Here is a 57,671-nt window from a genome sequence, read left to right on the forward strand (position 1 = left end):
GCTGATCCTGCCCACCGGCTGCATGTGCACGGTGATTGCGGATTCCGGCGTCTCCTCCGTCTTGCGGCGGCCTTCGCGGGCGAAGTGGATCTCCGCCACGTCCTGCATCGGGATCTTCAGCGAGGCATACTTGGCCTCGATCTCCACCTGGTTCTCATGGATCGAGCGGACCCTGCCGGAGAAACGGTCGGTGCCGTTGTTCAACAGCACGATGTCCTGCTGCTCGCTCTCCATGCTGCGGGCGGAGTCGGTCATGCCGTTCCACTCCGCGACCACGATGTCGGAGATGCGGATCTGCGTGGTGCCGCCCTGCACATGGAAGCCGAAGCCGCCGCCCGGTGCTTTGTATGAGGTGCCGGAAGGATCGGGTGCTTCACCCTCCTCCGCCGTGTACCACTGCACCGCGAACTCGTTGTTGATGTAGACGGAGATGCTGCCCTCCTTGCGGTCGCAGCGGATCTCGAAAATCGCGTCGCCGGTATCCGGCAGTCGCACCGTGGTCGCCCCCACGCGCACACGCTCGACTTCGGGATTGCCCTCTTCATCGAAGCCGGTGCGCTGCAGGTGGACGTAACCGGAATTGAAGTTCAGCACGTAGGCGGTGCCGAAAAGCCGGGCGAAGTTCGGCATCATGCCGACCGGGGGGCGATCCTCGCCCTCATCGCCATCACCTTCTTTCTTCTTCGGCACGGGCTGGGTAAAATCCGCATGGAATGCCACCGCCACCGTCGGACGGGAACGCCAGCCGAGCTTGAAGCGCAGTAGCGAGCGGTCCGGCATGCCCGCATCGTAGGTCAGCGCATCGCCACCGCCGCGCGAATACCAGGCCGCACCGGCGTGGGACCACGCGGGCTTGTTCTCCTCGTCGTCTTTCGGCTTTTTCTTGTTGTCCGCACGGGGACCGGCTCCATCGGCTGCGAAAGGATCATCCCCGCCGCGATCCACCGGCACGATGTGCCAGCCCTTCTCATCGAAGGGGCCCGCGTAGAGCAAGCGCCCGCCGAAGGGGTTCGGGGAAATCGCCGCGATCGTATCGCGGGGCAGGGTGATGGTGCCCGCCGCGGTCGATTCAAGGGTCATCTCATGCTCGTCCGCCGCCGCCACCCTGCCGGGAATGCGGTCGCCATTCACCAGCGTGATATGGCAGGGATCGGTGAGCGGGGAGACCGGGCGCGCATTGCGCAGCACCACCTGCCGCACCTTGTCCCGCTGCAGCTCGATCGGTGCCGCGATGTCCGGACGCTCCCAGAAGATCTTCCCGCTGGGATTGATGCCGCCAAAGCGGCCTTCCAACTGGTCGCCGTTCGTGAAACGCAGATGGTCCTGCGCCTTCTCCTGGGCGAGGAGCGGCGTGGTGAATAGCGCGGCGATGGCCAGGCTTCGGATCATTTCTCGTAGATGGGAAGAAAGCGGTAATTCAGGGCCAGCGAAAGCAGGGATCCCGCGGTATTGAACGATTGGCCCTTGTTCCCCGGCCATGACCCGTCGCGGGCCTGGATGGTGGAGAGGTAGCGGATGTTCTTGGTATTCCATTCGTTCCAAGTCTCCGGATCCGCATGGAAGAGCGCCTGCGACATGTAATACTCGAAGTAGTAGGGGTAGTGCCGGTCGCGGTAGGACATCTGGCCTTTCAGGAAGTCTAGGGAGGATTGGAAGCCCTTGCCCTCCTTCTCCTTCGCCAGCGCGAGACAGAGCACGCCGATGGCGGTCAGGGTGGGCTTGCCACCGCTGGCCGAGGTGTAGCCGTAGGAGCCATCGCCGCCGCGGCAGCGTGCCATGTAGGCCAGACCCTTCTTGAGTGCCTCGTCCGGCACCGGCAGGCCGGCATTGCGCGCGGCATAGAGCGCCACCAGTTGGCAGCCGGAGACGGTGGTATCCGCGTCCGTGCTATCGGGTGTGTAGCGCCATGCCTCGGAGCGGTTCCGCTTCTGGGCGCTGAGGATGAGTTCCACGCTTTTCTTGAGCGCGGGGGCGACCTTCGGGTTGTCCACCGCGCCGTATGCCTCCGCCAGCGCCAGCGTGGCGAAGCCATGGTTATACATGCTGTTGCCGATGTAACCGTTGGTCTGGTTCTGCTGGCTCAGGATATAGTCGAGTCCCTTGGCAATGACACCGGCATACATGCCGTGGTTCGGGTCCTCGCCGTGGGCCAGAAAGGCGATCACGCAGAGCCCGACCACGCCAGGCTCGCTGCCCATGCTGTCGTTCCAGCAGCCCTGCTGGTTCTGGTTTTTCGCCAGGTAAGCGAGGCCGCGGTCGAACATGGTGTCCACCTGTGCCGGCACCGGATCGTCCGGACGGCGGGGAAGGTCTTGGGCGGAAGCAACGGGTGAGAGCAGCAGGGGAATGACGAATGCCGAATTCGCGAATGCCGAATGAAGTGTTCTGAAGAATGAGAATGTCTTGCCCCGCGCAATCGCCTGCCCCTTTCCCGAAACACGACCTTCGTCATTCGGAAATTCTGAATTCGTCATTATTCTTCTCCCTCTCATTTCGCCAGTTTCTCCGCCTCGCGGTTGTATGCGTCCAAAGCTTGTTGGAATTCCTTCGGCAGGGCTTGGCCTGCGGTGCCGGATGCCTTCGGCACGCGGCGTTCCTCGGTCTTGCCACCTGCGGCAGCTCCGCCATTGGCACCGTTCGCCGTGTCGGAGAGACCGGTCGAGCCCTCGCCGTCGCCTTGTTGGCTCGGCTTGCCGCCGGGTTGTCCTCCCGGTTGCTCGCCATCCGGGGACATGCCGAGCATGCGCTGCATCATGTCCATCATCGCGCCGCCGCTTTCACCCTGCTGCTGGCCGTTCTCGGATTGCTGTTGCTTCTGCCGTTCCTTGGCCGCGGCGAAGATCTTTTCGATGACGTCCGTTTCCGCCGCGATCGTCACGCCGCCGGTGTCGTGCTCCAGCAGCATGCCGGAGGCTTCGTCCATTGCGTCGTTCACACCTTCTAACAGTTCGATCACCGTCGGCTGCGTTTGCTCGATGATGAGCTGCTGCACGTCCGCGGCCAGTTCGTCCTGCTTCTCCGCCAGCTCACGGGCACCTTCCTGGTGCTGCGCGATCTTCGTCGCCAGATCGGCCTTTTCTTCCTCAGCCGTGGCCAGCACGGCGGACAGGATCAAGAGAGCGGCGGCTTTCATGGTTTGGTCTCTGAGGGCTTTCCTTCGTAAGAGCGGCGCAGGGTTTCCAGCGCGCGGGTGCGGGCCCGGATGTCCTGCTCCTGCTGGATCATTTTCATGACCCGCAGCATGAACTCGAAATCTTCATCCTCGTTGGCTCCGGCGCTGCCCGCACCGCCACCGCCTTGGCCGTTCTTCTGCTCGCCTTCGAGCAGCTTGGCCCACTCCTTGAGCTTTTCCGCCCACGCTCCGGAGGACTGGCGGGCCACGCCGCCGTGATTCAGTTCGAGTTCGCCGCGCAGATCCTCCAGCGCAAGATCGATCCGCGACTCGGTCATCGCGTCCAGGATCTTGCGATAGGCTTCCTTGTTCGTGCGGGTGAAGAAGTGGTTCAGATCCTCTTGGATCCAGCGCACGTCGGAAGTCGTGTTCGCCTGCTGGCGGATCACGTCGGAAAGCAGGCCCTCGTCCTTGGGGTCGAGTTCGTCGCGGGACAGTCCGCCGGTGCGACCGATGTTCTCCCAAACGCTGATGCCGATGCCCTCCTGCTCGGTAGCCGCCTTCTTCAGGCGGTTCACGAAGGTGCTGGCCTCGAAGCGCTGGTTCGCGTCGTTCGCCTTGTTCACCGCATCCTGCATCTTCTCGAGCGCCTGCTTCTGCTGCTCGACGGCATCTTCCATGTTTTCCTGTGCCTTCTCGTCGGTGTTCCGCTGGTCCTGTGCCTCGCCCAGCTTCTTCTCCACCTCCGGCATGTCCTTCTGCGAGAGCTCCTGCATCGACTGCATCGACTCCGCCATCTTCTTCATGGTCTCCTTGTCGATCGAGCCGTTGCGCGCGCTGCCCTTGAAGAGTTCTTCCATCTTCTCGGCCAGCTCCTTCATCTTCTCGGCCTGCTGGCCCTCGGCATCCTGCTGGGCCTCCATGCGCTTCAGGTTTTCATCCTTCTTGCGCTCCTCGGGGCTCATCTTTTCCAGCCGCTGGTTTTCCTCGTAGAGATTGCGCTCGCGACGGGCCAAATCCTCCAGCTCGCCGATCACCCGGTCGAACTGCGTCTTGAGCATCTGCGCGTGCTCGTCGTGCGTGAGCACGAAGAGCGTCACCGGCTCCGAGTAGGCGCGCTGCCTGCCCGGCAGGTAATCCTCCGCCCATGCCCGCAGGGTCAGCTTCTGCGGCGTGATCTTGAAGGCCGCGGGGGAGAAGGAGGCATTCGCCGCCAGCCGGGTCATCTCCGGACCGCCGCTGCCCAGTTCGATCTCGCCGGTAGCCGGCGTCTGGTCGGTGGCCCGGGTGAATTCCCCGCGCCATTCGATCCCGATCCTGCGGATGCCGAAGTCATCCTCCGACAGCGTCTCGAAATCCACCGTCTCCTCAGGCAGCATCACATGCTGGCGCGGCAGGCCCTGGATGTAGATGCCCGGCGGCTGATCCGGCAGGGAATCGACCCGGATCTCGAAACCCTTCTCACCATCCAGCCCGATCGAGTCGCGCCAGTGCATCGGCATCGCGAAGCCTTCTTCCGCCAGCGTGATTTCCGGCGTGCGGGCCTTGGGGCCCTCCACCCCCATCGCGCCCTCGTCGCCGTGCTCGGAAGCATCCAGCCTCAGCGGGCCGTAAGTCGCGCTGGAAAGCTCGCGGGTGGCTTCGACCGTAACCCGCACCTTGCTGCCTTGCACGGCGGAAAGGACACCCGAGCCCAGATCCAACTCCTTGTCCGGGCGTTGCAGGTAGTCCGGGTGCTTCACGCTGCCCCAGACCTTCGTGATTGCGGGGCGCAGGGTCGGTGTCACGCGGATGAAGTGCTTCGCGTCTCCGATCTCCACCTTCAGTAAGCCCGGGTCCTGCTGCGCGGGGAACTCGAAGCGGTAGTGATCCTCCTGCAGCGTGGCGCTCACCGCGTCCTGCCGGCCGTAGCGGGCCTCACCGGATTCCGGGCGCCATTCGCTGTCCTTGGCCAGTTTGAGGTTCAGGGAAAAGGCCTCGCCCTGTGGCACCGGCAGATCGGTCGGCACGTTCTCCAGACTGGTGAAAGTGTAGCGCGGGGAAGGGGAGAGCGGCATCAGCCAGCGCTTCAGCGAGCTCATGCCCGCCTTCGGCGCGAAAATAAGGGCACCCGTGGCCGTCAGGAAAAGGGCGATCACCGCAAGGGTCCACGAACGCTGGCGGGATACCGGCAGCGCCTCGTCGAGCTTTCGCTTCTGAGCCTCCTCCGCCACCCGCTGCATGGCCGCAGCCCGCAGGCGCGGTGAGAGCGTGTCCGCATTCTCGACCTGTTGCTGCAGTTCCACGACCCCCAGCAAACGGTCGCCCAGCCCGGGGTAGCGGCGCGCGATCAGCCGCGCCAACTCGCTCTCCCGGCGGTGCTTCCACACCCAGCGGTGCATCCACAGCGGAGCGAAGACCGCCATCAGGGAGGTGCCGCCGAGCAGGATGATCAAGCGGACCAGCGCCGGCGTCTGCCAGACCCGGTCGAGGGCGAAAACCAGCAGGAAAGAAAACAGCAGCCCGAAGAAGCCCGCCAGAATCGCTTCCGCGATCTTCGCGCGCCAAAGCTGCCGGCGGAACGCGTCCAACTGCTGGCGCAGCGACTCAGGGATCGGGATTTCCACCGGCGTTTGCGGGTCTTCTGCCATGGGGATTACGCAATAAACGTCGGATGTTTCATCTGCTTTACCAACCTCGCAGGGGAAAGGTCGGAATTCCAGCGGATTTCTCGCGACCCGAAACCTGTCTTTGGCCCGATTTTCCCGTAGGAGACGCCATTTCACGGGGGTGCCGGGAACGGGTCTCAGTCCCCCACATACGGGTTTCCAGCACGTTCCGCGCCGATCGTCGTGGCCGGACCGTGGCCGGGGTAGACTTGAGTCGGGTTTGGCAGGGCGAAAAGCTTGCCCCGGATCCCGTCCACCAGTTGGCCCATGTTCCCTCCCGGCAAGTCGGCACGACCGATCGAGCCGGCGAAGAGGGTGTCACCAGAGTAGAGCTCGCCGCTTTCGGTCGCAAAGAAGGTCACGCTATCCGGCGCATGTCCGGGGACATGGGCCAAGCCGAGCATCAGGCCGCCGATCTCCAAGCGCTCCGTGCCCTCCAGCAGTTCGTCCACCTGGTAGGGCTCGACATGGATGGGCATGCCCCATGAGCGGACCCGTTCCTCCAGGGTGAGTTCGATGGAGTAGGGGGAAAATGCATAAACCTTCGCCCCCATCGCGGCCACCTCGGCGGCATCTTCCACGTGATCGTAGTGCTGGTGTGTGAGCAGCAGCGCCACGGGCTTCACCCCGCGGGCCTCCAGCCATTGGGCTACCCCTTGGGGCGCATCCACCAGCACGTGACCGCCATCCGGGGTCTGGATCAGATAACCATTTGTCTGGACGAAACCACCGGTGAAGCAATTAGGCATGCCCGGATGAAGCTAGGCTCATGCCGGGCTGTCAAATCAGCGTCACCACCGCGCCTACATCCCGACCACCACCCGCACGAACTTCTTCCCGCTCCCTGCCGTGACAGTAGCCGTTCTCATCCCGTTCGCATCCGGAGTCGTGAGAGTCACTCCCTCGGTGCTCCAAGAGGAAAGATTTTCGCTGGCCTGCACCGAGTAGCTGATGCCCTCCGCGTCGCCGTGGAAGCTCAGGCTCAGCGTCCCGCCGCTCACCACCGGCTGCGGCATGCTGCCGGCCAGGTTCGCATTCGGATCGAGCCCGAAGGCATAGGCCATCAGCAGGCTCACGCCATCGCCATTCGGGTCGGAATCCAGCGAGGTGCCGGTGCTGAATCCATTCGCCGTGAGCCAGGTGGTGATCACCGTCTGGCCGCCGATCTCCTCTGCCGGATAGCCGAGCCAGGTGGGTGTGGTGAAGCCGCTGCTGGAGGTCTGGAAATAAACGGTGAAGCCCTCCGCCGTGCTGGCGAAGACATTCGTGCCCATCGCCGGGGCATTGCCGTTGAAGACGGCCGATTCCAGTTCGCGGCAGTGGTGGAAGGCATCGCTGCCGAGGCTGCTCAAGCTGGCGGGGAAACTCACTTCGCTCAGACCATCACAGCCTGCGAAGGCCCACTCGCCGATCGCGGTTGTTCCCTCCGGGATGCTCAGGATGGTGATACTGCCCGCATAGTAGAAGGCATCCGCGGGGATGCTGGAAACACCTGCCGGAATGCTCATGCCGGTGAGTCCGTCACAGTGTGCGAAGGCACCGCTCGCCCAGCTGCTCACTCCGGCTGGGATGGCATAGCTCCCCGTCTTCGCCTCCGGGCACAGTAGCAGGGAAGTCTGGGCCTTGTTGAAGAGCACCCCGCCCGCGCTGCTGAAGCTCGGGTTCGCTGCCGCCACGGTGATGGCCGCCAGATTGCTGCAACCGCGCAGCACCTGCTCGCCCAGCGTGGTCAGTGCCGCGTTAATTCCGAAGCCCGTGATCCCCTTGCAACCGTGGAAGGCATCGTGACCCACCGAGCTCACCGCGTCCGGCAGGGTGAAGCTTGTCAGGGCGGTGCAGTTGTAGAAGGCGGAATCGCCGATCTTCGTCACGCCGGCGGGCAGTGAGACGGAGCTCAGCGCCCGGCATTCATGACACATCTGCGCCGGGATGAGGGAGACGCCGCTCGGAATCGTCAGCGCGCCGAGGCTCCGGCAGTTCAAGAAAGCCGACTCGCCGATGCCGCTCAGCGCGCTCGGCAAGCTCAGCGATGCTAGGCTGCGGCACTCCGCGAAGGCGGAATCCCCGATGCTCGTGACCGTTGCCGGGATCGTGACCGAGTTCAGGCTCGTGCAGCCTTGGAAGACCCCGTTCGGAATCACCGTCGATCCGGCCGGGAGCGAGATCGAAAGGAGCCCGGTGCAACCTTGGAAGGCGGTCGCACCGATCTTCACCACGTTCGCCCCGCTGGCGAAGCTGATGCTGGTGATGCCCGTGCGGTCCTTGAAGGCGGAGCGCCCGATCTGGGTGACATTGAAGCCGCCCAGCGTGGCCGGCACCGTGACCGCCCCGCTCGGCTCCACGAAGAAGCCGGTGATGATCGTTTTGCTCTCCACCACCGTGTAGGTGAAGGATTGCGCGAGAGCGGCCCCGCAGAGCAGCGGGACGAGGGCGAGGAATCGGAGCGATTTCATGTGCGCGTCTCTTGAGGGTTCTTACTGGACGGTCGTCACCATGTTGGTGGGCGTGAAGGTCTTGAGCGTGGTGCCGCCGCTCACGGTGGCTCCGGTGTAGAGACCGTGGAATTCCGTGCCGCCGCTGACCGTCACACCGCTCAGGATGCTGTAGCTGGTGCCCGCGGCCAGGGTGGGCAGGCTGAAGAGCATCGTGATGCCCGTGCTACTGCCGTTGGAGTAGGTGCGCGGGAGCTTGTAGACGAAGGTGCTGCCGCTCGCGGGCTTCACCTGCAGGATCACGTTCGCCGTGCCCGGCCCGCGATACACCACCGAGCGCTGCGTACTGGTGGATGCCGTGGGCGTGCTGGTGGCACCGCCCGTGCCGATCATGATGCCGCCGGTGATGGTGAAGTTGTTCTGGTCGCAGTCGAATCCTTCCTCCGGTGCGTTGTAGCCGGAGCTCACGATCACGCCGCCGCTGATCAGGATAGTGCCGTTCGAGTCGATGCCGTCGTTGTTCGAGCTGTAGCAATACACCGAGCCGCCGCTGATGGTGATCTTGGTGCTGGCATTGATCCCGTCGTCATAGGAGTTGATCTCCACGGTGCCGCCCGCGATCGTCAGGTTGGCCTTGCTCTCCAGTCCTTCGCCGCCGTTCTGCGCGGTGCTGCCGGTATAGCTGCCGCCGTTCATGGTCAGGTTGCCGCCCGCCTTGACGGCTTTCGGATTCACATAGTCGGCGCTTTGGCCGCTACCGGAGAGGAGCACCCGCGCACCGCTGGTGCTAGCGCTGATCACCGGCGTGGAGGCCACTCCAAGCACGCCGATGGTGGCCACGCCGTCGCAGGCAATCGCATCCGCTGCAGCGCCCGTGCTGCTGGTGATGATCGTGCCGCCGGTAATGGTGAGGTTGCCGTCTCCCTTCAGGCAATCCGCTGCCGCCATGTCCAGTGTGCCGGAGGCATTCGTAAAAGAAGAAGTGTTCGACCCGCTGGTCGCGATATTGAAGCTGCCGCCGCTGATGGTGATGTTACCATCCACGGAGATGCCCTTGCCAGCTTGCCCGCTGTGGGTGATGCCGATGGTCCCGGCACTCACGTTCAGGTTGCCGTCGCACTTCATGGCCGTGCAGTAGGAGGGATTGTAGCGCGTGGTGCCGGTGATTTGCTCCAAGACCGCCGCGCCGGACATCGCGAAGCTGAACACACCGCCTTGGATCGTCATGTCCGTGCCGCTCTTCATCGCCTTCGATTGCGCACCGCGCGCCGTGAAACCCAGCGTGCCTCCGGAGATGGTGAGCGCCTGCTTGGTCCCGATGCCATCGCCCGAAGCGCCGTCCACGGTGATTGCCACCGTCCCGCCGCTGATCGACAGCGCGAGATCCGATGCCAGGCAATCGCCGCTCGCACCGCTGCTGCTGGCGGTTACGCTGCCATTGGTAATCGTCAGGGTCCCGTCCGCCTTGATCCCGTCCGCGGATGCAGCATCGGTCGCTCCCAGCGAGTTCGTGTAGCTGGTGGAAACGCCGCCGCTGGTCGCCACATCCACGCTGCCGCCGCTGATGCTGACATTCCCGCCTGCGGAGATCCCTTTGCCCGCCGTGCCGGTGTGGGTGATGGTGATGCTCCCGCCGGTGATCGCCACGTTCGCATCGCTCTTGATCGCGGTGCAGTAGGAGGGATCCACATAGCTGCCTGACGTGCCGGTGACCGTCTCCAGATAGACCGCGCCGCTCAGGTTGAAGGCCAGGCTGCCGCCGTTGATGGCCAGGTCCGCCTTGTTGGAGAGACCTTTGCCCTGCACGCCGTCCACGGTCATGTTGATTGCGCCGCCGTTCACCGTCATGGTGCCGTCGCACTTGATTCCCTTGGTGTCCGCCACCGTGCTGCGCACCTTGATGCTGCCGCCGTTGATCAGCACGTAGCCCGCATCCGCGTCGATGCCGTCGCCCGTGGCTGCCAGGTCCAGATTGCCGTGGTCCATGCGGAAGTAGGCATTCACATGCACCGCATCCTTCACCGCGCTGCTTACCTTCACATCTCCGCCCAGCGCCCGCAGATAGGAGTTGCTGTTAATGGCATGGGACTTCATCCCGGCCACCGTCAGGCTGCCGTGTCCGCTCAGGATCATCGGTCCCGTGGCATGCAGGGCGCCCGAACCGCTCCGCGTGTAGCTCGCGCTATCCGTCAGGCTGTTGCTGCTGCCCTCCGCCAGATCGACGAAGCCGCGCTCGGTCGAGAGGATGGAGATCGCCGGGCCGTCGGTGCTCGTCAGGCTCACGCCGTTCAGCGTCACCTTCGCCGGGTAGCTGCTGCTGATCTGCACGTAGCCGCTCGCGGAGCTGCCGGAGAGGATGTAGTTCACCCCCTCCACCGCGGAGTCGATGACGATCCCGGAGGAGCCCGCAGCGGAGGTGATCGTCACGCCCGCGCCGTTCGTCACCGTGGCGCTGCTGCCGCTGAAGGCGATCGTCACGGTCTTGGTGAAGTCGCTGTCCTCCACGTAGTCGCGGTCAGCCGCAAGTGTGCTGGCGATCGGAAGAATACTGAGGCATGCCGCCGCCGCGAAGAGGTTCCGTGCGATCATAGATTCTGCCACGGACCTTAGCGGACTGTCGATTAAGCGGACGTTAAGCCCGGCGTCTCCGCACAATTTCGTCGCGGCCCGGTTCTTCCCGGATTCTTCATCGTGCCGACCTTGACATAAGATAGACGGGCAACCCCTTATCGCGCGCGATGTTTTGCCCTATCCTCCGCGGCAGTTCCCGTCTTGCCCTCGCGGTCTCCGCCTATCTGCTCTCCGCCGCCGGCCTGACCGCGCAGGCACCTCAGGGCCGGATCCTGAACACCTTCGATCTCCAGACTTTCACCGCCGCGCCGTTCCTGGAGTCGGGTGACATGGTCGTGAGCGCGGAGTGGCACTACAACGACGACTGGGACGCGCGCCGCTACGAGTGGCTGAAGGTGAAGTTCTGGAACAAGGATGGTAGCAACTACAGTGAGCGGATCCTGCCCGAAGGCCTGATCGCCAACCGCTACAACATGCAGTCCTTCGTCAACGGGGACGATCTCTTCCTGGCGAACGGCGGCACCTTCGATGTCGTGAATCGCGATCCTTCGGTCCCGATCCGCGGCACCAGTGGCATCTGGACTCACGATCTCAGCGACGTGACCGACCGCTACCTGATCGTCCGCACCGAGCACGCGCAGGATTGGGACGGCATCAAGTTCCACGATCGCCAGACCTTCAACCAGATCGGGCGCGTCGAAACCTCGCTCCGCGTCCAGCAGCTTAAGGGTCGGGAGAATGACATCGTCTTCAGCTCCCGCGATTCCCGGGGGAAGTTCCGGCTGCATCGCATGGCGTATCCGGACTTCAGCCGCCGCGATGTCGTGAAGATGAAGATCGCCGCGCTCCCGGGGGCTTGGGACTGGGTCTCTTACTTCGGGAAGGAGTTCGCGGTGGTCACCCTGGACGGGACCGAAGTCATCATCCGCTACACCGATCCGCTCCGGAACGGAAAGCCCGGCCTCTATCTCGTGCCGAGGATGAGCCCTTGGGGCAGTTGGGCCGAGGCGGGGGATACCTTGTTGAACTGGGCCAGCTATCGGGACGTCAGTCTCCACCGCATCGAGTTCGGTGCCGCAGGCCCGCAGAGGGTGCCGGTGGGTCTTCCTCCCGGGTTGCGGAACTATTCGATCGTCTCCACGGGACCGGACAGCATCTACCTGAGAAGTCCCACGCAGTACACGGAGTCGCCTTACTTTGCGTGGTCGAACTGGGTCCACCGTCTCGATATCTCGGCGGGCCGGCAGCTGACTCTGAATAGCCCGGTCGCGGACGAGCGGGATGGCAAGATCCGCTTCACCGCCCGTCTCGACATGCCCTCCGCGTCTCCCGTCACCATCGGCTATGAGACCGCCGGGCACAGCGCGGTCTCGGGCACGGATTTCACCGCCAGCTCCGGCACGGTCGTGATCCCCGCGGGCCAGCATGAGGCCTACATCGATGTGCCGCTGATCGAGGATCTCACGATCGAGGCGCCTGAGACGCTCGAGCTGAAAATCACCTCGCTGGCAGGTGCCACCTGTGAGCCATCGTCCAGCTATGGACGAATCCGCGGCTCCGGAGCCCGCTTGTTGGAAGTCGTGAAGGAGGACATTGGCGGCGCTGTCGTTTCAACCCTCGATGATTCCATATCCCCGGTCGGGGGTGCCCGCAGGTTTAGTATCGGTGCGGTGACGGTGGACGCCCGGATGCATGGCTTCGATTGCTTCTGGCCGGTTGCCGATGCCGGGGATGGCTTCCGCTATGCCCGCGCACTGCCGCATGGCAGCGATTCCTACCACATGAAGATCTGCCAATTCCACGCGACCACGGGGGAGCTGCTGGAGGTCTTCGACTTCGCTCCCTTTGGTGTCGGTGGCGGCAAGCTCACCTTGGGCTATGGAGAGGGATATGTCCGTTATGGGTTCTTCGACGGCCTCCCGGTGCTGGCTCTCGATGGCCTGCCAGTGGCTGAAGGCCCCGCCGCGAAGGAGATTGTCACCCGGGCCGAGCGCACGCTGCAGCCGCTCGATATCACGGCGGAGTGGAGCGACCCCGCATCGACGATCGGCGATGCCAGCTTCGAGCATCTGCCGTCCGGTGACATCGTATTCCGCCTCTCCGGTGGTCAGGAGCAGCCTCAGATCTATGACTTCACCACCCATCTCGTCACGACGGTGAACGCAGCGGGGGCTTCGGGTCAGAGCCCGCGCCTCACCCCGCTTACCATCACCGAGGATCTTTCCGAACCACTCACCTTCGTTCCCGCGCAGACCACGAATCCTTCCGCACTGGCGGTGAGCGGCAACCGTCTTTGGACCGGATCGGAATCCGGGAACTCCTTGGAATCATTCGTCTTTGAGGGCGGAGTCCTGACATCGGGCTCCAAGCTCGTGCTCCCTGCCGGCACCTTCCTCCGTCCACCGATCGACACGCTCGGATACAACAAAGACCACGCGATCGCCTTTGATGGCGAGCGGGTCTTTGCCGCCTCGGTCAAGGGTGGGGGAGAGGGCTTCACCGTGGTGAGCGGGACGAATACGACAAAGCCAAAAGCCAAGCTCGTGCCCACCCGTTCCCGGTTGATCGCCCAGGCCACGGGCGGCGGCTTCCTCGCCTCCAGCTACCGCGTCTCCACCACGGAGGGCTTCGTGCGCTTTGTGGAACTGCGGAACGCCAAAACCAACAAGGTTGTGGCAACCATCCGCCCCGTCTTTGATTCCGGTCTTTTCGGTTTCTCGCTGGCCATCACCGACCATGTTCTCTGGGTGGGATCTCCGGTCTATGAAGGTGGCGGTAAAGTGTTCGGCTACGAACTCGGGCGCTTCACGCAGGTGGCCACCTTGGAGAGTCCCTCGCCGGTCGGGCGTGGCTTTTTCGGTTACTCGCTCGCCGCGCACGGGCCCTATCTCGTGGTGGGTGAGGCCTCCTCCGTCGCGCCCGGCGCAGCATGGGTCTACTCGGTGGATGGCCGGAATCAACTCGCCCGCTTGGGCTCCGGTCTTGAAGAGGGCTGGGATGGCTTCGGCACCCGTGTCGCCACCCGCGGTGGCCGGATCCTTGTGGGTTCAGGGCATCTGGAAGGCATCTCCGATTTCGAGCGGGAGGATACCATCGGCCACCGCCCGGTGATGCTCTGGAATTCCGCCGATTCTCCTGCGATCCGCCTGCAATCATCATTCCACGCCAGCAGCATGCACGACACCGGCGTGGGCATCGCCCTCTTGGATGACGCAGCCGTGATCTTTTCTCGCTCTCGCAGTGATGGGTCTGCGGGCTTCGAATATGTCGCCTTGCCCGCGGTTGCGACGGAGTAGTCATCCTGCCTTCTCTCTGTCGGGGCTCCGGAGATCGTCATCGTTCAGCGGGAGCGTGTGTCAGCATCCCGCTCCCCGCTTCGGGCATCCCCGGCCACAGCCTCGGGATCTCAAAGGGTTCCGTTCCGGGCCTTCGTAAATTTCCTTACAAAAGCCCATTCAAGGTTTTTGTTGCCCCTTTCGGAAAGCGGGGTCTATCGTCGCGGCCCGCCATCGCGTCCTTCCTTGTGCAAGGTGCCGGAAGGATGCGATGGCGGAAGCATCGCTTTTCCACTCATGAATCCGGACCGCGCGACCCTGAATTTCCTAAACAGCTTCCCCGAGGACGCCCGAAAGCGCGGGGAAAAACTCCAGAAAGACGGGGCCGTCACGCAGATCTTCGGCAATCACCTTTTCATCCAAGGCCGCGTCGAGGACGAGTCCGGCACCTTCCGCACCAGCCTGCGTCTCCAGGGGAACCGCTGGTTCGGCTCCTGCACTGCGGAGGACGAGCTGATCTCCGGCGCCTGCCAGTATGCGACCATGATGGAGCGCATGCACCGCGGCGAGGACCTGCCGGAATCGCCGAACGAATTCGATGACACCCCGATCCTCGACATCATCGAGGACAAGCTGGGCCGCGAGTTGGACGACAAAGAGGCCGACTTCGTTTCCAAGATCGAGAAGCGCTACCGCCGCTACGTGATCGAAGGCGAGCTGCACGACCACGACATGGTCCGCATCACGCCGCGCTGGGAAATCACCACCTACGAGCCGCTGGAACTCTGGCCGATGCCGCCGGGGGACATCCTCGAGTTCTGGAACTACCTGGCCTACGCCTTCTACAAGAAGAAGCTCCCTTACCCGGAGTTCATGAACGTGATCACCGATCTGGCCCACGTTCAGAAGAAGATGGCGGATTGGGAGCAGGAGCGCGAGGTCGCTTCCTGGTATGACCGCATCGAGCAGGTCAACGAGCGCCCGCCGCAGGATCCGCCGATCGAGGTGGCCTTCCGCTTGGTCGCCACGATCAACGAAGCCCGCATCGAGGTGAAGGAGGGCGTGAACGGCCTCTGGACCCAGATTCGCGAGAAGAACGAGATCGAGCGCCTGGTGCAGATGCACCATCAGGCCGCACTCCGCATGGATGCCTCCAGCCAAGTGCTGTGGGAGCATTTTCTCTCCTACTTCCGCGATCAGAACGAGATCACCTTCGACTTCGATCAGGAGGAAGCCTGCCGCTTCATGAACCGCGTCTTCCGCCAGCCGGCCCTGAAGGGCTACCTGGTGAACCTCGACGAGCGCGAGTTCAAGGTGGTGACGGACGCCCTGAAGTGGGTCTGCGAAGATGATCCGTATGATCCGAACAGCTTCGCCCTGCAACTCGTCACCGCCGGCGGCGAGAACGTGTCGCACTCGGTGCGCATGTTGCCGGGTCGAAAGGAGCTCTATCAATCCGACGAAACTGTGTTCCCCGGCCCGCCGCGCTGGCTGGAGGAGACGGAAGTGATGCCGCGCTACCTCATTCCGAAGCGCGTGATCGACTCGCTCGAAGGCGTGGAGTTCCTCCGCAAGATTGGGGCCACCCTGCCGGAGTCGCTCAAGAAGCGCGTGGTCGATCTGGAGCTGAAGCCGAAGTTCGAGCTCAAGCTTGTCGCCGGCCTCACCGCCGCGGAAACCGAGCACCTCGTCATCGACGTCACCGCCATCGAGTCGAAGGAACGCCGCACCGAGCGCCTGACCAAGGAAGGCTGGGAGCTGGTCGAGCAGGCCCCGCTCAAGGGCAAGCAGCTCCTCCGTTTCGCCCGCGAGGAACTTTACCCCGTGCCGCGCCTTCTCGAAGAGATGGGCCTCACCTACGACGAGAAGCTGCTGGCCTTCAAATCGCGCATCACCAAGCAATTCCCCGAGAAATTCGCGGAGTGGATCAAGGCGATGCCCGAGTCCGTCACGCTCGATATCGACCTGCGCCTGAAGTCGATCCTCAACGACCCGGTCACTGCCGCGGTTCGCTTCGAGGTGATCAACCAGGAAATCGACTGGTTCGACCTGCGCATCGTCATCGATGTGGAAGGCGTCAATCTCTCGAAGGCGCAGATCCGCCAGCTCGTCGCGGCCCGTGGCGGCTACGTCCGCATGGAAGACGGCTCGTGGATGCGGCTTGAGATCAAGCTCGATGCCGACCAGCGCGAGGCCGTCACCCGCCTCGGTCTCGATCCCTTCGACCTTTCCGGCGAAACGCACCGCATGCACGCCCTGCAGCTTGCCGATCCGAAGGCCGCCGATGTCTTCGACCCGAAGGCATGGAAGCGGATCAAGGACCGCGCCGGCGATATCCAGATCGAGGTGCTCCCACCCGTTCCGACCAAGCTCAACGCTACCCTGCGACCCTATCAGGTCGATGGCTTCCGCTTCCTCGCCTACCTCGCCACCAACGGCTTCGGCGGCATCCTCGCCGACGACATGGGTCTTGGTAAGACGATCCAATCCCTCACCTACGTGCTCTGGCTGATGGAGGAAGCCGAGGCGAAGAAGGAAGACCACCGCCCGGTGCTCGTCGTCTGTCCGAAGTCCGTCTTGGACGTGTGGGCCAGCGAGGCCGTGAAGTTCGCCCCCGGCATCCGCGTGAAGGTGCTTCGCAACCGCGAGGACTTGGACGTGAAGGACACCCAGGAGAACATCGACATGCTGGTGCTGAACTACGCCCAGCTCCGCGTCTGCGGCGATCTCCTGAACGAGATCAAGTGGCTCACCACCATCCTCGACGAAGGCCAGCAGATCAAGAACCCGGACTCGAAGGCCGCCAAGTGCGCCCGTGAGCTGGACTCCGCGAACCGCCTGGTCCTTACCGGTACGCCGATCGAAAACCGCCTGCTGGACATGTGGTCGCTCATGGCCTTCGCCATGCCCGGTGTGCTCGGTAGCCGCGCCTACTTCAAGAAGCGCTTCGACAAGCGGAAGGACCCGCTCTCGCAGAATCGCCTCGCCGCCCGCCTGCGTCCCTTCCTGCTCCGCCGCACCAAGCTGCAGGTGGCCCAGGACCTGCCGCCGCGGACGGAAGAGGAGGTCTACTCCAAGATGGAGAACATCCAGCAGGAGCTCTACAAGGCCGAGCTGAAGCGCATCCAGAAGGCCCTCCTCGGACTCGATTCCGACGAGGCGGTGAAGAAGAACTCCTTCGCGATCTTGCAAGGCCTCATGCGCCTCCGCCAGATCTGCTGTCACCCCGGCCTCATCGATCCGAAGTACCTGAAGGAAGAGTCCGCGAAGATGGAGTCCCTCTTCTACCTCTTGGACCAGCTCCACGAGGAAGGCCACAAGGTGCTCGTCTTCTCGCAGTTCGTCTCGATGCTCGACCTGATCAAGGCACGCCTCGAACTCGAAGCCCGTCCCTTCCACTACCTCACCGGTCAGACGAAGGATCGTAAGGGCGAGATCGAGCGCTTCCAGACCACCAAGGATCCGTCCGTCTTCATGCTCTCGCTGAAGGCCGGTGGTGCCGGTCTGAACCTGACCTCCGCGTCCTACGTCATCCTCTACGATCCGTGGTGGAACCCGGCCGTGGAGAACCAGGCCATCGACCGTACCCACCGTATCGGTCAGAAGAACAAGGTCATCGCGTATCGTCTCCTCACCCGCGACACCGTGGAAGAGAAGATCCGTATCCTCCAGCACCAGAAGACCCAGCTCGTCACCAACGTGCTCGGCGACGAAGGCTTCGCCTCGAACCTCGGCCTGGAAGACCTGCAGTTCATCCTCAACCACGGCGGCGAGGACGAGGAACCGAGCTAAGGTTCCTCGAGCGAAACGCTTCTACCAAGGCGGCTGCCCCATCCGGGCAGCCGCTCTTTTTTGGCATTGTGGGTATCGCTGGGATCAGGTGCGCGAGGTTTGTTGGTGATTGGCGACTTCCGCTCTGAATTGGCCGTCTTGCTTTCTGCCGGTGTTTGGACATCATCCTGATATCCCCGTGAATCTGACAATCATATCCGCCAATGCCACCAAGGTGATGTCGATCGCCACTGCCGCTTACTGGGCCTTTGCAGCGTGGATCATGATAGGTGATCGGATCTCGGGAAATTGGATGACGAAAGAAGGCCTGTGGATCGTGCTCGTCCTGCTCACAGGCTTTTGTGGCACCGGCTTCTGGGTCATGATGGCGCCCTTGTTGATCAAGGTATTCAGAACCACCGACAGACCTTATGGCGCGAGAGAGCTCGGGAAAGCATTCTGGTGTCTCAGCACGCTTCCGGTCGTCTTGCTCTGTCTTGGACTTGTTTTGCTTCTGCTATATTACAGGATCATCGAGGCCTAGGTGCTGCCTTCAAGTGATAGGGCTTCTCTTTTGGACAAATGGCCGCGTTTGCCCGGTCCGCAGGCTTGGATCTCATCAAGGCTTGCAGCGGGTTCAACCCCGCTGCTGCACCCTCTTCCGATAAACCCAAGGTCCAGTATCTACTCCGCCGCCCCATGACCAAACTCACGGAAGTCATCGACCTCATCTCCGAATCGACGGGCCGCAATCCTTCTACTCTGAGCCCGGACACGCGCCTGAGTGAAGACCTCGGCATCGATGGAGACGACGCGGAAGAGCTGACGGAGGAGTTCGCCTCCCGCTTTGGTATCGATCTAACAGGCTACGAGCATCTCCGGCATTTCGGTCCGGAAGCGGGATGGAGTCCTTTCACCATCCATCCCTCCGCGCCCTTGATTCCCATCACCATTGCCCGCTTGGCGGAGGCCGCCGCTGCGGGGCGCTGGATCAGCGGAACTTCTTGAATGCGGATTCCCCGCCGCAACCGAATTGAAGCGACCGGGTTGATCCCCTTATCATGAAATCGATTGCGGCGTGGATCTTCGCGATGATCGCAGCGGCCGGGCTGGCTTCTGCAGCGGCCTACGATCCGATCAAAGTTCCCGACGCGAAGATCGATTCCCAAACCTTTGAGGTGAAGGACGCCAAACGGGATCGCAGCCTGCCGGTACGCGTCTATCTGCCCGCCAGCAAGAAGCCGGCTCCGGTTATCCTGTTCTCGCACGGTCTCGGCGGCTCGCGGGACAATAGCCCCTATCTCGGCAATCACTGGGCGGGTAGGGGATATGCGGTCGTCTTCGTGCAGCACCTCGGCAGCGATGAAAGCGTGTGGAAGGACGCCGCCGGGCCGGAGCGCATGGCGGCGATGAGGAAGGCGGCCTCGCTGGAAAATTACCGTGCGCGGGTGGGGGACATCCCTGCGGTGATCGATGCGCTCGCTGGATGGAACGCCGAGGAGAAGCATGCTCTCCACGGCCGCTTGGACCTCGAGCATATCGGCATGTCCGGTCATTCCTTTGGTGCCCAGACCACCCAGGCGATGGCGGGTCAGAGCGCCGCTGCCGGGCGGGTCTCCTTCGCGGAGCAGAGAATTGATGCCGCCGTCATGTTCAGCCCCAGCCCGCCGAGGGTGGGAGATGCCGCGACCTCCTTCGCCTCGGTGAAGATCCCTTGCTTGCTGATGACCGGCACCTTGGATGACAGCCCGATTGGCAATACCTCTCCCGAGAGCCGTCTCGATGTCTTCCCGCACTTGAAGCAGGCCGCGGCTTGGCAGGTCGTGTTCGACAAGGCCACCCACATGGATTTCGGGCAGCGGCCCGGCAAGGTTGGCAGCCCACGCTACCACCGCGCCATCCTCGCCCTGAGCACCGCCTTTTGGGACGCTGAGTTGAAAGGCGACAAGGAGGCGAAAACCTGGCTGAACGGGCCCGGCGCGAAGTCGGTCCTGATCGCCGAGGACAAGTGGGAGATGAACCCGCAGGCGAAGGCCGGGGCCATCAAGTGAAGTTCACCCGTTCGTAGAGCTCGGCCAATCTCAGTTCTGCTTCGACTTCCGGCAGAGGGACTACCGCATCTAAGCCGTCGTGCTGCTCGACCGCAAAACCCCCGTCCACTCGACGACGATGCAAGACCACACGCGCTTCTTCCGATTCAACGAAGATCAGCACCTTGAGCGAGGGGATTCCGAGATAGGCAGCCCGCTTCTCTCCCAGATCCGTGCGACGGGTGGATCCGCTGATCACCTCGATGACCACGACCGGATGGTCTTGGAACCGATCGCTATCCGGATTCGGATGGCAGACCACCATGGCGTCCGGGTAGTAGAAACGCACGTGGTCGGATTGCTCGATCCGGATCTTGGTGTCGCTGTTAAAGGGCTGGCAGGGCCGACCACGCAAAACAATGCCCAAGCTGATGAGGGCGTTGGAGGCGATGGCATTGTGACGATTTGTCGCCCCCGCCATGGCATGGATCTCTCCGCCGAGATACTCATGCCTTACGTCGGAAAGCTCCTCGCCGTCCAGATAGTCGGAGACGCTTACGAGCGAAGGCTGTTTCAGGGCGGTCACAGCAGGGGATCTACCCGAAAACCGTTGATCCCGCAAGCCCCCGCCGCCCTCTAACGCCGGTAGAAATCCCGGGGAAGTCGCGTATGATGCGCCATCGTGAAGAAGTTCATTGCCCTGATTCTCGCCCTGATCTCGGGAGCTTACGTCTTTACCCCGCTTGGTTGGGTTCCGGACCCTCTGCCTCTTATCGACGAAGCCACCGCCCTCATCATCTTCGTGAAGGCCATGGGAGTGTTGGGAATCGACCTCAGCCGTCTAGTACCCTTTTTGGGTCGCAAGGAAAAGACTCCCCCAAAGCCGCAAGGGCAGGTAGTTGATGTTTGATTTTTCGGGAATTCTGCCGAAAAAGCGGCGCTCCAGCCGCGTAAACACCCGCGTCCATGACCGATACCGATTCTCCTCGCCGCTCCATTATCGGCCCGATCTTCCTGACCTTGGTAGGTCTGGCGATGATCGTAGCCCTCGCCATGCTGCCCGCTTGGGCGGGCAGCCCTCCGGAGGAGGGCTTGCCGGATCTGGCGAAGTTCTTCGGGCGCTTCCACCCGGTGATGCTGCATTTGCCGATCGGCATGCTGCTGCTGGTGCTGGCCCTTGAGTTCGGCCGCCTCTTCTCCAAGAAGCCCTCCAGCTCCACCCAAGTGCCGATGTTCCTTGCGGCGGTCTCCGCGGTCATCGCGACCCTGCTCGGCTTCGTCCTGTATTACAGCATGTCGTCGGATTACGACAAGGAGCTGGGCGAGCGTCACCTGAATGGCGGCATCATTTTCGCCTGCGGCACCGTGGCCGCCTTCGTGGTGAAGGTCTGGGTGGATGTCGCGGGTGGGAAGGGGACTTGGCTCTACCTCACCATGCTGCTCGGCAGCTCCGCGGTCATGGGCTTCGCCAGCCACGATGGCGCCTCGCTCACCCACGGGAAAGACTACCTGACCCAATATGCTCCGAATGAAGTGCGTCAGGTGATCGGCCTCCCGCTCAAGGAGGAGAAGAAACCGAAGATCAAGGGCGGCGCTCCAGCTGGCGATACGCTTGCCGGCGGCGAAACTCCTGCTGCCGATGGCACCGTGCCCGTGGCCGCTGCGAAGGCTCCCGGCGAACAGGTGGTCTACACCGACATCATCGCACCGATTCTCGAACAGAAGTGCTACTCCTGCCACAATGCCGACAAGCAGAAGGGCAAGTACCGCATGGATGAATACGAACTGCTCGTGAAGGGCGGCAAGGAAGGGGATGGCATTATCCACGGCAAGTCCGCCGACAGCAACGTGATCGTCCGCATCGATTTGCCCGAGGACGACGACGAGCACATGCCGCCGGAGGGCAAGAAGGATCTGGAGCCGCATGAAGTGCTGCTCGTGAAGTGGTGGATCGATGGCGGTGCCTCGAAGGATGCCAAGCTTGCCGATCTCCAGGCCTCCGATGAGATCAAGATGGCTCTCGGCAAAGTGGTGCCACCGGAACAGCTCGCCCAGCAGAAGGCCGCTGCCGAAGAAGCGCAGAAGGCATCCGCCGACAAGCGCGAGTCCGTGAAGGTGGAGGTGGAGCGCCTGCGCAAGGAGTTCCCTGCCGCGCTCAATTTCGAGTCCCAAGCTTCCAGCGGCGTGACTTTCACCGCCGTGAGCATGCGCAAGGAGTTCGGTGACGACGATTTGGCCAAGCTCGAGCCGGTGATGCCGGCCATGGTTTCGCTCGATCTCTCCGCTTCGGGCGTGACCGACAAGGGTGCGGCCTTGCTCAAGGGCGCCACCGACCTGAAGACCCTCCGACTCCCGGAAACCGCTCTGACCGATGCCGGTCTCGATGTCCTCGCCGGTCTCCCGAATCTCGAATCGCTGAACCTTTACGGCACCCAGGTGACCAATGACGGTGTGGCGAAGCTCGCAGGCCTGCCGAAGCTCAAGAAACTTTACCTCTGGCAGACCAAGGTCGACCAAGCCGGCATCGACGCCCTCAAGGCGAAGCTCCCGGAATGCGAGGTGGTGATGGGTCTGTAATCCCGACCTGCTTCTGATAGCTTGGTCCAGTATCTTAGCCACCGCTATCTGGAGAGGTGGCGGTGGTGTAGGTCGTTAGGACGGGATGTTGCAGCGCCGATTGGAATCGTGAGTGATAGTCCCGGAGCGTCGGATTGACCTCCGGAGACATGGGGTTTAGAAGGGGAGTCAAGCGCATGTTCCCTCTCCGAGTTTTCAAGGCAACGATCTTCCTAGCTGCTTCCGGAATTGCTCTTGGTGCGACGCCTTATCTCGTCAAGGACCTCAACCCGGCGACCGGGAGTGCGGGTTCAGAGCCGCTTGAAATCCTGGCGCTTGAGGATGTCGCCTATTTCACCGCTAAGGACAGTGTTAACGGATATCAGCTCCGTAGAACCGACGGAACACCTGAAGGCACTTCCATTGTCTACAACACCGGCTTGGTAAGCACAGCGCCCGATTCCCCGTCGAATCTGACGCGGGTCGGCTCAACCATCTTCTTTGCAGGTGGACGTAGCAGCGCGAAGGAGCTTTGGAAAAGCGACGGATCCTCGGGCGGTACGGTGCTGGTCAAGGATATCGCGCCGGGGACGGGATCATCGTTTCCCGCGCGTTTCACCCCGAAAGGCAACTTGCTGTATTTCACGGCCAACGACACGGTTAATGGCACGGAGCTTTGGCGTAGCGACGGGACTGCCGCTGGCACATGGATGGTGAAAGACATCCGCCAAGGATCAGGTTCGTCAGAGCCTCGTAGTCTCACCGTCGCGGGTGACCTCCTCTATTTCTTGGCAGACGATGGGATAAACGGAATCGAGATTTGGCGAAGCGATGGCACGTCGGGCGGCACCTCGCTTCTCAAAACAATTGTCCCCCCGCAGGTTTCGCCGGGGCTGAAGTGCCTCACGGCTTTCGGTTCACAACTCCTGTTCTGTGCGGATGACGGCATCTCGGGGATGGAGCTGTGGATCAGCGATGGGACATCCGAAGGCACGAGATTGGTAAAAGATCTTTCTCCGGGGGTAGGATCAGGTCTTGCGAACGTGGAAGATGGTGAACTCGTCGTGAACGGAGGTGCCGTTTATTTCGGTGGCAGTAATGGCAGCCACGGAATCGAACTATGGAGAAGCGACGGCACCGCCGAAGGCACCACGATGGTAAAGGATCTGGTGCCGGGCGCTTCGGGGAGCGGCGCGAAGCTGATTGCCAATCTGGGATCCTATTTGGTTCTCGCCGCCTCGACAGCAGGGCGCGGTTACGAACTGTGGGCGAGCGACGGGACTACCGTGGGAACGGTGATGCTGCCAGAGATCCGCCCCGGCACCGAGGGAGTGGAGATCCAAGATCGGAAGGTGGCCGGAAGCATTCTCTTTTTCTCGACCAACGACGGAACCAGCGGTCAGGAACTATGGAAGACGGATGGCACCGTCTCAGGTACTTTGCGCGTTGCCGATATCCGCCAAGGAAGCGGATCGAGCGACCCGGCGAAGATGGCCGCTTTCAAGGACGGAATCCTGTTCACTGCGAACGATGGCACAAGAGGCCGCGAACTTTGGCGATCCGATGGAACTGCGGGGGGCACTTCGATCGTGAAGGACTTGGAGCCGGCCGCGGGGTCGGGTATCGGGAACTTTGCCGACGGCGATTGGATCGCGGTCGGAGACATCGTTTATTTCGCCGGGTTCACGCCCGAGCATGGTAACGAGCTGTGGCAGACGGATGGCACCCAGGAAGGAACCAGAATGGTTGCGGACAGCAATCCCGGCACCGGCAGCACCGGACCCTCCTACCTCACACAGTCAGGGGATCTAATCTTCTTCGAGGGATATCGGGAAGCTCACGGATTTGAGCTGTGGAGAACCGATGGCACACCCGAGGGGACCTTCATGGTGAAGGACATTTTTCCGGGCGCTTCCAGCTCCAGTCCGATGTATCTGATCGATCATCACGGGCTATTGTTTTTCCTGGCGAACGACGGCGTGAACTCCGCACAGCTCTGGCGCTCGGACGGGACGTCGGAAGGGACTTCAATGGTGATGGCAATCGAGCCTGGTGGACAGAATCCCATCTCGCTTCCCTTCGCATCGGCAGGTGATTTCGTGTTCTTCGGTGCCAGAACGGCGGCCAATGGGGAGGAACTCTGGCGCTCGGACGGGAGCCTGAAGAGAACCGGGCTCATCAAGGATATCTCCAATAATTTCAGCGGTCAGGATCTGATGTTCTCTGCCTATCCCGCCTCGATAACATCGGCAGGGGATTTCGTTTATTTCAAAGCCACCAACGCTCCGACAGGAAGAGAGCTGTGGCGTAGCGATGGGACCGAGTCCGGGACCTTCCAGCTCCGGGACATTGTCCCGGGAACCGGCAATGGTTTGGGCTCGGGCAGCTTGGTGAGAACTCATGGCACCAATCTGATTTTCTCATCGGGTAGCACGATCTGGAAGACGGATGGCACGAGCGTTGGAACCCAGCCGGTGAAAAATATCACGCCTGCGACGCCAGAGTTCGGCTCGTCGTTCGCGGTGCAAGGTGGTCGCGTCTTCTTTCCGACTTCCGAGACAGGTTTGATGTCTGAACTCTGGGTCTGCGATGGCACTTCGGCCGGAACCTTCAAAGTCCTTCCGCAGGCCTCGGGTGGTCCCCGGAATCCATACAAGCTGGTGTCGACTCCGGAGCGCGTCTACTTTGCTGCCTTTTTGCCCGATACATTGGAATGCAGGTTGTGGCGGAGTGATGGCACCGCACAGGGGACAATCGCCCTGCCGCGGTTCGATGGAGTGGAAGGAGCGACCATAGAAAGGATCATCGCGACCTCCAAGAAGGTGTTTGTTATCGCTTCGACGATCGAGCATGGCAAGGAGCTCTGGGCGCTCGACCTGAAGCCGGTGATCATGGTTGAACAGCCAGGAGGAAGCATGCTTCCCGCCTCGGGAGGTGAAGTGACATGGGATTCCACCGAAACCGGTGGTGCTGGGAAAACCTTCCGTATCCGGAACGAGGGAGAGTCCGGCTTGCATGGAGTTCAGATCGTGCTCGACCCACCGGATACCGGCGTCTTCCAACTCTCCACCCAACAAACGCAAACGACCTTGGCTCCTGGCGAAAGCACGACCTTCATGATCACCCGGGTGAGTGCCAGTGAAGCGGCTTCCGTTAGCCTCAGGGTCTCTTCGACGACAGCGGATGTCGCTCCGACGGAGGTCGGCTTGGTCGCGGCCTTGCCTCTCCCGGACATCGAGGTCGATCCCGCCACTGTCACCTTTGACCCGGAGACCGGTTTCTATCGTTTGGTGGCTGTTTTGACCAATCCGTGGGTAGGTTCGGTCGGGCCCTTTGAAGTTGTCGTCAGGAATCTACCTTCCGGGGTCACGCTTCAGGGTGCCGAGGATGGTCGGATCCTTCTTTATCCCTCTCAGGTTGCCTCGGGAACTAGCACCCAGTTGGTCCTCTGGATCGAGGCTCCGGGCGGACTCGGGACCTTTGCTCCGGAGTTCGTGGTGCAAGCGGTGCCTCCGGAACTGCCGTTCGTGATCGAAGGGGTCCAAAGAACGGCAGAAGGGTTCACCTTGCGATTCCCTGCGAGAGCGGGGCGGCGCTATGTCGTGGAGTACAGTGACAATGGCACTTCGTGGACTCCTTGTCCGGATCCGATCGACGCGAGATCGAACCGGGTGGAATGGACTGACCTTGGGCCGCCCCAAACACACGTTGAGCCGGGTCAGGTGAATAGAAGATTCTATCGGGTGGTGAAGCTTGGCGCGCAGTAAGGAACACCGCAGGTCCGAATTTCCCAGGCCTGCCCTCAGCTCCCTAACAGAGTGGCGAGATCCTCCTCGCCGATCACCTTCACGCCCAGCTTCTCGGCTTTGTCCCGCTTGGAGCCACCGCCCTCGCCGGAGAGCAGGTAGTCCGTATTCGCGGAGATCGACCCGGAGACCTTCGCGCCTTTCGATTCGAGGAAGCGCTTCATCTCATCACGCCCCATCGAGAGAGTGCCTGTAATCACGAAGGTCTTCCCCGCCAGCGGCATTTCCGAGAGGTCTGCTTCCGCGGGCTTGGGCAAATAGTTCTCCGACTTCGGATCGATGCCCAGTTCGGCCATGCGTTCCAGCACGTGCTTGCCACCTTCGGATTCAAAGAAGGCCATCACCGCTTCCGCCACCACTTGCGCGACATCGGCGGAGATCGCGTAGGGTTGTAGCTTCGGGTTCTTCTTCTTCGCATCCGGGCGAGTGTCGATGCGCAGTTCCGGCAGGATCTCGGAGCTGGCGAGAGCGGTCAGCGTTTCGTGGAGACGCGCGAGTTCTTTCGCCGCGGACTCGCCCACCTGGCGGATTCCCATCGCGAAGAGCCAGCGATCCAGCGGCTTTTCGCGGGCGACCTGCAGCGCTTCGATCACCTTCGCGGCATTCTTCTCCCCGAAGCGCCGCACGGCCTCGTCGGTCCCTAGATTGAGCGTTGCGAGGCTTTCGGCCGTCAGGGTGAAGAGATCGAGCGGGGTGTGGCAGAGCCCGCGGTTCACCAAGGCTTCCGCGACGATGCCGCCGACCGCCTCGATATCCAGCGCCTTCCGCGAGGCGAACTGCCGGATCTTGGAAACCGCCTGTGCCGGGCATTCGAAGTTCGTGCAGCGCCACGCGACGAAGCCCTCTTCCTTCGACACCGGGCCACCGCAGGACGGGCACTTGCCGCCGATGTGATCCAGCAGCGAAAAAGGCTTCGAGTTCGCGGGCCGCTTCTCCATTACCACCCGCACCACGGCAGGGATGATCTCGCCCGCCTTCTCGATGACTACGGTATCGCCGATCCGGACGTCCTTGCGCTGGATCTCCTCCTCGTTGTGCAGCGTCGCCCGGGAAACGGTCGTGCCGGAGACGAAGACCGGTTCCAGCTCCGCCACCGGAGTCAGCACGCCGGTCCGGCCCACTTGAATGGTGATGTCCTTCAGCAGCGTTTCCTTCTGCTCCGGCAGGAACTTGTAGGCGGCGGCCCAGCGCGGCGCGCGGGAGGTGTAGCCCAGCTTCTCGCGCTCGCCACGGTCTAGCACCTTCACCACCGCCCCATCGGTGCCGTAGCCCAGATCATGCCGCTCCTTGTCGATTTGGGCGACAGCCTCCAATAGTTCCTCCAGCGTGACCACCGTCAGCACCGGCTTGTTCCGCGGTATACCCATCGCCTCTAACAGCGCATGGAAGTCCGCTTCGGATGCCAGCGACGGCCCCTCGTAGGCTCCCAGGCCGTGTGCAAGGAAGGCGAGCGGCCGTTTCGCCACCAGCTTCGGGTCGAGCTGCTTGAGCGCCCCGGCGGATGCATTGCGCGGGTTCACGAAGGTCGGTAGCCCTGCCTCGTCGCGCTCCGCATTCATCGCCGCGAAGGCCTCGTTCGGCATGTAGATCTCCCCGCGCACTTCCAGCAGGGCAGGGGCCCCGGCTTTCAGGTTCAAAGGCACCGAGCGGATCGTCCGCACGTTGTTCGTGATGTCATCGCCGGTCGTGCCGTCGCCACGGGTCGCGGCATAGCTCAGGGTGCCATCGCGATAGACCAGCGAGACCGCCACGCCATCGATCTTCGGCTCCACGGTCACCGCGATCTCCTCGCGCCCGAGGTTCTTCTGAAGACGACGGTAAAAGTCGATCAGCTCCGCCTCCGCCACGAAGTCCGCCGGAGGCTCGTCAGGAGCCTTCAACTCGAACACATCGTCGATGCTGAGCATCCGGACCAAGTGCTTGACCTGCTTGAAACTATCGAGCGGCTCGCCTCCCACCCGCTTGGTGGGAGAATTCGGATCATCGAACTCCGGGTGCTTCTTCTCCAGATCCTCCAGCTCGCGGTAGAGCTTGTCGTACTCCGCATCGGAGACCTCCGGCGTGGCATCCGTATAGTAGAGCCGGTTGTGGCGCTCCAGTTCGGAGCGGAGATGGAGAATGCGTTCTTCGATGCCGGCCATGCAGGTGTTGAAAAGATCGTCCATCGGCGCTGGGCAATGCAAAAGAAGAAGCTAGCGCACCGCCGGTGCATCCAGCAGTTCGTCCAGCGGGGTGGGCCCCAGCGCCCACTCATCGGAGAGCACGCGCAGGATCTCGAACTGCCGCGCCTCACCATCCGCATGGTGGCGGATATCCAGCATCATCCGCAGCAGGCGGCTGCGCGTCGTTTTCGTGTTCCGCGCCTCGGCCTTGGAGGCGATCAGCGATCTCAGTGCCTTGTGCTGGGGACTATCCACCGCCACATAGCCGAACATGAGCTGATCACTGTCCGGCGAGGCCATCCCGTAGCAGGCCCACTGTGAGTCGTCCTTGAAACGACCATTATAGTAGGAATCGGCGGAGACGTAGAAGCGCACCCGTGCATCGAGATCCTTCCCGGAAAGAATCTCATCGAGAGGCTTGCTCAGGTAGCGGTCGAAGCCATCGAAATCCACCCGCCACTGCCCCGCCTCATCGGGCGAAAGGATGGCAAGCCGGTTCCGCCCGCCCTTGAAAGTCACCAGCACCGATTGCTGCCGCAGCGCTTGGCTGGAGACGTTATCGAGCGTCTTCAGGCTTTGCAGCTTGCCGTCCTTGGCTTCCAGTCCTGCCAGCTTCTCCAGAATCACCGGCATCGGCTGGTCACTTTTCCGGATCAGGCTTGTCACCACCTCCTCGCTACGGGCATTCAGAAACTTGTCCACGATCGCCTGCAACTCGATCGCCGAAGGAATCGCTACGGTGTCTCTGGTGGGAGCATCCTTGGCCACTACGGCAGGCAGTTGGAGATTCTCGATCTTCTTCGCCGCCTCCTCGTTCTTCCGGGAGCTGATGAAAACCCACGCCGCAAGAACGACGACGATCAGCCCGCAGAGCAGCAGGAAGACACCCAGCCCGCTCACCATGCTCAGCTTCCGGTCGATGCTGTCCACCGCCGTGACCTTGCTGGCGCGGCCACCGCTACCCGTGCGGAATTTCGACACGCGGCCGATGCCGGGCGCATCGCCCATCTCCCGCGAGGGTTTGGATTGCCGGGAACGGAAAGGGTCTTGGGAACTCATGAGGGAGATCGCGTCTCAGCGCGCATAAATCGTGATCCGGTAAGGATCGTAGCGGTCATCCGGGCGGAAGAGCCAGCCGGGATTCCGGTTGGTCACCTCATAGCCCGTCAGCATGAACTCGGGCAGGAACTGGTTGCTGTTCGGATCATAGGCATCCTTGCCGGTGAAGTAACCGTTCAGCTTGTACTCGTAGTTGTTATCGAAGCCGTAGCGCTGGCCGTCCGGGCCGTTCTCGTGGAAGCGGTCCGGGTTGCGCTTCTTGTCCTCGCGGAAGATCACCAGCTTTGCCTTGTCCCAGGATTGCTTCGGGCGGCGCACGTAGCCCCAGAAGCGGGTCTTTTGCACGTAGTAGCGGCGGCCGTAGAAGAAATCCCCGGACGGCTCGGAGGCGATTGCGGCCTTCCGCTCTTCCACGGTCGGGCCCCCCATGTTGCCGCTTCCCATGCTCCCCGCACACTGGCAGAGGACCATGGCTCCGATGATAACGAGTCCCCGCGAGATCAGGCGCATAGGCGGCAAGGCTAAGGACGCCCCCGCCGGGTCCGCAAGTGCCAATGACCTTGCCGGAAATCCGCTTGCAAATTACTATGCCCATGAGTACCTCCGGCGCCCCGCGCGACCGCAGGAACCGGATCTTTCTAGCAAAACATGAAGTTGGCCAACCTACTGAGCTCCGACAGGATCATCCTCGAGATGGCCGCGGGAGAGCACTGGCCTGCCATCGTCGAGCTGATCGATCACCTCGTCGCCTGTTCTTCGCTGGATGCCAGCCTGCGCGATGAAGTCCTCGCCGCCCTGAAGATCCGGGAGGAGCAGGTCAGCACCGGCGTGGGCCACGGCGTGGCCATTCCCCATGCCTTTTCCGACAAGCTGGACAAGGTCGTCGCCGTCTTCGGCCGTTCCAAGGAGGGCATCGACTTCGAGGCCCTCGACCAGCGTCCCGTGCATTTTGTCATCCTCTTCCTCGTGCCGAAGAAGGACTACCACCTGCACCTCCAGACCCTCGCGGCGATCGCGAAGATGTTCACGAATGTCGAGATCCGACGACGACTTGCCTCCGCAGGCCAGCATCAGGAGATCCTCGACATCTTCGCCGGCAAGCCTTCCAAAGCTGCCGCGAACGGTGCCTCCTGAAGCCGGATCCGCACATTCCCTCCCGCGAAGGGTGCGTTCCGTCTCTCTTTCCCGCTTGGCCTTGCCAGCGACTTCGCGGTGAATCCCGTATCGATTTTCCCATGACCCTCATCCAGGACCTAGAAGCCCGTTTGGCGAATGCCTTCCAGAGCGTGCTCGGCGAGACCGTTTCCGCCCCCGTCGTTGCGGCCGCCGACCTGCGCTTCGGCGATTACCAGAGCAATGCCGCAATGGCGCTGGCCAAGCAGCGGAAGACCAATCCGCGTGCACTGGCCGAGCAGGTGATCGCCGCCTTGGATCTGGCCGACCTCGGCACTGCTGATATCGCCGGCCCCGGCTTCATCAATTTCAAGCTCGCCCCCTCCTCTTTCGCCGCCCGGGCCAAGGAGCAGCTCGCGGACCCCCGCCTCGGTGTGCCGGAAGCCGCGGAGAAGAAGACCATCGTGCTCGACTTCTCCGCGCCGAACGTGGCCAAGCCGATGCACATCGGCCACATCCGCTCGACCATCATCGGCGACGCGCTTTCCCGCATTGCCCGCTTCCTTGGTCACCATGTCATCACGGATAACCATATCGGCGACTGGGGCACCCAGTTCGGCATGGTCACCTGGGCATGGAAGCAGGGCCTGAACGAGCAAGCCCTCTTGGAGAATCCTCTCCAGGAACTCCTGCGCCTCTATCGCCACGCCAGCGATTCCTCGAAGGCGGATGAGTCGATCCGCGAAGCCTGCCGCCAGGAGCTGGTGAAACTCCAGCAGGGGGATGAAGAAAACTTCGCCATCTGGCAGCGCTGCATCGAGCTCTCTCGCGCGGGTCTAGATAAGATCTACGATCGCCTCGATGTCAGCTTCGACCACTGGCTGGGTGAGAGCGCCTACAACGACGCGCTCGCGCCTCTCGTCGAGCGTCTCCAGGCGGATGGCATCGCCCGCGAAAGCGAGGGCGCCCTCTGCATTTTCTCAAATGGCGAGCCCGCCGATCAGGCGAAGGACCCCTTCCTCATCCGCAAGGATGGCGAGTGGACGGACTTCCCGATGATCATCCGCAAGAGCGATGGCGCCTTCAACTACGCCACCACGGACATCGCTACCGTCGAGTTCCGCCGCAAGGAATGGAAGGCGGATGCCGCTTGGTATGTGGTCGATCACCGCCAGTCCCAGCACTTCCACCAGCTCTTCTCCGTCGCCGCACGCCTCGGTTATGGCGAGATGGACCTGCGCCACATCTCCTTTGGCACCATCCTCGGCACCGATGGCAAGCCGCTCAAGACGCGGGCAGGGGATCTGCCGCAGCTCGATGACGTCTTGGATGAAGCCGTTGTCGCCGCTGCCAGCGCCGTCGCGGAGCGCAGCCGGGTTGAGACGGAGGAGGACCGCAAGGCTCTCGCCGAGCTTATCGGTATCAGCGCTGTGAAGTTCACCGAGCTCTCGCATCACCGCCTCTCGGACTATGTTTTCGATCTGAACAAGATGCTCGCCCTGCAGGGGGATACCGCACCGTATCTTCAATACAGCGTCGTCCGCTGCCGTTCGATCTTCCGTAAGCTGGAGCAAGCGGTGGACCTCTCCACCGTCACCCCGCTCTTGGTCGAGGATGCCGAGATCCACTTGGCCCGCTTCCTCGCCCGCTATGGCGAGGTGGTGCCCACGCTTCTCGACGATCATCGCCCGAACCTGCTGGCAAACTACCTGCTGGAGCTGGCGCGTGCCTATCACTCCTTCAACGAAGCCTGCCCGGTCCTCAAGGCCGAGGAGCCGCTGCGGAATAGCCGCTTGCTCCTCTGCGAGCTCACCAGCCGCGTGCTCGTCCACGGCCTCGGCCTGCTCGGCATCCGCTGCCCGGACCAGATGTAAGACAACATGGGGAAGGGGACTCGCATCCCTTGCTTGCGCATCCACATAAGTCATCAATTATCCCGCCGCCCCGATTGGATCTCAGGATCTGGAATCCGGAACTTCTCTCCCACCCCATGGAATCGCCCCGCCGCAGCCTGCCATTCTACGTTATCGGCCACCGGAACCCGGACACGGATGCGATCTGTTCCGCCATCGGGAATGCCGCGTTGCTGCGTGCCACGGGTGAGCCTGCCGCTATCGCCGCGCGTTGCGGGGATGTCCCGGCGCGCACCGCCTGGGTGCTGGAGCAGGCCGGGATCGAGACGCCCCCGCTGGTCATGGATGTCCGCGCCACCGCGGGCATGATCTGCCGCCGGGATGTCGTACAGGTCGCGCCCACCGATACCTTCCTCGTGGCCTACCGCCGCATGCTCGCCAGCGGCGTGCGCTGCGTGCCGGTGGTGGATGCGGATGGCCACGTCCACGGCATCCTCCGCTATCTCGATTTGCTGGAGCTGCTCGTCCCCGGCGATGCCAGCGGCATTCACGCCCGGACCGTCAGCGTCTCGCTTTCCAAGATAGCCGTGACCCTCCAGGCGGAGAGCGTCGGCGCAGAGATGCCCTTGGGCGATGACGAGGAGGAACTGATCCTGCTTGTCGGCGCCTCCTCTCAATCCACCGTCGAGCGCCGCTTGAAGCTCGCGGCGAAGGAGGGGAACGTGAACCGCTTCTTCGTCATCTGCGGGGACCGTCCCGTGGTGCAGCATTACGCGATCGAGAACGGCGCCCGCGCCCTGCTCGTCACCGGAGGTAATGGCGTCGAGCCCGCCCTGCGCGATCTCGCCAAGAAGCGCGGCGTGGTCGTGCTGCTCTGTTCCCAGGACACCGCCAGCTCCTCGACCCTCATCCGTTGCTCCCGCACGGTCCGTCACGTGATGGACAAGGACTTCATCAATATCGCGGGGAACGAGCCGGTCTCGCGCCTGCGGAAGAGCCTCGCCCCGCTGGAGCAGGATCTCTTCCCGGTGGAGGACGCCATCACCAAGGAGATGGTCGGCGTGCTCTCGAAGTCCGACCTGATCGATCCGCCGCGCACGCGTCTCGCCTTGGTGGATCACAACGAATTCGCCCAAGCCGTCACCGGCGTGGAGGAGTCGGAGATTGTCGAGGTGATCGACCACCACCGCCTCGCCGGCGACTTGGTCTCCCGCGAGCCGATCCGCTTCCTGAATGAGCCGGTGGGCTCCACCTCCACCCTCGTCGCGCGTAAATTCCGCCACCGCTACCTGGAGCCGGACCGCGGCACCGCCCTCTGCCTCTGCGCGGGCATTATCGCGGACACGCTTTGCCTGACTTCGCCGACCACCGCGGAGCTCGATCATGAAATGCTCGGTTGGCTCAGCGAACTCGCCGGGATCGATCCCGCCAGCTTCAAGAAGGACTTCTTCGCCGTCGGCTCCCTGCTCGCCACCGGCACCCCGGACGCGATCCTGAATGCCGACCGCAAGGAGTTCGTCGATGAAGGCGTGAAGGTCACGATTGCCCAAGTCGAGGAGCTCGGCCTGCAAGGCTTCGCGCCGCGTCGCGAGGAGCTGGAGACGGCGCTCAAGGCGCTGGTGAAGGAGAACGGCTACGAACTGGCCGTGTTGGTCGTCACGGATATCGCAGAACACCACAGCCTGGTGCTGGCGGCGGGCGAGCCGAGCTTCGTTGCGAACATTCCTTACGCCAAGATCGACGCCAGCCTCTACGACGCGCCAGGTGTGGTGAGCCGGAAGAAGCAGATCTTCCCCGCCGTCTGCCAAGCGCTCCGCCGCGCGAACTGAGGCCTTCCCGCTTGTGGAAGCCATGTCTTCCTGATAAGGGAAACGTGATGATTCTCCGCTGGCTCCTCCCAGGCCTTGCTCTGATCACCCCGGCTCAAGCCGAACGCTACGAGTTCTGGCTGAACCGCTTCGGCTGCATCCGCCTGGATACCGCTGCGGCCGCTCCGAAGATCGAGTTCGAGCAGGGGAACAAACAGGGTGAGGAGATCGTCTGGCAGGCGGATCTCACCGCCGTGGACAAATCGACCTTCAAGACCAAGGCCGGCACCACCTTCAAGCTCGTGAAGCTGGAGAAGCCTGTCGTCAACGACGAGAACCGCCACATCAACAGCGGCGACTGGCAGATCGAGATCACGGGGAAGGGGAAGGAATACCAACTCGTCCGCGACAAGCTTCCCTTCGTCGCCTTCGGCGACAGCAACAAGCCGATCTTCTTCGGCGAAGAGGTGAAGAAGTGATTCCTGCCTTTCTTTCTGGAGCCCCCAAAGGGGCGTCAGGGAGATAGCCCAGGGTAAGGAGCGGAAGCGACGTAACCCTGGGTGGCCCGTGGAATTGACCGGTGCTCTGAAGGAGCACAATGAGGCAGCCCTTCACCAAACAATGCCCGCCTTTCCGCCTCTTCGTGCCGCCGGAGCGGGTCACCTCTCCTTTACAAACGCATCCTTCACCCAAGTCCACCGCGAGACCTCTTTCCCTGCTGCATCGCGCACGATCACCGTCCGTCCGTGCCTCGGGAGTTCGAATCTGCGCTCATCGGAATCCCCCACCGGGAAGATCTTCCGGTCCGCCACCACCATCTTGCCCTTCACTTCTTTGAAAAGCGTCAGGTGCGTGAAGTCCGGCTCTTCCAGATTCCCCCACGCCACCACCAGCAAAGGCTCCTGATCCGGATACCGGAACAGCGCTCCCTGCAGGGACACCTGAGCGCCATCGCCCTCCAGTCGGAAGTAGCCGTTCTTCGTATCGATCAGGCCGTTGCCGTCCTGCATGATCTCCACCAACTGTGGCAGGGTGCCCTCGGTGAATCCTTGGGGCGGGATCTTCAGGAAGTAGTCTTTGATGCTCGGTGCGGCACCGGCAAGCGGGCTGCCGAGGAAGAGCGTGGCCAGAAGAAGATATGCTTTCATGAGAGGGTAAATGAATATCCCATATCAAAGCTCCGCCTCCGGACACTTCAATGGCATTCTTCCTTCCTTCTTTCACTGCGGGGCGGTGAGCGCTGCCCCGTTATCGGATGGCCCCAGCTTCTCCAGGAAGGGCACCACCTTCACCGCCCAATGCGCGGGGTCCGGATAGGCGGAGGAGGCCGAGCCGAAACTGCTCCGCAGCATGTCCGTGTCGATGATCCCCGGATTCAGCGCTACAGCGGCCAGTCCCCGCGGCAGCTCTTGGGCCAGCGCACTGGTCAGCCCCTCGATTCCCCACTTCGTGCAGCAGTAGGGGGCCACCTCGGGAGAAGTCGACCGTCCCCAGCCGGACGAGAAATTTACCACCACCCCGGATCCGCGAGCAATCATCGCGGGCAGGAAGCCCCGGCAGATCAGGTGCACGCCCTTTAGGTTCACGTCCATCACTCGCGAGAAATCCTCCGGCGTCACCTCCCAGAGCGGTGCGTTCCGGTTGATCAGAGCTGCATTGTTCAGCAGCAGATCCGGCGCTCCCGGCCCGGCCAGGATATCGGCGGCGAAAGCGGCCACCTCATCCGGCGAAGTCACGTCGCAGCGGGTGATCCGGTGCTTCTCTCCCAGCTCTTTCTGCAGGGCCGCGGCGGCGGAGGCATTCGTGCCACAACCCGAGACGGTCCAGCCCCGCGCCGCGAATCCGCGCGCCATCGCGAGGCCCAAGCCACGGGTGCAACCGGTGATCAAAACGTGCTTCATGCAGGAAAATCTAAGTCTGGCGATTTGAAAATGAAGGCCGGATTTCCACTCCCGTGCAAGTTGCAGGGCCGGGGATTCTCGCTAAGCTGGGGGACATGACTTTCGATTCGCTCCTCCTTCTTGCCCAACAACCGCAAGGCGGCGGGATTTCCGTTGGCTACTTTCTCATCATCGGCGCTTCCATGCTGTTGAGCTTCATGGTCGGCGGCATGCTGAAGCGCCGTTTCCGCCAGTATTCCCAGATCCCGATCTCCATGACCGGTGAGGAAGTGGCCAAGGCGATGTTGAGGCAGAACAATATCCACGATGTGCAGGTCATCAGCACCCCCGGCCAGCTCACCGACCACTATGACCCGGTCCGCAAGACGGTGAACCTCAGCGAGGTGGTCTACCACGTGAATTCCGTGGCCGCCGCCGCGGTGGCAGCTCACGAAGTGGGCCACGCCGTACAGCACCAGCAGGCCTACGCCTGGCTGGGCTTCCGCTCGAAAATGGTTCCCGCCGTGCAGCTCGCCAGCACCATTCAGCAATACCTGATGATGGGGGCCGTGTTCGGTTTGGCCACCATGGGTTCGCCGGTGATGCTCTGGGTCTGGGCCGCTGTGTTTGGCGTGACCGCCCTCTTCGCCGTGGTGACCCTGCCGGTTGAGTTCGATGCCAGCAAGCGCGCCCTCGTGTGGCTGGAGCGTAGTGGCATCGCGAACCAGATGGAGCACAGCCGCGCGAAGAACGCCCTTTTCTGGGCCGCGATGACCTACGTGGTCGGAGCCATCGGCGCGATCGCCCAAGCCCTCTACTTCATAATGCTGATCCTCGGCCAGCGGAACAGCGACGAGCGCTAAGCCTGCGGACGACCTTGCCGGATCGATCGGGGATGCATAGCGTTATCGCTAGCTCCCCGTTCTCATGCGAAAGTCCTTTCTTCTCCCGGCGATCTGCGCTCTGCCCTTGGTCTCGGTGGCAGCAGACGAGGGCCCGCCGGAGAAGTGGCAGAGGGTCGAGTTCAAGCGGGAGATCCTGCTCCGGATTTCCCCGCCATGCACGCTGTCGTCGGAGGGCAGCAAGCTGACCGTGTATCCGCAGGAGACGACTTTCGCCGAGTTCACGAAAGATGTGAGCTGGGAGCACGGTGTCCCGGACTATCTGGTCGGCACGGATCCGACATCCAAGAGCTTCGATTTCGACCTGATGGACACCGTCACCTTCAGGAAGGAAGTCGTGATCAGGGTGGTCCGCACCACCATCCGGGTCACGGACGGGGGCGTGATTCTGGTGGCTAAAGGCAGCCGCATGCCCCGGGTGATGAAAGAAAAGGAGGCCGCCTCGCCTTGAGGGCGTAGGGCGGCGGCGTTTTTCCGTCCGTTGGATTGCAAAAAGGGCGGCTTCCCGCTCTCATCCCGCCCGCGCATGGCAGGGGGCTTTTCTTTCGACTCACTCAACAAGGCCCAGCGGGATGCCGTGGCCTCCCTCGATGGCCCGGTCCTCATTCTTGCAGGTGCAGGTACGGGTAAAACCCGCACGGTGACATGCCGGATCTCGAACATGCTCGAGCGGGGAATCGCGCCGGAGAACATCCTCGCGGTGACCTTCACCAACAAGGCGGCGGTGGAAATGCGCGAGCGTATCGGCGGCATGGTCTCGAAGAAGAAGGCGGAGGCGATGACCGTCTGCACCTTCCACTCGCTCTGCGTGCGCCTGCTCCGCGGCGGCATCCACAAGCTCGGCTACAAGAAGAACTTCTCGATCTGCTCCGGCAGCGATCAGGTAGGCATCATGAAGCAGCTCATCGTCCGCATGGGCGGCAGCGATGAGAAGGTGAAGGCGGAAGCCGTCCTCTCCGAGATCTCCAAGGTGAAGAACAAGGGCGGCGACGTTCAGGACATGGACGACGACTTCTTCGCCTCCCTCGCCGTGGCTTATCAGAACGAGATGCGCGCCCAGAACGCCGTCGACTTCGATGATCTCCTGCTCCTTGCCGAACAACTTCTGCGCGAGCACAGCGACGTGCGCGACTACTTCCGCAGCGTTTACAAGCGGGTCACGGTCGACGAGTTCCAAGACACGAACGGTCTGCAGATGAAGCTCCTTCAGCAGCTTGTCGGCCCGCCCTACCATGTCTGCGTGGTGGGTGATGACGACCAGTCCATCTACGGCTGGCGCGGTGCGGAGAGCGCGAATATCCTCGAGTTCGAGCGCTTCTTCCCGAATCCCAAGATCATCCTGCTGGAGGAGAACTACCGCTCCACCCACGCCATCCTGCACACGGCGAACAGCCTGATCCGCAGGAACGCCGGGCGCCGCGAGAAGTCGCTCAAGTCCACCATCATGGGCGGCGAGCCGGTGCAGCTCGTCGGCATGCCCGGCGATGAGGAGGAAGCCACCTACATCTCCGAGGAGATCCTCGTGGACAAGGCCCGCGGCAACCGCCCTTGGGAAGATTTCGCAATCCTCTTCCGCACCAACAAGCAGAGCCGGAAGTTGGAGGAGGCTCTGCGCGAACGGAAGATCCCTTATCGCATGGTCGGGGCCCAGAGCTTCTACGACCGCCGCGAGGTGAAGGACGCGCTGGCCTACACGGCCCTGTTAGATGATCCGGAGGGCGACGTGCCCTTGCTGCGCGTTCTCAACTCGCCGCCTCGCGGAATCGGTCAGGCGACCGCGATGCTCGCCACCGACTTCAGCCGCGAGATCGGTGCCAGTGTCTGGCGCGCCCTCTGTGACGAGAACTTCCTCGCCCAGCTTTCCACCAAGGTCCGCAACTCGATCGAGACTTTCACCACCCAGGTCCTCACCGCGAAGATGAAGGTGGATGCCAAGGTCATGCCGGCCAACGAGGTGCTGAAGGAGTTTCTCGACGAGATCGAGTATCTCCCGTGGCTCGAACGTGGCTGCAAGACGGACCAGGAAAAGTTGCAGCGTGGCGAGGGGCTCTCCGAGGTCGTCAACGAACTCGCCAAGGCGGTCGAACGCGGCAAGAGTCTGCGCAAGTTCCTCGACGATAGCGCGCTGGCTTCCGACCGTGAGGACGACGATCTGGAGAAGAAGTCCGGTGCCACCCTCATCACGCTCCACGCCTCGAAGGGGCTGGAGTTCCCGAATGTCTTCCTCGTGGGCTTGGAAGAGGGCGTGCTTCCCCACCAGCGCAGCGTGACGGAGGGCACCAAGGACGAGGAGCGCCGCCTGCTCTACGTCGGCATCACCCGCGCGCAGTTGAAGCTCACCATGACCTACTGCACCCAGCGCATGAAGTGGGGGCAGCCGGTTTCCTGTCAGCCCAGCAGCTTCCTGGAGGAGCTGGATGACACCCATCTCATCCATACCACCTATGACGATGTGATGGGGGCGGAGGCGGATGACGAGGAGTTGGACAATTTCTTCGGCGGCCTGAAGGATTTCCTCAAGAGCTAGGCACGGGATGCCCCGGAACGTGCTTCCGTTTCCGGCAGGAGAAGTTAGGGTAGTTTCCCATTCTCTCCCCATGTCCACCTCGCTCCCGGCAAACCCCTCCGGCTTCCCGGATCTCGAATCCGAAGTCGCCTCCCTGCGCGAAGAAGTCGCGGCTCTCAAGCTGGAGAATGCCGACCTATACGTGCAACTCGCCAAAGAGGGCGGTTGGGCTGCGGGTCATTACTACTCGCCGATTCCCGACTACGCCGAGGTGCAACGCCAGATCGAGCACAAGCGCGGCCAGATCCCGCACATGCCGGATCTGGATCTCAACCACGCCGGCCAGGAATCGTTGCTGGAAGAGTTCGCGAGCTATCAGTCGGAACTTCCCTTTCCGGAAGAGAAGAGCGAGGGCCTCCGCTATTTCCACAACAACGAGTGGTTCACCTATGCGGACGCCATCTTCCTGCACTGCTTGCTGAGGAAGCACCAGCCGCGTCGTATCATCGAGGTCGGTTCCGGCTTCTCCTCGGCGGTCATGCTCGACACGATCGACCGCTTCTTTCCCGCGCGTCCCGAGGTGACCTTGATCGAGCCTTATCCGGATCGTCTCAGGAGCCTGCTCTTTGAGCGTGATCTTTGAGCGTGATCTTTGAGCGTGATCTTTGAGCGTGATCTTTGAGCGTGATCTTGAGCAGGTGACGATCTTCGAGAACAAGGTGCAGGAGGTCCCCTTGGAGGTGTTTTCCAAGCTGCAATCGGTTGATCTCTTGTTCATCGACTCCAGCCACGTCATCAAGTGCGGCGGTGATCTCCAGTTCCTGATGTTCGAGGTGCTGCCCCTTTTGCCTTCCGGGGTCTTCGTGCACTTCCACGACATCTTCTATCCCTTCGAGTATCCGGAGACTTGGCTGCTTCAAGCGCGGAATTGGAATGAGCTCTACCTGCTTCGCGCCTTCCTCGCTCACAACCGCGATTGGGAGATCCATTTCTTCAATAGCTACGTGGCGGCGGCCTGCCCCGATCTCATCGCCTCGCGCCTCCCGCTCTGTAGCCGCAGCGCCGGAGGCAGCATCTACCTGCGTCGTCTCTAGGTCCCCCGCCGCGGTCCGCGAAATTTCTTCGAGTCGCCGCTGGCGGCGGGCATGGGATGAGCTAGCTTGTGGGCGTCGTTCTCCCCCGGACCGCTCCACAGATCCCGATGAGAATTGCTGCCTTTTGCTTGGGAGGCCTACTGTTGACCACAGCCGCACATTCCCAAGATGCACCCGCCCACCCGGACGCCCCGATCCACTTGGTCCGCGCCTTTCCGAATCTCGTCCTCGACGACAACGTCGCGGCCGCTGCGGTGATGCCGGACCTCAACCGTACCGTCGTCGCTCTCCAGCGCGGCCAGGTCCGCCTACTCCCGGAGAACTCGGAAGCTAGCGAGGCACCGCTCTTCCTCGATCTGCGCGAGAAGGTGAAGGAGGAGACCGAGTTTGAAGAAGGCGTCCACGGCCTCGCCTTCCATCCGAAGTTCGCCACGAACCGGAAGGTCTACGTCTGCTATTCCCAGCGCGGCCCGCGCCGCACCGTTCTGGCCGAATACGAGGTGCCCGAAGGCAGTGAACTCCGCGCCGATCCCCGCACGAAGCGCGTGATCCTGGAGTATCCTCATCCTCTCGGGAACCACTGGGGTGGGGGAATCCTCTTCGGGCCGGATGGCTTCCTCTACGTGGCGATCGGGGACGGCGGCTTGCGAGATGATCCCTATCGTCTCGGCCAGAATCTATGGTCCCTTCATGGCAAGATCCTGCGCATCGATGTCGATGGCCGCAGTGCGGGCCTCGCTTACCGCATCCCGAAGGACAACCCCTTCCACGAGCGCCAGGAGACCCGCGACGAGATCTTCGCCTATGGCATGCGCAATCCATGGGGCATGTCTTTCGACAAGGAGACCGGCACCCTCTGGTCGGGCGACGTGGGCCAAGACCTCTGGGAAGAAATCAATCTGGTGAAGGCCGGTGGCAATTACGGCTGGAGCGAACGCGACGGCCCGGAGCGCCTGAAGTCCCGCGAGGCGGCGCCGGAAGAAGGCGGTCCCTACATCGATCCCATCCACACCTACCGCCACGATCAAGGCATCAGCGTCACCGGCGGCTTCGTCTATCGCGGCGATCGCCTGCCGTCCTTGCAGGGCCGCTATCTCTTCGGGGACTGGGGCATGGGCAAGCTCTGGGCCTTGTCATGGGACTCTAGTACTTCCTCGTCCACCGGCCTCCGCCAGATCGTCGAGCCGGAAGCTGAGTTCCGTATCAATCCCACCGTGATCGCGATGGATGCGAAGAGAGAGCCGCTGATCTTTAACCACTACCCGTCCACCATCTACACCTTGGAAGAAGGCTTGCCGGAAGTGTCGATCATCGGTGGCCCGGATGCAGAGCTCTCGCCTTCCGATTCCTCCACCGCGCCGGAAGACTGATTGGTGGTTTCTTGCGATAGCATGGCGGTGAATTGTCGTGCTGTAGGGGTAGGGGATGACTCGGCTGAGGGGTGATGTCCGAAAACACCCCGTGGCTACGTGTTCACGTAATTAGATAATCAAGTTTGGGTGATAATCCAACGACCGTTCGAAGTGACTCAGGCCTCTTCGAACGGGCTTCCCGCCCTTCTCAAGCGGCAGCCTTCTCACCCCCGTCTGTCCCCCGCATCATGTCATTGAAAGCTCTCTTCGGAGCAGTGCTCGCCACCTGCGCCCTGCTCGTTCCCGCCAGCGCCGGCACCGGCGCGAAAGTCTATTGCTGGGCTCCCCACCTCAGCTCCCCGATCCTCCTAGACTCACACGGCCAAGGCATCGGCAGCTACGCCGGTCGTCCCTACGGCTACAAGATCCTCGGCGTGGCTGGTTCGCTTGCCCTCGGTGATCAATGCGACGGCGCCTTCCCCGACTCCGCCGATCCCCTGAAGCGCTTCCGCCAAGGCTGGTGGAGCGGCGGCCTCGGCAGCCGCGTCGACATCAGCTCCCACGTGAAGCTCCAGGTGAACTGGGCGCAGTTCTACCCGAAGCGCCTCGAAGTGAAAGGTGACCGCCCCGGCGCGACCACCGGCCCCGTCCGCCTTTACGGCGATGTGTGGAACTGCACCACCATGTTCGGCTATCCGGAAGTCACCCTCGTCTTCCACCTCGCCGGGGCCGGGGACTACCAGATCCCGAATCGCAACCCGAACGGCTTCTTCTACGTCGTGGCGGAGTACAACCTCACCGCCCCGCAAGTCACCGGCACCCTGAACGTTTCTTCGCAGCCTGTCCTGCGGAACAACATCACGCCCGTCGGTTACAAGATCAACCGCAGCGGCGGCACCACCACCACACCGCCTTTCACCGGCTACGATCCCAGCGGGGAAGTGGTCTTCCTCACCGGACAATAATTCATCGCTACCCCGTTTATGAAAGCCTTCTCAATCCTTGCACTTCTAGCCACCGCGTCCGCCTTCGGCCAAAGCGGCCACGGCATCGAGTTCCTGCCGAAGGACATCAAGCCGCCCGTCGGTGCTCCCACCAGCGATCTCGAATTGAAGAAGCGCCAGGCGAACGAGAAGTTCAGCGGCTTCGCCGAAGAGAAAGCGATTCCCAAGCGCTGGGACCTCGAGTCGAACTCCGAGTACATCGCCTTCGGTGAATTCGTCACGCTGCTGCCAAAGGGCGCGATCATCCACGTCCCCGAGAAGCACAAGGCGAACGTCGTGAAGGAAATGAAGGGCGCCCTGTTGCTTTGGCCGGAGTTCGTCGCCCGCTACCCCGGCTTGGTCAGCCGCATGGATGTCAGCCTGGAAGAAGCTTCCGGACAAAAGCCCATCGCCGCCGAACGCCTGAAGGCCGCGCGCAACACCGGTCTCATCATCGTCGGCGTGCTCAATCAGAACCCCATCACCGTCAGCCGCGATTCCATCCCGCCGGAGGAAGTTCCCGCCCGCTAAGTTTCACCTTTGCTGTCCCTCTCATGTTCGCCCGCCTCTCGCTCTTCCTCCTGTCCGCATCCCTCCTGCAGGGCGCGGACTTCATTCGCCAGATCCACAGCGTAGCCGGTCAGGCGATCATCTACGACATCCCCACCGCGGGCGATCAGGGCCATGTGAACTCCCGCCCGCTCACCACGGACTCCGCCATCTTCCAGCTCTACACCTCCACCACGACGAACAACGTCACCACGCTGAAGAAGCTCGATGAGAAGACCGTAGGCACCTTCCTCCCGCAGGTCACCGTGCAGGCGCTGTCGGAGGACCCCTACTTCCCGCCGCGCACACGTGCCGATAAACCCTACGGCATGCGCATCACCATCGCTGGCATGCAGGCTGCGAATTCCGGCTCCCCCGAGTATGCCCGAAAGGTTAGCGTCACCCGCAGCTACAAGCTCTACGATCCCGCCACCTTCATCCCCACCGGAGCCGGCGGCGAGTATGCCGACAGCTTCGTGTTCCGCGAGAACGGCACCTTCACCGACAACGCCATCCTCCAGCGCCTTCCCGGCACATCGCCCAGCAAGGTCAGCGGGGAAGAATCGTTCACCGTCTACCTCCAGCCTACCGGCTCGTCCCCGCAGTCGGAATTGGCGAAGGCCAGCGTGCAGATCTGGCCCGTCGCGGACGCCGCGATCTCGAATCTCGTCCAAGACTACATCTACAAGTTCGTGCCCCCGGATGGCAGCGTGGTGCTAAACGATCTTTATCCGAAGAGCGTGACCTACGCGCAGGTCTACAAGGGCCCTCAGGTCACCGGTAGCGTTGGTATCCCGCTCCCGGATACCGTGGTGGCCTACGACACCTACGCCCCGCAAAAGGCCCAGCTCGCCCTCAGCGGCCTAGAGGAAGTGCTTCAGGATGACGGCCAGTACACGATCGAGATCCTCACCATCACGCCCTTCAACAACGGGGCTCCGGAGATTCTCGCCCACGTGAGCTTTTTCCTGAAGCGGGACCTCAGCATCCGCAGCAGCGTGACCACCATGGAACAGTAAGTGAGGCCCCGGCCATCGCGGCGGAAACCCGGGCTTGTCCTGCCTCGGGAGCGGGTGTTATTTGCTCAAACATGTTCGCCAAGGCGAACAAATCGCACCCCGACACCATGAATCCGTTCCGAACCTCTTTCCTCGCCCTGATCGCCATGGCCGGCAGCCTTTCCGCTGAAGAGAAGACCTCCGGCAATCCGCTTTTCGAAGGCTGGTATGCCGATCCGGAAGCCATCGTCTTCGGCGATGAATACTGGATCTTCCCGACCTTCTCCGCGCCTTACGAGCAGCAGACCCACTTCGACGCCTTCTCTTCGACCGACTTGGTGAAGTGGAAGAAGCATTCGCGCATTTTCGATAACGAGGACATCAAGTGGGCCAAGCGCGCGATGTGGGCTCCCTCGATCATCGAGAAGGACAAGAAATACTACTTCTTCTTCGGTGCGAACGATATCCAGAACAACGAGCAGGAAGGCGGCATCGGTGTCGCGGTAGCGAACAAGCCGGGTGGCCCCTACAAGGATCATATCGGCAAGCCGCTCGTGGACAAGTTCCACCATGGCGCCCAACCGATCGACCAGTTCGTCTTCAAGGATGACGATGGCAGCCACTACCTGATCTACGGCGGCTGGCGTCACTGCAACATCGGCAAGCTCACCGAGGACTTCAAAGGCTTCGTGCCCTTTGAAGATGGCGAGACCTTCAAGTCGATCACGCCGGAGGGTTATGTGGAAGGACCCTTCGTCTTCAAGAAGAACGGGAAATACTACTTCATGTGGTCGGAAGGTGGCTGGACAGGTCCGGACTATCGCGTCGCTTACGCCATCTCCAATACGCTCATGGGCCCGCACAAGCGCATCGGCGTGATCCTCAAGCAGGATGAAACCATCGCCCGCGGCGCCGGCCACCACTCGATCATCCACAACAAGAAGGACGACACCTGGTACATCGTCTACCACCGCCGCCCGATCGGTGAGACGGATGGCAACTACCGCGTGACCTGCATCGAGAAGATGGAGTTCGATGCCGACGGTTTGATCAAACCGGTGAAGATGACCAAGGAAGGCGTCCCGCCCAGCAAGCTGAAGTAAGCAAAGCCGCGCCGCTTGATTTTGCAGGGCAGGGACTTCGGTCCCTGCCTTTTATTTTGCCCGGCGTCGCCGCAGCAGCATCGCCGCCCCCATCACCCCGAGCATCGTGGTGGAAGGCTCGGGCACCGTGAAGAGCGTGTTCACACCGGTGATCTTGAAGCGGTCGATGTCCCTCGGCCCCCGGGGCCTGTCCTGGAAGGCCCCGATCAAGATCGCGTTGAAGGTGCCGGACTCCGGGTTGATTTCGATCTCGCGGTCCTCGTTGCTGCGGTTGGAGAGATCGTCCACCCGCTGGTCGAATCCGAGAGAGGCGAGATCCTCGTAGGAGAGCCCGCTGAGATCCACCGCGCCATCCAGATTCGCGGTGTAGTAGGTCACGTCCCGGTCCCAGGTGCCGTAGGGATCCAGGGTCAGGGTCACATCGGACACGGGTCCCTCGAAGATCAGCAGCACCCAATCGTTCCCGCGACCGTTGTCGATCTGGTGCTCCGGCACGCGCATCCCTTCACCGGGATTCGTCACGCCTACTCCGGTGGGGTAGATCACACCCAGCGCGGCCTCGAAGGATTGGTTCCTCCTCCCGCCGGTGTGGCTCCATGAGGTGGCGCTGAAACCTTGGCCCCCGTTCGCGAAGACCAGGTTGTTGCCGAACTCGCGATCTTGGGACGGTCCGGTCGTTTCCCAAGTCATCGACTGGGAGAAGACCGGTAACGCGAACGCGACGACGGCAAAAGCCGACAGTGCGGGCAGGTTCATTCGGGGGAGGGGTGAGGGAGGGTGAAGATCCGGATCGCGGGGAACGACTGCGGGTAGCAATCGAGCCTTATACTTAAAATCTTCTTACAGTCAATGAGTCGTGGGTAACGTGATCACGTGTGGATGCTTCCTTCCAAGCGTTCCACTCGATCAACCGCTGAGAGCGCTATCGAAAATCCCTCGCCTAACATCGGGATTCTCGATGTTCGGTTTCTGCAAGTCCTTGAACCGCGGATCGTAACCTCCCGGGATCGATCAAGACACAACCTTGCTGAGGGTCTCCGCTTCCCGATGCACCTTGTTGCTCTCATCGCGCGCGGTAGTTTCGCCCTATGTCTGGAAACGCCGTGCTGGATTCCGCTCCCGCCCTCATGACCTGCGTGGAGCGCTGGACGGAGCGCTTGCCGATTCTGTCGAATGGCTACTTCACGGCCCTGCGGCAGGACACCATGAACCGCGAGGTCTTCGTCCGCACTCAGAAGCAATTCTACTTCGCGGTGCGTTACTTCTCCCGTCCCATGGCGGCACTGATCGCGCGCATGCCGGACTCCGCGTCACGCCAGGGGCTGATCCATAATCTCTCGGAGGAGCATGGCTTCGACGATGAGTCGGAGGATCAAGCTCCCGGTTTCGATCCCGCGGTCGCCCACGATCTTACCTTTCTGGGCTTCCTCCGCAGCCTCGGCGTGACCTCTCAGGAAATGGCCAGGGAGCGGGAAGCGCCGGGTGTGCGCGCCTTCAATGTCGCGCTCATGGGCACTTGCCAGATGGAGCGTGTGGAGACCGCCTTCGGTTGCCTCGGTGTGATCGAATATGCGTTCGCTGACATCTGTGAGCTGATCGGCCGCAAGGTCGTGGAGCGCGGGTGGGTGGCTCAGGATGAACTGGTGCACTACAAGCTGCATGCCCAAATCGACAAACGCCACGCTGCGGACTTCTTCAAAGTCGTGGATGGTGCATGGAACCGCGACCCCGCCGCCCGCGCTGCCATCGGAGATGGCATCCAGCTCGGCCTGCATGTTTTCAACCGCTTGTACGAGGACTTGGACCCGGAGAACTGGTCATGAACATTCTTGCCCATTTGATCGTGTCTCTCGGATCCCTCAGCCTGGGAGCCTGTGTGGCAGGAAGTCGGAGCGAAGTCCCTCCGGCACCTTCAAACGTGAAAATCGAGTGGAGTGACCCTCGTCCCATGATCGCCTTGGGTCCGGGATCGAAGCCGTTGGAATTGCAGGTTCACGGTGATGCGGAGTTCCTCGCACGACACCCCGTCTTGCGCAGAGACCTGTCATGGGAACTCCAAGCGGATAATGAAGAGGACCCTGTGCGTATGGGCATTGAGATCCATGGCAGGCCCCGCACCTCGGATGATCCGTCTTTGCTGAAGCTGGAAGTGGTCAGGGGAGAGGGGAACCAACGGTTCCTTAGGAGCAATCAAGGCGATCACGGAGTGGAGGTGGGAAAGGCGCCCGGTATCGGATCACCGCATGCGTGGCATATCCACCGGAGCAGACCCTGACCCTCGATACCGCTGCCCGGAGCAATCCGAAGCTGATAGCCATTAGGTGAATCCCATGGAGACCGCTTCGACACCCAGCCTCAGTGCCGAACTGCTTCGCGGTTTACACCACCGCGGTGAGTTGCATCATTGGTTGCGTCTCTTCGTGTTCTCGGTCCTCTACATTGTCGCGGCGGCCTTCGCGATCTTCGCCGCGGGCTATCTGAATGCGTGGTGGCACTACTTCCTGCTCGCACCGCTCTACCTCCTCGCCGCAGCCTCGCTTCACGGCATCAGCCTCTTCACCCACGAGGCGGTACACGGCACGCTCTCGAAGAACCGTCTCTGGAACGATATTCTCGGGGCCGCCTGCGCGATTCCGGTCCTACAGAATTGCTCCGCTTACCGCGTTCTTCATCTGCGCCATCACGATCACCTCGGGGAGGAGGGAGATCCCGACCACTACGCGAACTACACGCGCTGGACCTGGATGGTCTTCACCATGAACTGGCTCCGCCTGCTGGTCGGCTACCCGGTTTACATCGCCGCCATTCCCGTCCTCGGCTTCAAGCATGGCGATGCCAAGGCCCGCCTCGGCATCCTCGCGGAATTGGCGGCTACCGCGCTGCTCGTGGGGGCGATCCTTGCTTCTCCGATTCCAGGGACTTGGCTCCTGCACGGCTGGCTCATCCCCATGCTCTTCATCAATACCATGGTGAATATCCGCGGCATGAGCCAGCACACCCTGCTGGAGCACGCGGATGACGAGATCCGCGGCACCCGCAGCATTCTCACCGCGCCGCTGGTGCGGTTCTTCATGTGCAACGAGAACTACCATCTCGAGCACCACCTCTATCCGGGCGTGCCATGGCATCAGTTGCCGAAGCTCCACGCCGAGCTCCAGCAGGAGCTTCGCGAGCGCGGTGCTCCCTACATTCCCTCGTATTCCGCATTCGTCCGCGAGTTCGTCCTTGGCAGCCTCAAGCGGAGTCCGCTTGGCTGGCGGCACCGATGAGTTCGATGCCGGAATTGTCATCGCCCTGCGCATGGGCGGAAGAAGCCGCCGCATGGCCCTTGGCTTTCGCTCAAGTGCGGGAGGACCCTCGCCTCGATATGGAGCTCGCCCGCAAGCTGCCGGAGGGAGCCACCGTGGTGATGATCGCGTCCGGCGGCGATACCGCGGCCTGCCTCGGGCGTCTGCCCCTCACGCTTCACCTCGTGGACATGAATCCGGCGCAGATCGCGCTTTCCCGGGTGAAGTGGCATCTTGCTTCCGGTTCCTCCGAGGATGCCGCTGCTTTGCTCGGTCATGCCGGGATGAATCCCTTCGATCGCATGCGTGGCTTGGCGCTGATTCAGGAGCAGCTCGAACTGGATGAGAATGTCTTCGGCCCGGCAGATCGCGTGGCGGAACTCGGTCCGGATCACTGCGGCCGCTATGAGATCACCTTTGCCGAGCTGCGTTCCCATCTCGCGCCATCACGCGAGGCGCTGGATGAATTGCTCGCCTCGCCACTGCCGATCGAGGGCTTCGACCAATCGCCGCTCGCCGCCGCGCTCGATGATGCCTTCGCTGCGGTCATGTCGCTGCCGAACCTCGTGCGTCTCTTCGGCGCGGAGGCCACGCAGAATCCCCGCCGTTCCTTCAGCGATCATTTCGCCGCACGTACCCGCGAGATCGTCGGGCGACGAGCCCCGCGCACGAACCCCTTCCTGCGCCAGATCCTTGCGGGCGATTTCCATCCATCCCATCGCTACGATTGGCTGCAGTCCTGCCATTTGCTCACCGCGACTCCGGAGTGGCATTACGGCAAGATGAGGGACCTGCTGGAGTCCATGCGTCCTGGCAGCGTAGATCTGGTCCATCTCTCGAACATCCTCGATTGGCTCAGCCCGGCGGAGGCTGAGTCCACCTTGCATGCCGCCCGTCGGGCGATGCGGCACGGTGGCAAGGTGATCATCCGTCAGCTCAATTCCACGCTGGAGGTTCCCTCACTGGAGTCGGGCTTGCAGTGGGATCCCGCACTCGGCTCCGCGATGGAGCGCCGCGATCGCAGCTACTTCTATCCGCAGATTCATGTCGGCACCCGCCCATGACTCTCCACCACCTCACGGCGGACCTCTCCCCGGATCTCGCTCCGGCATTAGCTCGCTTTGAGCGGGAGTTCACGTATCCGCTCGGTCCGGACACCCGCTTCCGGATCTCGCACGGTCAGAGCTACCTCCCGTTCTTCCGCGCGATGGGGCAGGCGGACATCTCGGTGATCGAGCAGGGACAGGAGATCCTCGGCTGCCTTGCCCGGGTAGCACGCCGCCTGTGTCTCTCCGCCGGGGAGGCCTTCGATGCCCACTACCTTTGCGATCTCAAGCTCCGGGCCTCAGCCCGCGGTTCGACCGTGCTTCCTCGGCTGATTCGCGAGACGAAGCGGGTGATCGAGGCGAGCGCATCCACCCGCTGCTACAGCGTGGTTATGGGCGGCACAGGCAAGCTTCCGACCGATTATACCGGACGTCTCGGTGTACCGCGCTTCGAACTGCTCGGAGAGATCGCAATCCTCCGCGTGGAAGGGTCGGGGACCGGAGATGCTTGCCACCCGGTGTCAGCCTCATCCTTCGAGTCGATGTCTGCAAAGCTTCCACGCGAGGGCTACTCGGCTTGGGGGGCAGACCGCGCTCTTCGCTCAATGATTGAGCCGATCCACTTGGTCACATCGCAGGGCGATGCCTGCGGGATCATCGAGGACACCCGGAAGGGCAAGCAGCTCTTTCGGGAGGGTGGTGCCGAATTGCTTTCCGCCCACCTCTCCGGCTTCTCCTTCGCCTCAGCTTCGGCTGGCGCCCGTCTGCTTCAGGACGCGAGCTTCCTTGCCCGCCAAGCCGGCTTCCCGGCCCTCTTCGCCGCTGTCCCCGCCAGCAGGGCGGGGGATCTTCTCGCCTGCCTTGGAGCCCTACGAGTCACTGTAGCCCCGGCAAGCATCTACGGCCACGCACTGGAGCCTGGCCACGACTGGTGGATTGATACGGCCGAGATCTGAGCCCGGATCCGCGAAAAGACATGCGTATATCTTGGCACGCCCGATGCTATTTATAGCTCACAAGTCGACCCAGTCGACAGGCGGTCCGGCCGGATGATTTGCGGGTTCATGGGTTTCCCCGCGGTGCATCGGTCGGGCCGCTTTGTGCCTATCAGCAGCGGCGTCGGCGCAGCGCCATGCCGGCAGCCGCAGCACCCGTGAGCAGAGCCGTGGAAGGCTCGGGCACCGGCACGAAATTACCGAAGCCGTTGGTGCTGCCGTTGGTCAGGCCCAGGTTTCCATCGATCGCGGCGAAGATTCCGTGGCTCTCCGGCGCGAGGCCGAACTGCGTGGTCGCGAACCAATCGAAACGCACCGAGGAAACGTTGTTATAATAGAGAATCATCCCGCCGTCGGCGGTGGTTTCGAGATGATTCGAGCCTCTCGAGTCGAAGCGTAGGTTGCCATTCTCATCAACCACGCTGATTTCGCTATTGTTGTGTAGCTGGTAGCCGACCAAGCCGTCGCTGCCGAAGGCCCGAATCGACTCGGATTGGTAGGGCTCGCCGTCGTGATCGTAGATCAGGAAACGCACGCCGGGCAGCGTGACCGGAACGCTGAAGTTTGAACCGGCTTCGTAGAAAGACATGGACCAGGCGATGCCACCGGTCTCTTGCGAGTAGTTGCCGTCGTGGCGGTAGTAGACCCCCAGATCGTCGCTTCCGGCGCTGGTGTTGTAGTCCGGGATCCAGCCCACCCACTCGTAGGTGCTGGTCGGGCGCAGGTTCGAGGTCTCGCCATCGGTCAGGCCGATCTGGGAGACGCGCACGTCGATGCCGATCCCATTGTAGGTGCCTGCATTGGCGAAATCCAAGGAGGGCTCGGAGGTGTAGTAGGGCCCGAGCGTCGAATTGTTCGGATACATCTGTGTCGCCGGCTGAACATTGTTGCTGAAGTTCAGGTCGACGTAGGTCTGGCCCGCGGCGGCTGAAATCAGCGCGGCGAGAGCCAGTGAGGTGTGAGAGGCGACACTTGGCATGAGGACGGGGGGTGAAACAGCGGGGGTGCGTCTAGCAGTCTGGAGGCCGGAATGCCATGATAAAGAACTCCGTGATCGCGGGGGATGCCGATTCCGGAATTCTGCGGAGCAGGGTTCAGGTGAGCTTGGAAGCGAGCGCGGCGGCCAGTGAAGCGACGTTCTCCTCCTCGAAAAGGGTTAGGTGTCCGCCGGGAACCGGCACGATTTCCAAGCCTTCTCCGGCTAGCTCGGTCCAGCCGTAATCGGCTGGCCACTCGACCTTGTCGCTGGCGGTCATCGCCTTGAAAAGAGTGATCCGGCCTTGGAAACGGCGGGGCCGGAAGGCCTGCATTGCCCGCCAATTCTCCTCGCGGACCTGCACCCGTCGCAGGTCGCTGTGCGCTTCCGCCGGGCCGTTGCCCAGCGCTGCGGCCACCTCCGCCTTCACTCGACGGTTGGTCGCTATCCCTTCGGCGATGCGCTCGCGCAGGCGCTCCAGCCGGGAGGGCAGGGGGAGATCGTGCTGCTGCTGCCAGAAGGCGTTGAACCGGCCGGTGAGCGAGTAGCGCTTGGCGGGCGCGGTCGGGTTGTGGGTGTCGAAGAGGCCGAGGAACTCCACCGTGTAGCCACGCTCCTGGAGGATGCAGGCCATCTCGTGGGCGACCACGCCACCGAAGGAGTAGCCCGCAAGGCGGAAGGGCCCGCCGGGATGCAAGGAGAGCAGATTCTCGACATAGGCGGCGGCGGTCTCCTCGACCGAAGCCGGGGTGATCGGCCCGCTGCTGCTGAGGTCGAGCGACTCGATCGCATGCAGCGGGAAGCGCCGTGGCATCAGTTCCGCCAGGCTGCGGTAGAAAAGCACGCCACCATCGCCGCCATGCAGGCAGAAGAGCGGGGTGCCATCTCCCGAGTCCGCGAGGGTGACCAGATGTCCTTTGCCTGCGCCGCTTGGGAGCCCGGTCTCGGCCTGCGGGCAGAGCAGTGCGGCGAGCTTTGCAATCGTGGGATGGCCTAGCAGGGCGGCCAGCGGCAGGGTGCGACCGAACTCGCGGTTGATCCGGGAGAACATTCGCAGCGCCAGCAGCGAATGCCCGCCGAGCGAGAAGAAGTCGTCATCCCGGCCGATCTCCGGGACCTGTAGTAGTTCGCTCCACAGCGCGGCGAGCCTTTGCTCGGTTTCTCCTTCAGGCGCGGCGTAAGGCTTCGCCTCGTTTGGCTTCTTCGCGGGGTCGGGCAGGGCTGCCACGTCGATCTTGCCATTGGCGGTAACCGGGAAGCTCTCGATGATGGCCACTCCATCCGGTCGCAGGTAGGCCGGTAGGCTGGCCTCCAGCCATGCGGAGAGGGACGGGGCATCCAGCAGGCTGCCTTGCTCGGGCAGCACCCAGGCGAGAATGCGTTTGGTCTCCGGGCTATCGCCCCGGACCGCTACCTTCGATTGCCTGACCTCAGGGTGAGATGCGAGCACCGACTCGATCTCGCCGAGTTCGATGCGGAAGCCCCGCACCTTCACCTGATGGTCGCGGCGTCCGACGAACTCGATCGTGCCATCGGGCAGCCAGCGGCAAAGGTCGCCGGTCTTGTAAAGCGTAGGGCTGGAGACGAAGCGCTCCGCGGTGAGAGCGGGGTCCTTGTGGTAGCGCAGCGCGAGGCCGTCACCACCGGTGAGAAGTTCGCCGGGAATGCCGATCGGCACGGCTCGTCCCTGCTCGTCGAGGATCTGCACCGTGGTGTTGGCGATCGGTCGCCCGATCGGGATCGAGGCCCGCTCGCAATCCTCCGCGGTGATCCGGTGGCAGGTGGTGAAGGTGGTGTTCTCGGTCGGGCCGTAGCCGTTGATCAGCGCGGTCTCCGGCAGCGCTTCGAGTGCGCGGCGCACGTGGGGGACCGACAGGACATCGCCCCCTGCCAGCAGGTAGCGTAGGCCCTTCAGCGATTCGAGATGCTCCTCGACCATCACTTGGAAGAGGCCCGCGGTCAGCCAGAGCGTGGTGACGCCCTTGTCCCGCACGGCGCTGGCGATCTCGTCGAGGCCGGTGCCTCCGGCAGGAATCACCAGCTTGCCGCCGTTCAGCAACGGACCCCAGATCTCGAGCGTGGAGGCATCGAAGGACAGCGGCGCTGCTTGCAGGAAGACATCGTCGGGCGTGATCGCGATGAAGTCGCAGCCGCGTACGAGGCGGACCACGCCGCGGTGCGGCACCACCACGCCCTTTGGCTTGCCGGTGGAGCCGGAGGTGAAGAGGAGGTATGCCGGATCCTCGGCCCGGATGGTGAGATCGGGAATCCCGTTGAAGGGCGATGCATGACCCGCGGCAGGAATCTCCAGCACCTTGCCCTGCCATGCACCGAAGGCTTCGCGGCAACCGTCCGCCGCAAGCCCGATGACCGCGTCGCTCTCTTCTAACAGAAGTGCGAAACGTTCGGCTGGATAAGAAGGGTCCAGCGGGACATAGGCTCCACCTGCGAGCAGGATGCCCAGTAGGCCGGTGATCATCTCGGGCGAGGGCTTGGCACACAGCGCGACCGCTTCACCGCCCTTGAGCCCGGCGGCGTTCAGTTGAGTGGCGATCGCCGAGGCTTCAGCCAGCAACTGATCGTAAGTGAAGCTTTGCTTGCCGTATTCGAGCGCCGTTCGCGAGGGATGAGCGCGCGCGGTCTTCAGGAAGAGCTCGGCGATGTTCGACTCACGCGGATACTCGCTCCGCTTGCCGCTCCATTCGCCCAACTGCTTCGTCTCCGCTGCTGTGAGGATCTCGAGCTTTGAGAGCGGCATCGCCGGATTGGCGGCGATGTTCTCCAGCAGCTGCCGGTAATGGCCGAGCATGCGCTCCGCGGTGCTGCGGTCGAAGAGATCGCTGCTGTAGTCGCAGGTCACCCGCCAGCCTTCCGCTCGCTCGACCATGAAGAAGTGCAGGTCGAAGATCGCGCCCGGTGAGCGCGAGGGAATCGGGATCAGCTCGACCCCGCCGAAGCGCCCGGCCTTCGCGAAGGAGCGCTGGTGGGTGAAGTTGACCTGGAAGAGCGGGTTGCGGCTCGGATCCCGTGCCGGCTTCAAGTCGCGCACCAGACACTCGAAAGGCAGGTCTTGGTTCTCGACGGCCGCCAGCGCGTTGTCGCGGACCTGACGCACCAGGCCCTCGAAGGAAGGGTCGCCCGAGAGGTCGCTGCGCAGGATCAGCGAGTTGATGAAGACGCCGATCAGTGGTTCAAGTTCGGCCCGCGTGCGTCCTGTGATCGGGGAGCCGACCGCGATATCCGTGCCGCCGCTGTAGCGATGCAGCAGCACCTTGTACGCCGCGAGCAGTAGATGGTAGAGGGTCGCACCCTCGCGCGCGGCGATGGCTTGCAGCCGCTGCGTCAGCTCCTTCGGCAGCAGCGCGGAGATCAGCTCGCCGCTCCAGGTCTTTGCCGCAGGGCGGGGCCGGTCGGTGGGCAGATCCAGCTCCGCCATCCCCTGCAACTGCTTCCGCCAGAAGCCGAGTTGCTTGGCGATCTCGGGCCCGGCGAGGAAGTCCTTCTGCCACACGCTGAAGTCGCCGTATTGGATCGGCGGCGGATCCAGCGGGCAGTCACGGCCCTCGAAGTAGGCCTGATAGATCTTCGCCAGTTCCTCCGTCAGCACCGTCATCGACGAGCCGTCGAAGAGCGCGTGATGAACCGTCACATGCAGGATGTGCGAGCTCGCTGAAAGTCGCACGAGCTCCGCCCGGAATACCGGACCCTTCGCCAGACAGAACGGCCGCTGAGCCTCGATGCTCCCCAAGCGGTCAGCCTCCGCCTGCCGCTCTTGCTCGGGAAGCTGCGAGACATCCAGCAGTGGCAGGCTGAAGTCCCGCGCCGGCTCCACGATCTGCAGCAGCTCGCCATCGTCCTCCTCGAAGTGCGTCCGCAGCGATTCGTGGCGCTCGATGATTGTCGCCAGCGTTCGCTCCAGCAGCGCCACATCCAGCGGCCCTTCCAAGCGGAAACGCATCGGGATGTTGAACGCGGTGACTCCCGGCTGCAGCAACTCCAGATACCAGAAGACCTGCTGCGCGATCGACGCCGGAAAGGCCAGCAAGTCCCCCGCGTCATCGGCGGGTGCCGCCGTGGCGTCTTGGGTCTGGGGGGCTTGGCTCATCTCGGGTGAAGGTAGCATGGAGTTCAAAGCTTCCGGCGATAAGCGTCGCGGTTGACGCGCTGGATGGTCGCCGCCGCCGGAGCTGGTTCGGGTTCTGCCGTCAGGTCCGCCGCAATCGCCGAGATGTTCCGATGCCGGAAGATCTGCGCCGGCGTCAGCCCCAGCCCCGCCCGCGTGGCCCGCGTGCTGATCTGGAAAATCAGGATCGAGTCGCCGCCGAGCTCGAAGATGTCGTCACCCGTGCCGATCTCGCGCAGCCCCAGTACCTGCTTCCAAATCTCCACCAACTGCCGCTCGGTTTCGTTCTTCGGCGCCGCGATGTCACGACCGCTGCTCTCCATCTGCTCGCCCGGAGCCGGCAGCGCCTTGCGGTCCACCTTGCCATTCGGCGTCAGCGGGAAGCTCTCCAGCACCACGAAGGAGGTCGGCACCATGTAATCCGGCAGCTTCGCCGCCAGATGCTTCCGTAGCGCCGCTGGTAGCTCTCCACCGGGACCCGAAGGCTTCTCATGATGCGGCACGTTCGCCAGCGGAGCAGGCGTCGACTGGATCGGCCACAGCGGGAAAGCCCCGCTGCCGATCGGCAGGAAGATCGCATCAATCAGGCCCGCCGTGCCATTCCCACGCCAGCGGACATGAGCACGATAACCCGTCGCCTCCGCCACCGCGAAGAGCGCCTCCGCCGATAGGGCATTTCCGGGCACTCCCGGCGCGAAGGGCAGGGGACCATGCTCCGGCGAATGCTCCAGGGCCCGCAGGAAACCCAGCGGCGAATTCAGCCGCACATCCGGAATGCCCGCGATCGCCAGCTCATCCGGACACTCCGCCAGGATCGCTTCCAGCTGCTCCAGATTCAGCCGCTCCCACTGCCGCCACTTCGTCACCACCTGCACCGCCGGCTTCTCGCCGATATGCAAGATCACATCGTAATGGTAAGTCGTCGTCTCGTTCGCCATCCGCCCGCGACGGAGCTGGATTTCGACATGCGCCAACCCCGGGATATCCACACGGTCGAACCAAGCCGGATCGATCGAAAGCTCCGTTTCGCGCGCCAAACGCTGCGCGATCTTCTCGCGCAGTTGCCCGCAGCTCGTGCCATCCGGAGCCCGCTCGCGCAGGATCTCCGCATGATGTGCCGCCAGCAAAGCGTTGCTCTGGATGTCGCCTAGGAAGATCCTCCCGCCCGGCTTCAGCGTGCGCGCCGCCCCTTGCAGCACGCGCACCAGATAATCAGAGTGCGGGAAATACTGCGCCACCGAGTTGATCACCACCGTGTCGAAATACTGCTCGGGAATGTCCGAGAAGTCGTCCGCCGGGCGATGGAACAGCTTCACGTGCGGATAGTTCAGCTCCTGCTTCAGGGCCGCGATGGCCACCTCGGAAATGTCCGCCGCCCAGTAGCACTCCGTCTCTGTCGCGAAGCGCGAGAGGATCTGGCCGGTGCCGCAGCCGATCTCGAAAATACGACGCGGGCCGTACTTCCGCAGCCGGTTCGCCGTCATGTCGATCCACTCCACCACCTGCGCATCGATGTCCGTGGCTCCCGCCCAACCGGCGATCACCGAGTCCAAGCGGTCCAGCTTGCCGCCGCCGGATTGATCGATCGCGGACTTGTAGAGCAGATCCCACTGGTCCTGCCACAGCGCGGTGCCGTCGCCTTCACCGGAATTGCCGGGGCGCACGTAGGCAACCAAACGGC

General features: G+C 62.6%; 43 protein-coding genes (2 of these 43 running past the window's edge). 26 read left to right on the top strand and 17 right to left on the bottom strand.

All coding sequences use genetic code 11. From position 1 onward, the window contains the following. The 7 genes from OJ996_RS10015 to OJ996_RS10045 form a co-directional block, all read right to left on the bottom strand. A protein-coding gene (locus OJ996_RS10015) for a hypothetical protein (RefSeq protein WP_264513414.1) crosses the window boundary here: on the bottom strand, positions 1-1,389 show its 5' portion. Its footprint begins 144 nt before the window's first position; only the first 1,389 of its 1,533 coding nucleotides appear in the window; the start codon lies at positions 1,387-1,389; its stop codon lies beyond the left edge, outside the window. Then, the gene (locus tag OJ996_RS10020; RefSeq protein ID WP_264513415.1) at positions 1,386-2,474 is read right to left on the bottom strand and encodes a prenyltransferase/squalene oxidase repeat-containing protein; all 1,089 of its coding nucleotides are present in this window, start codon (positions 2,472-2,474) and stop codon (positions 1,386-1,388) included. The genes OJ996_RS10015 and OJ996_RS10020 overlap by 4 nt, the downstream gene beginning before the upstream one ends. Before the next feature lie 14 nt (positions 2,475-2,488). Then, positions 2,489-3,133 carry a hypothetical protein gene (locus OJ996_RS10025; RefSeq protein ID WP_264513416.1) on the bottom strand — a complete coding sequence of 215 codons (645 nt, stop codon included), beginning with the start codon at positions 3,131-3,133 and terminating at the stop codon, positions 2,489-2,491. Continuing rightward, positions 3,130-5,742, bottom strand: a complete 2,613-nt coding sequence (locus OJ996_RS10030; protein WP_264513417.1) for a hypothetical protein — start codon at positions 5,740-5,742, stop codon at positions 3,130-3,132. The genes OJ996_RS10025 and OJ996_RS10030 overlap by 4 nt, the downstream gene beginning before the upstream one ends. Positions 5,743-5,897: 155 nt before the next feature. Next, on the bottom strand, positions 5,898-6,509 hold the full coding sequence (locus OJ996_RS10035) for an MBL fold metallo-hydrolase (RefSeq protein WP_264513418.1): 612 nt from the start codon (positions 6,507-6,509) through the stop codon (positions 5,898-5,900). A gap of 54 nt (positions 6,510-6,563) precedes the next feature. Next, positions 6,564-8,213, bottom strand: coding sequence for a leucine-rich repeat domain-containing protein (locus OJ996_RS10040; protein ID WP_264513419.1), 1,650 nt, complete (start codon positions 8,211-8,213; stop codon positions 6,564-6,566). Positions 8,214-8,234: 21 nt separating this feature from the next. Beyond that, a complete protein-coding gene (locus tag OJ996_RS10045; RefSeq protein WP_264513421.1) occupies positions 8,235-10,781 on the bottom strand; it encodes a carbohydrate-binding domain-containing protein in 2,547 nt (848 codons plus the stop codon). A 149-nt stretch (positions 10,782-10,930) separates the two neighbouring features. Here OJ996_RS10045 and OJ996_RS10050 point away from each other — a divergent pair, with 149 nt between their 5' ends. The 5 genes from OJ996_RS10050 (at position 10,931) to OJ996_RS10070 (ending at position 19,860) form a co-directional block, all read left to right on the top strand. After that, positions 10,931-14,059 (top strand): Calx-beta domain-containing protein, encoded by a 3,129-nt coding sequence (locus tag OJ996_RS10050; RefSeq protein WP_264513422.1) that lies wholly within the window; start codon positions 10,931-10,933, stop codon positions 14,057-14,059. 276 nt (positions 14,060-14,335) lie between these two features. Next, positions 14,336-17,830 (top strand): DEAD/DEAH box helicase, encoded by a 3,495-nt coding sequence (locus OJ996_RS10055; protein ID WP_264513423.1) that lies wholly within the window; start codon positions 14,336-14,338, stop codon positions 17,828-17,830. Between the two features lie 178 nt (positions 17,831-18,008). Then, positions 18,009-18,353, top strand: a complete 345-nt coding sequence (locus tag OJ996_RS10060) for a hypothetical protein (protein ID WP_264513424.1) — start codon at positions 18,009-18,011, stop codon at positions 18,351-18,353. A 155-nt stretch (positions 18,354-18,508) separates the two neighbouring features. After that, positions 18,509-18,817 (top strand): DUF1493 family protein, encoded by a 309-nt coding sequence (locus OJ996_RS10065; protein WP_264513425.1) that lies wholly within the window; start codon positions 18,509-18,511, stop codon positions 18,815-18,817. A 53-nt stretch (positions 18,818-18,870) separates the two neighbouring features. Further along, positions 18,871-19,860, top strand: coding sequence for an alpha/beta hydrolase family protein (locus tag OJ996_RS10070; protein ID WP_264513426.1), 990 nt, complete (start codon positions 18,871-18,873; stop codon positions 19,858-19,860). On the opposite strand, the gene OJ996_RS10075 is transcribed toward OJ996_RS10070, so the two are convergent. Then, complete coding sequence (locus tag OJ996_RS10075; RefSeq protein ID WP_264513427.1) at positions 19,853-20,425, bottom strand: Uma2 family endonuclease; 573 nt, start codon at positions 20,423-20,425, stop codon at positions 19,853-19,855. The two genes, OJ996_RS10070 and OJ996_RS10075, sit on opposite strands and share 8 nt — an antisense overlap. A gap of 96 nt (positions 20,426-20,521) precedes the next feature. Between OJ996_RS10075 and OJ996_RS10080 the strand changes: the two genes are divergently transcribed. From OJ996_RS10080 to OJ996_RS10090, 3 genes are all read left to right on the top strand, one after another. Continuing rightward, entirely contained in the window at positions 20,522-20,749 is a 228-nt protein-coding gene (locus tag OJ996_RS10080; protein ID WP_264513428.1) for a hypothetical protein, read from the top strand. Positions 20,750-20,805: 56 nt separating this feature from the next. After that, entirely contained in the window at positions 20,806-22,416 is a 1,611-nt protein-coding gene (locus OJ996_RS10085; protein ID WP_264513429.1) for a c-type cytochrome domain-containing protein, read from the top strand. A gap of 176 nt (positions 22,417-22,592) precedes the next feature. Continuing rightward, the gene (locus OJ996_RS10090) at positions 22,593-26,162 is read left to right on the top strand and encodes an ELWxxDGT repeat protein (protein ID WP_264513430.1); all 3,570 of its coding nucleotides are present in this window, start codon (positions 22,593-22,595) and stop codon (positions 26,160-26,162) included. A 35-nt stretch (positions 26,163-26,197) separates the two neighbouring features. Here the strand turns inward: OJ996_RS10090 and ligA are convergent, their stop codons facing one another. The 3 genes from ligA to OJ996_RS10105 are packed head-to-tail and all read right to left on the bottom strand — an operon-like array spanning position 26,198 to position 29,932. After that, entirely contained in the window at positions 26,198-28,366 is a 2,169-nt protein-coding gene (gene ligA, locus OJ996_RS10095; protein WP_264513431.1) for an NAD-dependent DNA ligase LigA, read from the bottom strand. 27 nt (positions 28,367-28,393) lie between these two features. Then, positions 28,394-29,422: a hypothetical protein gene (locus tag OJ996_RS10100; protein WP_264513432.1), complete on the bottom strand. Its 1,029-nt coding sequence runs from the start codon at positions 29,420-29,422 to the stop codon at positions 28,394-28,396. Between the two features lie 15 nt (positions 29,423-29,437). Beyond that, entirely contained in the window at positions 29,438-29,932 is a 495-nt protein-coding gene (locus OJ996_RS10105) for a hypothetical protein (RefSeq protein WP_264513433.1), read from the bottom strand. Positions 29,933-30,070: 138 nt separating this feature from the next. Between OJ996_RS10105 and OJ996_RS10110 the strand changes: the two genes are divergently transcribed. The 4 genes from OJ996_RS10110 to OJ996_RS10125 all read left to right on the top strand — a co-directional run bounded on the left by OJ996_RS10110 (position 30,071) and on the right by OJ996_RS10125 (position 34,675). Then, positions 30,071-30,556, top strand: coding sequence for a PTS sugar transporter subunit IIA (locus OJ996_RS10110; RefSeq protein WP_264513434.1), 486 nt, complete (start codon positions 30,071-30,073; stop codon positions 30,554-30,556). A gap of 101 nt (positions 30,557-30,657) precedes the next feature. Further along, positions 30,658-32,409 (top strand): arginine--tRNA ligase, encoded by a 1,752-nt coding sequence (argS, locus tag OJ996_RS10115; protein ID WP_264513435.1) that lies wholly within the window; start codon positions 30,658-30,660, stop codon positions 32,407-32,409. Between the two features lie 116 nt (positions 32,410-32,525). Beyond that, the gene (locus tag OJ996_RS10120) at positions 32,526-34,217 is read left to right on the top strand and encodes a putative manganese-dependent inorganic diphosphatase (protein ID WP_264513436.1); all 1,692 of its coding nucleotides are present in this window, start codon (positions 32,526-32,528) and stop codon (positions 34,215-34,217) included. Positions 34,218-34,264: 47 nt separating this feature from the next. Continuing rightward, positions 34,265-34,675: a hypothetical protein gene (locus OJ996_RS10125; protein WP_264513437.1), complete on the top strand. Its 411-nt coding sequence runs from the start codon at positions 34,265-34,267 to the stop codon at positions 34,673-34,675. Between the two features lie 180 nt (positions 34,676-34,855). Here OJ996_RS10125 and OJ996_RS10130 read toward each other — a convergent pair whose 3' ends face one another. Together OJ996_RS10130 and OJ996_RS10135 are read right to left on the bottom strand one after the other, a co-directional pair. Further along, positions 34,856-35,344 (bottom strand): hypothetical protein, encoded by a 489-nt coding sequence (locus OJ996_RS10130; protein WP_264513438.1) that lies wholly within the window; start codon positions 35,342-35,344, stop codon positions 34,856-34,858. A gap of 72 nt (positions 35,345-35,416) precedes the next feature. After that, positions 35,417-36,097 carry an SDR family oxidoreductase gene (locus tag OJ996_RS10135; RefSeq protein WP_264513439.1) on the bottom strand — a complete coding sequence of 227 codons (681 nt, stop codon included), beginning with the start codon at positions 36,095-36,097 and terminating at the stop codon, positions 35,417-35,419. Positions 36,098-36,192: 95 nt separating this feature from the next. On the opposite strand from OJ996_RS10135, the gene OJ996_RS10140 reads away from it, so the two are divergent. From OJ996_RS10140 to OJ996_RS10185, 10 genes are all read left to right on the top strand, one after another. Beyond that, the gene (locus OJ996_RS10140; RefSeq protein ID WP_264513440.1) at positions 36,193-36,939 is read left to right on the top strand and encodes a zinc metallopeptidase; all 747 of its coding nucleotides are present in this window, start codon (positions 36,193-36,195) and stop codon (positions 36,937-36,939) included. A 64-nt stretch (positions 36,940-37,003) separates the two neighbouring features. Continuing rightward, positions 37,004-37,429 (top strand): hypothetical protein, encoded by a 426-nt coding sequence (locus OJ996_RS10145; RefSeq protein ID WP_264513441.1) that lies wholly within the window; start codon positions 37,004-37,006, stop codon positions 37,427-37,429. 75 nt (positions 37,430-37,504) lie between these two features. Then, complete coding sequence (locus OJ996_RS10150) at positions 37,505-39,505, top strand: ATP-dependent helicase (RefSeq protein WP_264513442.1); 2,001 nt, start codon at positions 37,505-37,507, stop codon at positions 39,503-39,505. Between the two features lie 70 nt (positions 39,506-39,575). Continuing rightward, complete coding sequence (locus tag OJ996_RS10155) at positions 39,576-40,127, top strand: O-methyltransferase (RefSeq protein WP_264513443.1); 552 nt, start codon at positions 39,576-39,578, stop codon at positions 40,125-40,127. A 28-nt stretch (positions 40,128-40,155) separates the two neighbouring features. Next, a complete protein-coding gene (locus OJ996_RS10160; protein WP_264513444.1) occupies positions 40,156-40,578 on the top strand; it encodes a class I SAM-dependent methyltransferase in 423 nt (140 codons plus the stop codon). 143 nt (positions 40,579-40,721) lie between these two features. Next, positions 40,722-41,948, top strand: a complete 1,227-nt coding sequence (locus OJ996_RS10165; protein WP_264513445.1) for a PQQ-dependent sugar dehydrogenase — start codon at positions 40,722-40,724, stop codon at positions 41,946-41,948. A gap of 230 nt (positions 41,949-42,178) precedes the next feature. Further along, positions 42,179-42,895, top strand: coding sequence for a hypothetical protein (locus tag OJ996_RS10170; protein ID WP_264513446.1), 717 nt, complete (start codon positions 42,179-42,181; stop codon positions 42,893-42,895). A gap of 18 nt (positions 42,896-42,913) precedes the next feature. Continuing rightward, positions 42,914-43,444: a hypothetical protein gene (locus OJ996_RS10175; protein ID WP_264513447.1), complete on the top strand. Its 531-nt coding sequence runs from the start codon at positions 42,914-42,916 to the stop codon at positions 43,442-43,444. Between the two features lie 23 nt (positions 43,445-43,467). Continuing rightward, on the top strand, positions 43,468-44,481 hold the full coding sequence (locus tag OJ996_RS10180) for a hypothetical protein (RefSeq protein ID WP_264513448.1): 1,014 nt from the start codon (positions 43,468-43,470) through the stop codon (positions 44,479-44,481). A 146-nt stretch (positions 44,482-44,627) separates the two neighbouring features. Then, a complete protein-coding gene (locus OJ996_RS10185) occupies positions 44,628-45,563 on the top strand; it encodes a glycoside hydrolase family 43 protein (RefSeq protein WP_345783781.1) in 936 nt (311 codons plus the stop codon). Positions 45,564-45,614: 51 nt separating this feature from the next. Here OJ996_RS10185 and OJ996_RS10190 read toward each other — a convergent pair whose 3' ends face one another. Beyond that, positions 45,615-46,319, bottom strand: coding sequence for a hypothetical protein (locus OJ996_RS10190; protein WP_264513450.1), 705 nt, complete (start codon positions 46,317-46,319; stop codon positions 45,615-45,617). A gap of 332 nt (positions 46,320-46,651) precedes the next feature. On the opposite strand from OJ996_RS10190, the gene OJ996_RS10195 reads away from it, so the two are divergent. The 4 genes from OJ996_RS10195 (at position 46,652) to OJ996_RS10210 (ending at position 50,852) form a co-directional block, all read left to right on the top strand. Beyond that, positions 46,652-47,386, top strand: coding sequence for an iron-containing redox enzyme family protein (locus OJ996_RS10195; protein WP_264513451.1), 735 nt, complete (start codon positions 46,652-46,654; stop codon positions 47,384-47,386). Between the two features lie 507 nt (positions 47,387-47,893). Then, on the top strand, positions 47,894-48,832 hold the full coding sequence (locus OJ996_RS10200) for a fatty acid desaturase family protein (RefSeq protein WP_264513452.1): 939 nt from the start codon (positions 47,894-47,896) through the stop codon (positions 48,830-48,832). Continuing rightward, entirely contained in the window at positions 48,829-49,914 is a 1,086-nt protein-coding gene (locus tag OJ996_RS10205) for a DUF3419 family protein (RefSeq protein WP_264513453.1), read from the top strand. The genes OJ996_RS10200 and OJ996_RS10205 overlap by 4 nt, the downstream gene beginning before the upstream one ends. Beyond that, complete coding sequence (locus tag OJ996_RS10210) at positions 49,911-50,852, top strand: hypothetical protein (protein ID WP_264513454.1); 942 nt, start codon at positions 49,911-49,913, stop codon at positions 50,850-50,852. The genes OJ996_RS10205 and OJ996_RS10210 overlap by 4 nt, the downstream gene beginning before the upstream one ends. A 151-nt stretch (positions 50,853-51,003) precedes the next feature. Here OJ996_RS10210 and OJ996_RS10215 read toward each other — a convergent pair whose 3' ends face one another. The 3 genes from OJ996_RS10215 to OJ996_RS10225 all read right to left on the bottom strand — a co-directional run. Further along, positions 51,004-51,870, bottom strand: coding sequence for a PEP-CTERM sorting domain-containing protein (locus OJ996_RS10215; RefSeq protein ID WP_264513455.1), 867 nt, complete (start codon positions 51,868-51,870; stop codon positions 51,004-51,006). 115 nt (positions 51,871-51,985) lie between these two features. Then, on the bottom strand, positions 51,986-55,972 hold the full coding sequence (locus tag OJ996_RS10220; protein WP_264513456.1) for a non-ribosomal peptide synthetase: 3,987 nt from the start codon (positions 55,970-55,972) through the stop codon (positions 51,986-51,988). A 23-nt stretch (positions 55,973-55,995) separates the two neighbouring features. Continuing rightward, a protein-coding gene (locus tag OJ996_RS10225; RefSeq protein WP_264513457.1) for a non-ribosomal peptide synthetase/type I polyketide synthase crosses the window boundary here: on the bottom strand, positions 55,996-57,671 show its 3' portion. It continues 7,279 nt past the right edge of the window; 1,676 of the gene's 8,955 nt are visible here — the last part of the coding sequence; its start codon lies beyond the right edge, outside the window — the gene reads right to left on this strand; the stop codon is at positions 55,996-55,998.

The organism is Luteolibacter rhizosphaerae (assembly GCF_025950095.1).
Lineage (GTDB): Bacteria > Verrucomicrobiota > Verrucomicrobiia > Verrucomicrobiales > Akkermansiaceae > Haloferula > Haloferula rhizosphaerae.

Excerpts from the sequence above, each read along its gene's own strand:
- OJ996_RS10020 (WP_264513415.1), bottom strand. The coding sequence starts at position 2,474 with ATGACGAATTCAGAATTTCCGAATGACGAAGGTCGTGTTTCGGGAAAG.
- OJ996_RS10025 (WP_264513416.1), bottom strand. The coding sequence starts at position 3,133 with ATGAAAGCCGCCGCTCTCTTGATCCTGTCCGCCGTGCTGGCCACGGCT.
- OJ996_RS10030 (WP_264513417.1), bottom strand. The coding sequence starts at position 5,742 with ATGGCAGAAGACCCGCAAACGCCGGTGGAAATCCCGATCCCTGAGTCG.
- OJ996_RS10035 (WP_264513418.1), bottom strand. The coding sequence starts at position 6,509 with ATGCCTAATTGCTTCACCGGTGGTTTCGTCCAGACAAATGGTTATCTG.
- OJ996_RS10040 (WP_264513419.1), bottom strand. The coding sequence starts at position 8,213 with ATGAAATCGCTCCGATTCCTCGCCCTCGTCCCGCTGCTCTGCGGGGCC.
- OJ996_RS10045 (WP_264513421.1), bottom strand. The coding sequence starts at position 10,781 with ATGATCGCACGGAACCTCTTCGCGGCGGCGGCATGCCTCAGTATTCTT.
- OJ996_RS10050 (WP_264513422.1), top strand. The coding sequence starts at position 10,931 with ATGTTTTGCCCTATCCTCCGCGGCAGTTCCCGTCTTGCCCTCGCGGTC.
- OJ996_RS10055 (WP_264513423.1), top strand. The coding sequence starts at position 14,336 with ATGAATCCGGACCGCGCGACCCTGAATTTCCTAAACAGCTTCCCCGAG.
- OJ996_RS10065 (WP_264513425.1), top strand. The coding sequence starts at position 18,509 with ATGACCAAACTCACGGAAGTCATCGACCTCATCTCCGAATCGACGGGC.
- OJ996_RS10070 (WP_264513426.1), top strand. The coding sequence starts at position 18,871 with ATGAAATCGATTGCGGCGTGGATCTTCGCGATGATCGCAGCGGCCGGG.
- OJ996_RS10085 (WP_264513429.1), top strand. The coding sequence starts at position 20,806 with ATGACCGATACCGATTCTCCTCGCCGCTCCATTATCGGCCCGATCTTC.
- OJ996_RS10090 (WP_264513430.1), top strand. The coding sequence starts at position 22,593 with ATGTTCCCTCTCCGAGTTTTCAAGGCAACGATCTTCCTAGCTGCTTCC.
- ligA (WP_264513431.1), bottom strand. The coding sequence starts at position 28,366 with ATGGACGATCTTTTCAACACCTGCATGGCCGGCATCGAAGAACGCATT.
- OJ996_RS10100 (WP_264513432.1), bottom strand. The coding sequence starts at position 29,422 with ATGAGTTCCCAAGACCCTTTCCGTTCCCGGCAATCCAAACCCTCGCGG.
- OJ996_RS10105 (WP_264513433.1), bottom strand. The coding sequence starts at position 29,932 with ATGCGCCTGATCTCGCGGGGACTCGTTATCATCGGAGCCATGGTCCTC.
- OJ996_RS10110 (WP_264513434.1), top strand. The coding sequence starts at position 30,071 with ATGAAGTTGGCCAACCTACTGAGCTCCGACAGGATCATCCTCGAGATG.
- argS (WP_264513435.1), top strand. The coding sequence starts at position 30,658 with ATGACCCTCATCCAGGACCTAGAAGCCCGTTTGGCGAATGCCTTCCAG.
- OJ996_RS10120 (WP_264513436.1), top strand. The coding sequence starts at position 32,526 with ATGGAATCGCCCCGCCGCAGCCTGCCATTCTACGTTATCGGCCACCGG.
- OJ996_RS10125 (WP_264513437.1), top strand. The coding sequence starts at position 34,265 with ATGATTCTCCGCTGGCTCCTCCCAGGCCTTGCTCTGATCACCCCGGCT.
- OJ996_RS10130 (WP_264513438.1), bottom strand. The coding sequence starts at position 35,344 with ATGAAAGCATATCTTCTTCTGGCCACGCTCTTCCTCGGCAGCCCGCTT.
- OJ996_RS10135 (WP_264513439.1), bottom strand. The coding sequence starts at position 36,097 with ATGAAGCACGTTTTGATCACCGGTTGCACCCGTGGCTTGGGCCTCGCG.
- OJ996_RS10140 (WP_264513440.1), top strand. The coding sequence starts at position 36,193 with ATGACTTTCGATTCGCTCCTCCTTCTTGCCCAACAACCGCAAGGCGGC.
- OJ996_RS10145 (WP_264513441.1), top strand. The coding sequence starts at position 37,004 with ATGCGAAAGTCCTTTCTTCTCCCGGCGATCTGCGCTCTGCCCTTGGTC.
- OJ996_RS10150 (WP_264513442.1), top strand. The coding sequence starts at position 37,505 with ATGGCAGGGGGCTTTTCTTTCGACTCACTCAACAAGGCCCAGCGGGAT.
- OJ996_RS10155 (WP_264513443.1), top strand. The coding sequence starts at position 39,576 with ATGTCCACCTCGCTCCCGGCAAACCCCTCCGGCTTCCCGGATCTCGAA.
- OJ996_RS10170 (WP_264513446.1), top strand. The coding sequence starts at position 42,179 with ATGTCATTGAAAGCTCTCTTCGGAGCAGTGCTCGCCACCTGCGCCCTG.
- OJ996_RS10175 (WP_264513447.1), top strand. The coding sequence starts at position 42,914 with ATGAAAGCCTTCTCAATCCTTGCACTTCTAGCCACCGCGTCCGCCTTC.
- OJ996_RS10180 (WP_264513448.1), top strand. The coding sequence starts at position 43,468 with ATGTTCGCCCGCCTCTCGCTCTTCCTCCTGTCCGCATCCCTCCTGCAG.
- OJ996_RS10185 (WP_345783781.1), top strand. The coding sequence starts at position 44,628 with ATGGCCGGCAGCCTTTCCGCTGAAGAGAAGACCTCCGGCAATCCGCTT.
- OJ996_RS10190 (WP_264513450.1), bottom strand. The coding sequence starts at position 46,319 with ATGAACCTGCCCGCACTGTCGGCTTTTGCCGTCGTCGCGTTCGCGTTA.
- OJ996_RS10195 (WP_264513451.1), top strand. The coding sequence starts at position 46,652 with ATGTCTGGAAACGCCGTGCTGGATTCCGCTCCCGCCCTCATGACCTGC.
- OJ996_RS10200 (WP_264513452.1), top strand. The coding sequence starts at position 47,894 with ATGGAGACCGCTTCGACACCCAGCCTCAGTGCCGAACTGCTTCGCGGT.
- OJ996_RS10205 (WP_264513453.1), top strand. The coding sequence starts at position 48,829 with ATGAGTTCGATGCCGGAATTGTCATCGCCCTGCGCATGGGCGGAAGAA.
- OJ996_RS10210 (WP_264513454.1), top strand. The coding sequence starts at position 49,911 with ATGACTCTCCACCACCTCACGGCGGACCTCTCCCCGGATCTCGCTCCG.
- OJ996_RS10215 (WP_264513455.1), bottom strand. The coding sequence starts at position 51,870 with ATGCCAAGTGTCGCCTCTCACACCTCACTGGCTCTCGCCGCGCTGATT.
- OJ996_RS10220 (WP_264513456.1), bottom strand. The coding sequence starts at position 55,972 with ATGAGCCAAGCCCCCCAGACCCAAGACGCCACGGCGGCACCCGCCGAT.